Annotated in this window: 47 protein-coding genes and 1 tRNA gene; 13 read left to right on the top strand and 35 right to left on the bottom strand. The window is 63.0% G+C overall.

The genetic code is table 11. From position 1 onward, the window contains the following. Positions 1-52: 52 nt before the first annotated feature. From J4F42_01470 to J4F42_01445, 6 genes are all read right to left on the bottom strand, one after another. Positions 53-1,171 carry a restriction endonuclease subunit S gene (locus tag J4F42_01470; protein ID MCE2484153.1) on the bottom strand — a complete coding sequence of 373 codons (1,119 nt, stop codon included), beginning with the start codon at positions 1,169-1,171 and terminating at the stop codon, positions 53-55. Between the two features lie 19 nt (positions 1,172-1,190). Continuing rightward, on the bottom strand, positions 1,191-1,511 hold the full coding sequence (locus tag J4F42_01465; protein MCE2484152.1) for a putative addiction module antidote protein: 321 nt from the start codon (positions 1,509-1,511) through the stop codon (positions 1,191-1,193). A 4-nt stretch (positions 1,512-1,515) separates the two neighbouring features. Next, positions 1,516-1,848, bottom strand: coding sequence for a type II toxin-antitoxin system RelE/ParE family toxin (locus J4F42_01460; GenBank protein ID MCE2484151.1), 333 nt, complete (start codon positions 1,846-1,848; stop codon positions 1,516-1,518). An 81-nt stretch (positions 1,849-1,929) separates the two neighbouring features. Further along, on the bottom strand, positions 1,930-3,384 hold the full coding sequence (locus J4F42_01455; GenBank protein MCE2484150.1) for an SAM-dependent DNA methyltransferase: 1,455 nt from the start codon (positions 3,382-3,384) through the stop codon (positions 1,930-1,932). 3 nt (positions 3,385-3,387) lie between these two features. Next, positions 3,388-5,802, bottom strand: a complete 2,415-nt coding sequence (locus J4F42_01450; GenBank protein ID MCE2484149.1) for a DEAD/DEAH box helicase family protein — start codon at positions 5,800-5,802, stop codon at positions 3,388-3,390. 55 nt (positions 5,803-5,857) lie between these two features. After that, positions 5,858-5,929: transfer RNA gene (locus tag J4F42_01445), tRNA-Arg, on the bottom strand. A 116-nt stretch (positions 5,930-6,045) separates the two neighbouring features. On the opposite strand from J4F42_01445, the gene J4F42_01440 reads away from it, so the two are divergent. Then, the gene (locus J4F42_01440; GenBank protein MCE2484148.1) at positions 6,046-6,411 is read left to right on the top strand and encodes a DUF983 domain-containing protein; all 366 of its coding nucleotides are present in this window, start codon (positions 6,046-6,048) and stop codon (positions 6,409-6,411) included. An 87-nt stretch (positions 6,412-6,498) separates the two neighbouring features. On the opposite strand, the gene J4F42_01435 is transcribed toward J4F42_01440, so the two are convergent. The 8 genes from J4F42_01435 to coxB form a co-directional block, all read right to left on the bottom strand. Beyond that, positions 6,499-6,828 carry a cytochrome C oxidase subunit IV family protein gene (locus J4F42_01435; GenBank protein MCE2484147.1) on the bottom strand — a complete coding sequence of 110 codons (330 nt, stop codon included), beginning with the start codon at positions 6,826-6,828 and terminating at the stop codon, positions 6,499-6,501. A 12-nt stretch (positions 6,829-6,840) separates the two neighbouring features. Continuing rightward, positions 6,841-7,461, bottom strand: a complete 621-nt coding sequence (locus J4F42_01430) for a cytochrome c oxidase subunit 3 (protein ID MCE2484146.1) — start codon at positions 7,459-7,461, stop codon at positions 6,841-6,843. After that, positions 7,458-7,754, bottom strand: a complete 297-nt coding sequence (locus tag J4F42_01425; GenBank protein MCE2484145.1) for a hypothetical protein — start codon at positions 7,752-7,754, stop codon at positions 7,458-7,460. Before J4F42_01425 ends, J4F42_01430 begins: the two co-directional genes overlap by 4 nt. A gap of 19 nt (positions 7,755-7,773) precedes the next feature. Next, entirely contained in the window at positions 7,774-8,421 is a 648-nt protein-coding gene (locus tag J4F42_01420) for a heme-copper oxidase subunit III (protein MCE2484144.1), read from the bottom strand. 166 nt (positions 8,422-8,587) lie between these two features. Beyond that, positions 8,588-9,505: a heme o synthase gene (gene cyoE, locus J4F42_01415; protein ID MCE2484143.1), complete on the bottom strand. Its 918-nt coding sequence runs from the start codon at positions 9,503-9,505 to the stop codon at positions 8,588-8,590. Then, on the bottom strand, positions 9,502-10,452 hold the full coding sequence (locus tag J4F42_01410) for a COX15/CtaA family protein (GenBank protein ID MCE2484142.1): 951 nt from the start codon (positions 10,450-10,452) through the stop codon (positions 9,502-9,504). The genes cyoE and J4F42_01410 overlap by 4 nt, the downstream gene beginning before the upstream one ends. 46 nt (positions 10,453-10,498) lie before the next feature. Continuing rightward, complete coding sequence (locus J4F42_01405; protein ID MCE2484141.1) at positions 10,499-12,280, bottom strand: cbb3-type cytochrome c oxidase subunit I; 1,782 nt, start codon at positions 12,278-12,280, stop codon at positions 10,499-10,501. 54 nt (positions 12,281-12,334) lie between these two features. Further along, a complete protein-coding gene (gene coxB / locus J4F42_01400) occupies positions 12,335-13,114 on the bottom strand; it encodes a cytochrome c oxidase subunit II (protein MCE2484140.1) in 780 nt (259 codons plus the stop codon). A 163-nt stretch (positions 13,115-13,277) separates the two neighbouring features. Here coxB and J4F42_01395 point away from each other — a divergent pair, with 163 nt between their 5' ends. The 3 genes from J4F42_01395 to rpmF are packed head-to-tail and all read left to right on the top strand — an operon-like array spanning position 13,278 to position 14,167. Next, positions 13,278-13,460 (top strand): hypothetical protein, encoded by a 183-nt coding sequence (locus J4F42_01395; GenBank protein MCE2484139.1) that lies wholly within the window; start codon positions 13,278-13,280, stop codon positions 13,458-13,460. Positions 13,461-13,471: 11 nt separating this feature from the next. Continuing rightward, positions 13,472-13,942, top strand: coding sequence for a 4Fe-4S binding protein (locus J4F42_01390; protein MCE2484138.1), 471 nt, complete (start codon positions 13,472-13,474; stop codon positions 13,940-13,942). 24 nt (positions 13,943-13,966) lie between these two features. Further along, the gene (gene rpmF / locus J4F42_01385; GenBank protein ID MCE2484137.1) at positions 13,967-14,167 is read left to right on the top strand and encodes a 50S ribosomal protein L32; all 201 of its coding nucleotides are present in this window, start codon (positions 13,967-13,969) and stop codon (positions 14,165-14,167) included. A gap of 52 nt (positions 14,168-14,219) precedes the next feature. Here the strand turns inward: rpmF and J4F42_01380 are convergent, their stop codons facing one another. After that, the gene (locus tag J4F42_01380) at positions 14,220-15,092 is read right to left on the bottom strand and encodes an ATP phosphoribosyltransferase (GenBank protein MCE2484136.1); all 873 of its coding nucleotides are present in this window, start codon (positions 15,090-15,092) and stop codon (positions 14,220-14,222) included. Positions 15,093-15,240: 148 nt separating this feature from the next. Between J4F42_01380 and lpxD the strand changes: the two genes are divergently transcribed. Then, positions 15,241-16,329 carry a UDP-3-O-(3-hydroxymyristoyl)glucosamine N-acyltransferase gene (lpxD, locus tag J4F42_01375; GenBank protein ID MCE2484135.1) on the top strand — a complete coding sequence of 363 codons (1,089 nt, stop codon included), beginning with the start codon at positions 15,241-15,243 and terminating at the stop codon, positions 16,327-16,329. Here the strand turns inward: lpxD and J4F42_01370 are convergent. Together J4F42_01370 and J4F42_01365 are read right to left on the bottom strand one after the other, a co-directional pair. Next, positions 16,326-19,091 (bottom strand): AsmA family protein, encoded by a 2,766-nt coding sequence (locus J4F42_01370; GenBank protein MCE2484134.1) that lies wholly within the window; start codon positions 19,089-19,091, stop codon positions 16,326-16,328. The two genes, lpxD and J4F42_01370, sit on opposite strands and share 4 nt — an antisense overlap. A 1-nt stretch (position 19,092) precedes the next feature. Next, positions 19,093-19,827: an HAD family hydrolase gene (locus J4F42_01365; protein ID MCE2484133.1), complete on the bottom strand. Its 735-nt coding sequence runs from the start codon at positions 19,825-19,827 to the stop codon at positions 19,093-19,095. Positions 19,828-20,030: 203 nt separating this feature from the next. On the opposite strand from J4F42_01365, the gene J4F42_01360 reads away from it, so the two are divergent. Both J4F42_01360 and J4F42_01355 read left to right on the top strand, forming a co-directional pair. Continuing rightward, positions 20,031-20,432: an FxsA family protein gene (locus J4F42_01360; GenBank protein ID MCE2484132.1), complete on the top strand. Its 402-nt coding sequence runs from the start codon at positions 20,031-20,033 to the stop codon at positions 20,430-20,432. 33 nt (positions 20,433-20,465) lie between these two features. Further along, on the top strand, positions 20,466-22,490 hold the full coding sequence (locus J4F42_01355; protein ID MCE2484131.1) for an NAD(+) synthase: 2,025 nt from the start codon (positions 20,466-20,468) through the stop codon (positions 22,488-22,490). On the opposite strand, the gene pyk is transcribed toward J4F42_01355, so the two are convergent. After that, complete coding sequence (pyk, locus tag J4F42_01350; protein ID MCE2484130.1) at positions 22,485-23,894, bottom strand: pyruvate kinase; 1,410 nt, start codon at positions 23,892-23,894, stop codon at positions 22,485-22,487. The genes J4F42_01355 and pyk overlap by 6 nt on opposite strands. 137 nt (positions 23,895-24,031) lie before the next feature. On the opposite strand from pyk, the gene J4F42_01345 reads away from it, so the two are divergent. Both J4F42_01345 and J4F42_01340 read left to right on the top strand, forming a co-directional pair. Next, positions 24,032-25,273 carry a CDP-alcohol phosphatidyltransferase family protein gene (locus J4F42_01345; GenBank protein ID MCE2484129.1) on the top strand — a complete coding sequence of 414 codons (1,242 nt, stop codon included), beginning with the start codon at positions 24,032-24,034 and terminating at the stop codon, positions 25,271-25,273. A gap of 13 nt (positions 25,274-25,286) precedes the next feature. Beyond that, on the top strand, positions 25,287-25,763 hold the full coding sequence (locus J4F42_01340; GenBank protein ID MCE2484128.1) for a GIY-YIG nuclease family protein: 477 nt from the start codon (positions 25,287-25,289) through the stop codon (positions 25,761-25,763). A gap of 197 nt (positions 25,764-25,960) precedes the next feature. Here J4F42_01340 and J4F42_01335 read toward each other — a convergent pair whose 3' ends face one another. The 5 genes from J4F42_01335 to J4F42_01315 all read right to left on the bottom strand — a co-directional run bounded on the left by J4F42_01335 (position 25,961) and on the right by J4F42_01315 (position 29,622). Further along, on the bottom strand, positions 25,961-26,245 hold the full coding sequence (locus J4F42_01335; GenBank protein ID MCE2484127.1) for an RNA-binding protein: 285 nt from the start codon (positions 26,243-26,245) through the stop codon (positions 25,961-25,963). A 176-nt stretch (positions 26,246-26,421) separates the two neighbouring features. Continuing rightward, positions 26,422-27,294: an MBL fold metallo-hydrolase gene (locus J4F42_01330; protein ID MCE2484126.1), complete on the bottom strand. Its 873-nt coding sequence runs from the start codon at positions 27,292-27,294 to the stop codon at positions 26,422-26,424. Between the two features lie 51 nt (positions 27,295-27,345). Further along, complete coding sequence (locus J4F42_01325; protein MCE2484125.1) at positions 27,346-27,843, bottom strand: nuclear transport factor 2 family protein; 498 nt, start codon at positions 27,841-27,843, stop codon at positions 27,346-27,348. Beyond that, a complete protein-coding gene (locus J4F42_01320; GenBank protein MCE2484124.1) occupies positions 27,833-29,248 on the bottom strand; it encodes a Rieske 2Fe-2S domain-containing protein in 1,416 nt (471 codons plus the stop codon). The genes J4F42_01325 and J4F42_01320 overlap by 11 nt, the downstream gene beginning before the upstream one ends. A 50-nt stretch (positions 29,249-29,298) precedes the next feature. Beyond that, a complete protein-coding gene (locus tag J4F42_01315) occupies positions 29,299-29,622 on the bottom strand; it encodes a hypothetical protein (protein ID MCE2484123.1) in 324 nt (107 codons plus the stop codon). 255 nt (positions 29,623-29,877) lie between these two features. Between J4F42_01315 and J4F42_01310 the strand changes: the two genes are divergently transcribed. From J4F42_01310 to J4F42_01300, 3 genes are all read left to right on the top strand, one after another. Continuing rightward, positions 29,878-33,252 carry an immune inhibitor A gene (locus J4F42_01310; GenBank protein MCE2484122.1) on the top strand — a complete coding sequence of 1,125 codons (3,375 nt, stop codon included), beginning with the start codon at positions 29,878-29,880 and terminating at the stop codon, positions 33,250-33,252. 206 nt (positions 33,253-33,458) lie between these two features. Then, positions 33,459-35,003, top strand: a complete 1,545-nt coding sequence (locus tag J4F42_01305) for a serine hydrolase (protein ID MCE2484121.1) — start codon at positions 33,459-33,461, stop codon at positions 35,001-35,003. Positions 35,004-35,195: 192 nt separating this feature from the next. Then, positions 35,196-36,950, top strand: a complete 1,755-nt coding sequence (locus tag J4F42_01300) for a cation:proton antiporter (protein MCE2484120.1) — start codon at positions 35,196-35,198, stop codon at positions 36,948-36,950. Here the strand turns inward: J4F42_01300 and J4F42_01295 are convergent. The 12 genes from J4F42_01295 to J4F42_01240 all read right to left on the bottom strand — a co-directional run bounded on the left by J4F42_01295 (position 36,947) and on the right by J4F42_01240 (position 49,134). Further along, a complete protein-coding gene (locus tag J4F42_01295; GenBank protein MCE2484119.1) occupies positions 36,947-37,843 on the bottom strand; it encodes a hypothetical protein in 897 nt (298 codons plus the stop codon). The two genes, J4F42_01300 and J4F42_01295, sit on opposite strands and share 4 nt — an antisense overlap. After that, entirely contained in the window at positions 37,840-38,241 is a 402-nt protein-coding gene (locus J4F42_01290; protein MCE2484118.1) for a hypothetical protein, read from the bottom strand. The genes J4F42_01295 and J4F42_01290 overlap by 4 nt, the downstream gene beginning before the upstream one ends. Positions 38,242-38,288: 47 nt before the next feature. Continuing rightward, entirely contained in the window at positions 38,289-38,678 is a 390-nt protein-coding gene (locus J4F42_01285) for an ankyrin repeat domain-containing protein (GenBank protein ID MCE2484117.1), read from the bottom strand. 1 nt (position 38,679) lies between these two features. Beyond that, positions 38,680-38,955 (bottom strand): hypothetical protein, encoded by a 276-nt coding sequence (locus J4F42_01280; GenBank protein MCE2484116.1) that lies wholly within the window; start codon positions 38,953-38,955, stop codon positions 38,680-38,682. 75 nt (positions 38,956-39,030) lie between these two features. Further along, positions 39,031-40,710: an amidohydrolase family protein gene (locus tag J4F42_01275; protein MCE2484115.1), complete on the bottom strand. Its 1,680-nt coding sequence runs from the start codon at positions 40,708-40,710 to the stop codon at positions 39,031-39,033. Positions 40,711-40,799: 89 nt separating this feature from the next. After that, positions 40,800-41,492 (bottom strand): L-2-amino-thiazoline-4-carboxylic acid hydrolase, encoded by a 693-nt coding sequence (locus tag J4F42_01270; protein MCE2484114.1) that lies wholly within the window; start codon positions 41,490-41,492, stop codon positions 40,800-40,802. 143 nt (positions 41,493-41,635) lie between these two features. Beyond that, a complete protein-coding gene (locus tag J4F42_01265) occupies positions 41,636-42,010 on the bottom strand; it encodes a hypothetical protein (protein ID MCE2484113.1) in 375 nt (124 codons plus the stop codon). Between the two features lie 150 nt (positions 42,011-42,160). After that, positions 42,161-42,934, bottom strand: a complete 774-nt coding sequence (locus tag J4F42_01260; protein MCE2484112.1) for a DUF2182 domain-containing protein — start codon at positions 42,932-42,934, stop codon at positions 42,161-42,163. Between the two features lie 6 nt (positions 42,935-42,940). Continuing rightward, the gene (locus J4F42_01255; protein MCE2484111.1) at positions 42,941-43,546 is read right to left on the bottom strand and encodes a DUF1326 domain-containing protein; all 606 of its coding nucleotides are present in this window, start codon (positions 43,544-43,546) and stop codon (positions 42,941-42,943) included. Positions 43,547-43,579: 33 nt separating this feature from the next. Next, positions 43,580-45,277, bottom strand: a complete 1,698-nt coding sequence (locus J4F42_01250) for a DUF1302 family protein (GenBank protein ID MCE2484110.1) — start codon at positions 45,275-45,277, stop codon at positions 43,580-43,582. 14 nt (positions 45,278-45,291) lie between these two features. Continuing rightward, positions 45,292-46,536 (bottom strand): DUF1329 domain-containing protein, encoded by a 1,245-nt coding sequence (locus J4F42_01245; protein ID MCE2484109.1) that lies wholly within the window; start codon positions 46,534-46,536, stop codon positions 45,292-45,294. Between the two features lie 153 nt (positions 46,537-46,689). Next, positions 46,690-49,134 (bottom strand): TonB-dependent receptor, encoded by a 2,445-nt coding sequence (locus J4F42_01240; GenBank protein MCE2484108.1) that lies wholly within the window; start codon positions 49,132-49,134, stop codon positions 46,690-46,692. A 146-nt stretch (positions 49,135-49,280) separates the two neighbouring features. Here J4F42_01240 and J4F42_01235 point away from each other — a divergent pair, with 146 nt between their 5' ends. Continuing rightward, complete coding sequence (locus tag J4F42_01235; GenBank protein ID MCE2484107.1) at positions 49,281-50,831, top strand: hypothetical protein; 1,551 nt, start codon at positions 49,281-49,283, stop codon at positions 50,829-50,831. Positions 50,832-51,567: the final 736 nt, after the last annotated feature.

Genomic DNA, 51,567 nt, shown 5'->3' with positions numbered 1-51,567 from the left:
GCGCTCGGCCGCTGGATGCCGGATCACGTCCGGCATGACGAGAGTGGCACGGCTACAGCTTAACGTGAACCGCTCTAGGTCGAGAATAAGGGCTTTCTTCATTCTTTATCGGTGCCAGGGGCTTCCGTGGCGCTCGAATCTTCTTTTGTGCAATTGCACGACTCCGCCACCCCCGAATCCGCTTCAGCAGCTCCGCTGCTGGCTCATCGTTTGGGTCCTGCTCCACCAAATTCCCTCGTACCGCCAAGCTGAGGATAGTCTGACGGAGCGCCTTGATCTGGTCGGGGCGAGTGGTGAGGGGGGCGAGGTTGTTGAGGGCGGAGGCGGTGTGGCTCTGAAATACCGCCGGGTCGGGGGCGGGCGCGCTGAGACGAGCGAGGCTTGCCGCTGCCAGTCGGTTGCGCGTGGTTTCTCGCTCTTTCCGTGCTGCTTCCAGCCGGTCGCAGAGAGCCATCAGTTCATCGACTTTGGCGACGATGCGGTGTTGTTCGGCGAGGGGCGGGAGCATTATCGGAATATCAAGGGCCTTGGCTTGGTTAAGCTTTGATCGTGTCGCCCCAACCACTCTCCCCGAATAGTCAAAGACGTTTAAGTAGTGGACCAGGTATGGATGTGAAACGAGAATGGTGCGAAACACATGGGCATGGTTATTGACCCAGAATTTTCCTGCGATCAGATAAGCTTTTTTGCGTAGAGGCTCGAAGAAAGGCACTCCATCTTCACCGAGCAGAACAAGTTCCTCGTCGAATATGTAGTCGTCGATCCATCCCTGTTGCTGTGTTGCACCGAAATACGGGAACAATTCAGACTGAGACTTATTCGCGATTCGTTGTTCGCGCTCGGTCCCGTTTACCGGCTTTCGCATATAATCTAAGCATTCGGCGATGAACGCCAGCCTTGTCGCAGCCCAACAGCTCGGCGCCACGAAGGGTTGTTCTCCTTGTTCAACCGGTGCAAAGGGCTTTCGTTTCTTCATCTCCCCCGCCTTCACCAACCGCGCCTTCTCCGCCGCAATCCGCTTCAACAGTTCCGACGCCGGCTCATCATTCGGGTCCTGCTCGACCAGCTTGCCGCGTACAGCCAAGTCGAGAATGAACCGGCGCAAGCGCGGAATGGCGTCCGGCGCGTCGGCGAGGCGGTCAAAGTGGGTGAGCAGGTGTTCGGCGTTCATTGGAGAGGCGACGCGGAGGTTAGGCAGCCGTCGTTTCCGAGGGGTTCACCGTTACGCTCAGTTTCAGTCCCAGACTCTTCAGCACGGCCTCAAGCGTAGAAAAGCGCGGGTTGCCCTTGCGGGACAATGTTCGGTACAAGCTCTCCCGGCTGAGCTGCGTATCCTGAGCGAGTTGTTTCATGCCACGAGCTTTGGCGACATCACGGAGGGCCAAGAGAAAGACCTCTGCCCCCTTTGCGTATTCGTCGTCCAGGGCAGCGTTCAGATACGCTACAGCTTCTTCGGGGTCTTGGAGGTCCTGATAGAGGAGGTCTTCGTAGGGAATAGTGCGCCTTGCCATATGCTCATCTCCCAATATAGTCAGCCCAATACTCTTGGGCCTTTTTGATATCCACCGCTTGGGTCCGTTTCGTTCCCCCGCACAAAAGGAGGATAAAACGTGAGCCGTCTTGTCCGATATACACCCGATAGCCTGGGCCGCTATCTACGCGGAGTTCCAACACCCCATGACCGACGGATTTGTAATCTCCAAGGTTGCCGAGGCGGAGTCGTGCTATTCTGACACGGATGTTATTACGCGCTTTCCGATTCTTCAGTGTACGAAGCCACTCCGCGAATGGCGTGCTCCCATCGTTCGCCACATAGGCGACAGCCTGTCGATATCGACTCTCGGGCATATCTTTCAGTAGCGTATAGGCTACTTTTTAGCAATGCTTTGGGGGTGTAGTGGTCGAAGTGGGTGAGCAGGTGTTCGGCCTTCATCGCAGCAACGCTTTCGCCAAGATTGTCTTGAGCTGGTCGCGCAGATTGGCGGCTTCGGCCTCAGTCTCGGTGAGCTTGGCCAGCAGCTCTTGCGGGTCGCCCAGTTCGTCCTCCTGGGTGTGGGGGTTCTTGATGTCCAGGTTGTAGCCGCGCGCCTTGACCTCTTCGGCGGTCACCTTCCAGGCGCGTTCCGTTTCCGCGCGGCCTTTGCGCTCCGTTCCGCCCCACCAGTCCACGCAGTCTTGCAGGTGCTCCAGCCGGATCGGTCTGGTCATGGAATAGGCTTTCTGGCCCTCGGGCACGCGGTGCTCGTAGAACCAGATGTCTTGTGTCGGTGCGCCTTTCTCGAAAAACAGCAGGTTGGTGCCGATGGAGGCGTAGGGCCGGAACACCGAGTTCGGCAGACGGACGATGGTATGCAGGTTGCACTCCTCCAGCAGATGTTCCTTGAGCCGGGTCTTGACACCCTCGCCAAACAGCGAGCCGTCGGGCAGGACCACGGCGGCGCGTCCGCCCGGCTTCAGCAGCCGGACGATGAGAGCCAGGAACAGGTCGGCGGTCTCCTTGGTCCGAAAATGCTGCGGGAAGTTGCTCTCAATGCCGTCTTCCTCCTTGCCGCCAAAGGGCGGGTTGGTCAGCACGATGTCCACCCGGTCCTTTTGTCCCCAGCCGATATACGGCCGGGCCAGGGTGTTGTCGTGACGCACGAAGCTGGGGTCCTCAACGCCGTGCAGCAGCATGTTGGTCACACACAGCATATGCGGCAGGGGCTTCTTCTCCACGGCCCGCAGGGCGGCTTGCAGGGCGGCCTCGTCTTCGGGTCGCTTGATGTAGCGCTGGCGCATGTGGCGCAGCGCGCAGCTCAGAAAACCGCCGGTGCCGCAGGCCGGGTCGAACAGGCTCTCGCCGGGGTGCGGGTCAATGCGGTCCACCATGAAGGCGGTCACGGCGCGCGGCGTGTAGTACTCGCCGGCATTGCCCGCGGATTGCAGGTCGTTCAGAATCTGCTCGTAGATGTCGCCGAAATGCTGGCGCTCACTCAGATTGTTGAAGTCAATGTCGTTGATTGTGTTGACCACCTGCCGCATCAGCTGGCCGGACTTCATGTAGTTGTAGGCGTCCTCAAAGACCTCGCGCACCACACGGCCACGGGCTCCGGTCTGGGCGGTTTGCAGGTCCTTCAGAGCCGGGAATAACTCGGCGTTAATGAAGGTCAACAGTTCCTCGCCGGTCCTGCCCTCGGGGTCGGCGGCCCAGGTCCGCCACTGGAGGCGCTGCGGGACCGGGGAGGTGTAGTCGGCCTGCATCAGTTCCAACTCCTGGTCCTGATCGTCGATGATCTTGAGAAAAAACATCCAGCACAGCTGGCTGATGCGCTGGGCGTCGCCGTCCACGCCGCTGTCCTGGCGCATGATGTTCTGGATGGATTTGACCGAGGTGCGAACAGACATGGATTAGGCGGTCTCCTGATACAGGGCGGCTTGCAGGTCGTGAACGGCGGCCAGGAATCTGTCCTTGCTGCCAAAGGCTCTGATTAGCTGCACCGGCGTGCCGAGTGTGGTAAACGGCGGGATGCGCAGCACGTTGGCGTCGTCGAGGTTGAGCACGCCCTCGTCGGCATATTTGGTCAGCAGGGCGTCGAGCACGGCGCGGGCCGGGCCACCGTACTTGTGGAACACGTCGCGCTTCCTGACGTGCTGGGCGCGCTCGCGGCGGGTCAGCGGCTTGGCGTCAAAGGCGACATGGCAGATGAGGTCAAAGGGGTCGAGGTCCTTGCCGAGTTCCTTGCCGAGTTCCTGGGCAATCGTATCGAGCGCCAGCCCCTCGGCCTCCAACTCCTCAAGAATGGCTTGCTTGCGCTCGGCCGCCTTCCAGCGCTTGAGAAAATCGTCCAGGCTGGCAAAGCGTTTTTTCAGTGCCTTCTTGGTGAAGTCGCGCAAGGACTCGGTGACGAGCTTGCCGTACCCGTCGAGGTATTCCGCCCGCTCGGCGACGATTGTCACGGCGATGCCGTCCACATACACCTTGCGTCGCGTATCCGGGGGAGGCCCCGGAGGAGGATCGCCAATGATTTCTTGCTCTTCTTCGTCCGGCGGAGTGATGGGACCGTCCTCGCCGGGCTCGTATATCTGTACCGGCTCGCCGTCAAAGTCGGGGTCGGCGAAATGGCCGGTCGCGCCCCGAAAATCTATCAGGGTGAAGTAGAACTTGCGCGTGTCTTCGTGTACGCGGGTGCCGCGGCCGACAATCTGCTTGAACTCGGTCATGGAGCCCACCTCACGGTCAAGCACGATGAGTCGGCAGGTCTGGGCATCCACCCCGGTCGAGAGCAGCCGCGAGGTCGTGACCAACACGGGATATGTGGATTCTGGGTCAATGAAGTTGTCCAGTTGAGCCTGCCCCTCGGTGTCGCCGCCGGTGATACGCATGACGTAGCGGTGGTTCTCGGCCACCAGGTCGGCGTTCTCGTTACTCAGGGCTTGGCGCATCCGGGCGGCGTGCTCCCGGTCAACGCAGAAGACAATCGTCTTCTGGAAGCGGTCGCCACTTTCCTTCAGAAATTGGGTGATCTTGCGGGCCACCAGTTTGGTCCGTTCGTCCAATACCAGAGTGCGGTCAAAGTCCTTGGTGTTATAGAGGCGGTCCTCGACCTCGCGGCCGTCCCGGTCCAGCTGACCGGGTTCGGGCCGATAGCCCTCCACGTCGCGGTCGATATGCACCTTGATGACTTTGTAGGGTGCCAGAAATCCGTCGCGGATGCCCTGCTTGAGAGAATAGGTGTACACCGGCTCGCCGAAGTAGCCGATGTTGGACACGTAGGCCGTTTCCCTGGGCGTGGCCGTCAGACCGATGTGGGTGGCCAACGAGAAATAGTCCAGGATTTCCCGCCAGGCCGAATCCTCGGCCGCACTGCCGCGATGGCACTCGTCAATCACAATCAGGTCGAAGAAACCGGGCGAAAACTGGCGAAAGACTTTCTGACGGTCCTCCGGCCCGGTCAGGGCCTGATACAGGCCCAGATAGATTTCATACGAGGTGTCAATCCGCCGCTTGCGGTCAATCGCGGCACTCAGGTCCTCGGAAGAGCCGCCCGCGCGTTCGATAGTCTTTTCGATAGTTTTGGCCCTGGGCGACAACTTGGCCATGGCCGGACCGAAAGGCCGGAAGTCGTTGACCATCGTCTGGTCAACCAGCACATTGCGGTCGGCCAGAAACAGGATGCGCTTCTTGCGGCCTGCCTTCCACAGTCGCCAGATGATCTGAAAGGCCGTGTAGGTCTTGCCCGTCCCAGTGGCCATGACCAGCAGGAGGCGCTCACGGCCCTTGGCAATAGCCTCAATGGCGGCGTTGATGGCGTTGACCTGATAATAGCGCGGGGTCTTCCCGCTGCTATCGCTGAAATAATCCTGCGTGACAACATTCTCCGTCTCTGGTTTCAGGTCCTTCCAGACGCGGTAGCGCTCCCACAGGTCGGACGGCGAGGGAAAGGCGTCTAGGCTGAGGTTGGCTTCCCGCTCAGGGCTCAGGCCGGTCCGGTCGTGGAACACAAAGCCCTCACCGTTGGAGGAAAAGACAAAAGGGGTATGCAGCGTCTCGGCATAGTCGAGAGCCTGCTGCATGCCATCACCAACCGCGTGAATGTTGTCCTTGGCTTCAATCACCGCAATGGGAAGATTGGGCTTGTAGTGCAGGACGTAATCGGCCTGCTTGCCCTCACCCCGGCTGACCAGCTTGCCGCGCACGATAATGCGGCCTTTGGTGAAACTGACCTCGCGGCGAATCTGTGACTCGTCCCAGCCGGCCTGGTGCAAGGCTGGCGTGATGTACTTGGCGCGCACATCGCTCTCGCTAAGACGTGTCTTTTCCATGGCGAGTTCTTCCCTATTCATCGAACGGATGGGAATAGAGAAAACAGGAAGGATATACCCTCGCCGGGAATCGAACCCGGACCCCAGGTTCCGGAGACCTGTGTGATATCCATTTCACCACGAGGGCACGACAAGAGCTGTTGGGTGTATCACATGCGACAGCCGTGAGCAATGTTCTTGCCGCATTCCCACCTTGCCTGTAACGTGAAAAGGCAAAAGAGCGTATCCGCCAAGAGAGAAATGATGGCTCGCTACTGGCTTGGACAGGTGCTACTGAGGGGCGTGCGCCTGCGCTGTCCCCGGTGCGGAGACGGGCGGCTGTTCAGCGGCTTTTTTACCATGCATGAGCGGTGTCCGCAGTGTGGCTACGTGTTTGAACAGGAGCAGGGCTATTTTGTCGGGGCGATTTATATCAACTATGCCGCCACGGTGGCGCTGGGCCTGCCTGGCTTTTTGGCCCTCCACGCGTATACCGATATGAGCCTCACCCGGCAGCTGGTAGTGTGGCTCGGCTTTGCCGGGCTGTTTCCCCTGTGGTTCTTTCGCTATTCGCGCAGCCTGTGGCTCAGTCTGGCCTATGCGGTGACACGGGGCAAACCGGCCGAATAGCGCAGACGGCGGGCATGAAAAAGGCATCCGAAATCAGCTCCGGATGCCTTTTGTGTTCACTGCGCACTCAAAAGCCAAAGACTGGCGTCAGTGCTCGGCGGCGCTGACCGCAGGCGTGTCCGGCGGGGTGTAGGTTTTCCCCTCGTCGGTCAGATCCGGCAGCAGCATCAGGATGAGAAAGACGCAGATGATCATCGGCGTGAGGGCGATGACGCCCAGCGTAGTGCGCTCAAACTTGAGGTGCATGAAGTACAGGGCAACCAGCATGGCTTTGACCACCGCCAGCAGAACCAGGATGGTGCCGTTGACCGGGCGGCTGAATACGCCGAGAACCGGAACCAGAACCTCAATGATCGTTAAGATCGTCAAGGCCCAGAAGATGTTCATGTAGTTGGGTTCGTGGTGGGCATTCTCCATGGCGGATTCTCCCTATAGCAAATACACGAAAGTAAAGACCAGGATCCAGACCAGGTCGACAAAGTGCCAGTACAGGCCGACGATCTCGACATGATTGGCATCTTCGCCCAGGTATCTGCCCTTGCTGCCGCTGATCAGAATACATGTCAGATAGGCCACCCCGCCAAACACGTGGCAGCCGTGGAAGCCGGTCAGGATGTAGAAGGTCGTGCCAAACAGCGCCGCTCCCCAGGGATTGTCGCTCATGGTCATGCCTTCGTGGGTCAGGTGGGTCCACTCGTAGGCCTGGAGCAGGAGAAAGATGGTCCCGCCGGTAATCGTCAGCAGCATGAATTTTTTGAAACCGGCCAGATCGCTATGCCGGGCCGCCGACAAGGCCTTGACCATGGTGACACTGGTACAGATGAGAAGGAAGGTCATGCCTGCCGTCAGCTGAATGCCCAGCGCATCCAGCGGATCGGGCCAGTCCGGGCTGCGGGCCCGTAGCGCGCCGTAGCCGGCCAGCAGCCCGCCGAACGACATGGCATCACCGGCCAGGAAAACCCACATGCCAAGTTTACCCCAGCTTTCCGGGGTTAATGGCGATTCGGCTGGTTCAACAGCCCCCTGTGTCTCAATAACCGCTTCGCTCAAGGCTGATCCTCCTTCTTTTTTGTCTGGGTAGGGTCAAAAGCCAGCACTTCCGCTGGCGGATGTGGGGAACGGCTGGCGTTCCAGTAGGTGTAAAAGATCCAGCCGCCGACCGAGGCCAACAGCACAAACGGCATGGTCATCATCAGCATGACGCTCCAGAAAATGCCGACCGCCAGGGGGTCCTCAGAGCCGGACAGGGCTGTCTTGCACATGGCACAGCCCTGAGCCAGGGCTTGGGCCGGAATCAGCGCCAGGCTGATGAGACCGGGATATATCAGCATTTTCGCTAACATCGTCCGCTCCGCGTGCCGATCAGTTCAGATAGACCAAGGGAAACAACAGCGCCCACAGGCCACCAACGTAGTACCAGTACATGCCGCACACCTCAACCGCAACCGGCCGACGGGCAGAGAACGCGCCGCGTTTGGCCAGGACCAGGACGACGAGCAGCCAGACCACGGCGGCCAAAACGTGCAGGCCGTGGCAGCCGATCAGAGTGTAGAAGGTGGCGCCATAGATACCGGTTGAGATCGTCAAACCGTCCCGCACCAGCTGTGTCCATTCATAGCCTTGGACGCCTAAGAAGACGCTGCCCAACAGCGCGGTCAGGCCCAGCCAGTTGCCCGCACTGCGCAGGCGGTCGAGGCGCAGGGCGGCAATGGCCCGGTGCATGGTGTAACAGCTGACGAATAAGACCAGGGTGTTCACCCAGGTCACGCCGACCGGCAGGTACAGATGGCCGGACGGCCAGACCGAGCTGCCGGCCCGAAAGACCACGTAGGCCCCGATCAAGCCGACAAAGAACATGGTTTCGGCGCTGATGAGCATCAGCATGCCCAGTCGGGCGTTGCTGATCGGCGGACCGGCTACGCCTGGGGGGGGGCCGCCTCCAAAGCCTGGAGACGGCCGGGCCTGAGCTTGTTCAGCTGTCTGCGGCAGGGCGGCAGTGGCGCTTGGCATGGGACGCTCCTCGGGATCTTCTCCACCAGCTCAGACGAGGATAATAAAACACACCGTGGCGGCAAGATACAGGGCGATAAAAATGGCCAGACCGCGACCGATGATACGGTTGACCGTGTGTTTCTCTTCTCGGCTCGACATGGTCATCCTCAGGTTTCCAGCGCACTTACAGCGGGACTTTATCAAAGGCCATCACGGCCAGCAGCAGCGGCAGATAAATCAGCGAGGCAAACAACAGTCGCCGGGCGGACTCCGGCGAGCGGGCCAGCGCCAGACGAACGCTGTACCACAGGAACATGCTGCCCAGCCCGAACGCTACACAGAAATACAGCGGTCCGGCCAGACCGACCAGGGTCGGCAGCAGGCCGACGGCCAGCAGCGCCAGACAGTGGCTGGTCACCTGCCGGCCGGTGCTTTTCCCGTCGGGGTTGATGACCGGCAGGAGTTGGAATCCGGCTCGGGCGTAGTCGTCCCGGTACAGCCAGGCTATGGCCAGCGAGTGCGGCATCTGCCACAGAAACATGATGGCAAACAGGATCCAGGCCTCCAGATCAATCGAGCCGCGGACGGCCGCCCAGCCAATGACCGGCGGCAGAGCACCGGGCACGGCACCGATCAGGGTACACAGCGAGGTCGTTTTCTTGAGCGGGGTGTAGACTCCCAGGTAGCTGACCACAATGGCTGTGGTGACTGTGGCGCTGGCCAAGTTGACGGTCCAGGCCAGATAGACGAGTCCGGCGACGGTCACCAGCGTCCCGAACACATACGCCTCGAGAGGCTGGACGCGTCCGTCGGGCAGCGGCCGCAGCTGGGTGCGTCGCATTTTAGCATCGGCCTCGCGTTCGAGCACCTGGTTGAGGGCCAGGGTCCCAGCGGCGGCCAGGGCCGTGCCCAGCAGGGTGTGCAGCAGCAGCCGGTAGTCGGCGACGCCCAGTGAGGCCAGATAAAAACCGACACAGGTCGTAATCAGGACCAGACTCACGATCCGGGGCTTGGTCAGCTCGAGAAAGGCCAAGCTGCGCTGCCAGACCCGATCCAGACGGTCGGTGCGACCCATGGTCGGCGCATGTGTGCGGAGTATCATGCCGAAACCTGTTCCGGGGTGAATGCAGGACGAGCGGAAGGCGCCACGCCGTCACGATAGGAACGCAGGCTGAGGCGGACGCCGGTGGCCAACATGAGCGCGCCAATGACGACATGGACGGTCGCCAGCACAACAACGACGGGGCTGAGAAAAGCTCCGCTGGCGGTGTATTTGCCGAGATAGGCCAGCACGCCCAGCCCGAGCTGCACGAACAGCAGACGCCGCAGCAGCAGGGCCGAACGCAGGACAGACGGATGGTCGGCGTACGACTGGACGATCCAATCGACCAGCCAGAAGACGAGACCGGTGACAAGGACGGCGCCCAGGATATGGACTTCGGCCCCGCTGCCGGTGTGGCGTACGACCGCACCCAGGACGATCTGGGCATACACGGCCACCGTCGTGATCACGCTCAGGCGTTGGACCGAGGCAGCGTCCGCGACCGTTTTTTGCGGCTGTCGGTCCTGCCATTCGGCCGAGGCCAGCAGGGTCAGGGCGGCCAGGAAGGCAAAAAACGCCTGGGCCAAGCCGCCGTGAATCAGGGCCAGCAGGTTTTCGAGCAGGACCACCCGCAGTCCTCCGAGCACGCCTTGGACGATCACGGCCAGCAGTGCGACCACACCCAGCCAGCGCATCCACGGCCGCCGTTCCGTTGTCCACAGGGCGACCGTAAGCAGGATGGTCAAGAAGCCAACGGCCGAGCCGAGCAGGCGATGGCTGTGCTCGTAGAAGATGCCGCCAACCATCTGCGACCAGGGGTAGAGGAACATGTTGTAGCCAAATGTCGTCGGCCAGTCCGGGACGGCCAGCCCGACCCCCAGGCTGGTGACCAGGCCGCCCACAAACAGCAGGGGCAGGGTGCAGACGGTGGTCAGCAGGGCAAACCGGTAGGGCCAGGGGGAAAATGTGGACAGGGCTGAGGAAGGACTGAGGTGTGCCATGCTCATATGAACCCGGCTGTCTGCACAGCCGGGTCAGCCAGCGCGTCCCGGCTCAGTGCGAGGCTGCGGCAGCCTCAGGCCCGAGCCGTCTATCCTGGGGCAGCCAGTCCTCCTGGACCAGCGGCGAGCTGTACTCATACGGGCCGCGGTAGACGGTCGGGACGGTCTCGAAGTTGCCGTGGGGCGGCGGCGAGGGCGCGGTCCATTCCAGGGTGTTGGCCTGCCAAGGATTGTCCTCGGCCTTTTTGCCGGCGAACAGACTCCACACGAAATTGAACAGGAAAATCAGCTGGGACGCCCCGAGACAGAAGGCGCTCATGGTGATGAACACATTCCACCACTGCAGATCGACCAGAAACTCATACTGCAGCGGGTTGTAGATGCGCCGCATATGACCCGCCACCCCCAGGAAGTGCATGGGGAAGAAGGCGCAATTAAAAAAGATGTAGGTCAGGGCAAAGTGCAGCTTGCCCAGGGGTTCGTTCATCATCCGGCCGAACAGTTTGGGGAACCAGTAGTACAGGGCGGCAAACATGCCGAAGATGATGCCGGCCACCACATAGTGGAAATGGGCGACAATGAAGTAGGTGTCGTGAATGAAGATATCCACCGGCGTGACCGCCATATAGATGCCGCTCAGGCCGCCAATCACAAAATTGGACACAAAGCCGAGGGCAAACAGCATCGGGCTGGTAAACCGGATGGTCCCGCCCCACAGGGTGCCGAGCCAGTTGAAGGTCTTGATGGCGGACGGAATGGCGATGACCATCGTGGTCAACATAAACGCGGTTCCCAGCACCGGGTTCATGCCGCTCAGGAACATGTGGTGCCCCCACACGATCCACGACAAAAAGGCCAGGGCGATCATGGAGAAGGCCATGGCGTGATAGCCGAAGATGGGCTTGCGGGAAAATGCGGATAGAATATCCGAGGTGACGCCCATCGCCGGCAGGACCAGGATGTACACCTCGGGGTGGCCGAAGAACCAGAACAGGTGTTGCCACAGCAGAGGCTCTCCCCCACCCGCCGGCAGGAAGAAGCTGGTGCCCATTGTGCGGTCAAACAGCAGCATGCCCAGGGCGGCGGTCAGGACTGGCAGGGCCAGCAGCAGCAGGATGGCGGTCACGAACAACGACCAGATGACCAGCGGCATGCGAAACCAGGTCATGCCCGGCGCCCGCATATTGATGACCGTCGTAATATAGTTGATTGAGCCCATCAGAGACGAAAAACCCAGGATGAGCAGGCTGATAATCCACAGGTTGACGCCCTGAGCACCGGCACCATAGGTCGCATCGGCCGACAGGCTGGCATACATGGTCCAGCCGCCGCCGGCCGCGCCGCCTTCGACAAAAAAGCTGCACAGAATCAGCACGATAGCCGGTACGGCAGTCCAGAACGACAGCATGTTGAGGACCGGGAAGGCCATATCGCCCGCGCCAATCATCAGCGGGATCAAGAAGTTGCCGAACCCGCCGACCATGAACGGCATGACCACAAAGAAAATCATGATTGTGGCGTGCATGGTAAACAGCGAGTTGTAGAAGGCCGGGTCCATATACGCCCCGTACAGGCCGTGCTCCGGCTCGGCGTACATGAACGGCTCGGAAATCCAGCTGGTGAACGGTACCGGGGTTTCCGGCCAGGCCAGTTCCCAGCGCATCATCATGGCCAGCAGGCCGCCGATGACGAGCATCAGGACGCTTGAGAATAAGAACTGGCGTCCGATCATCTTATGATCGGTGGAAAAGATATAGGTGCGGATAAATCCCAGCTCGTGGTGGGCGTCGTGAGCATGGGCCTCCTGGGCTTCTACCGCTCCTGCGTCGCTCATGGTCTGTCTCCTATGGCTTGATCTGTCTGGCTCTTGGTCTCGCTCGGTTGCCGCTTATTCAGCGGTAGTCTGGGCTGCCTCGGGCATGTCGGGGGCGGTCTCCGCAGCCGCCGCTTCCGGCGCGTCGGGCACGTCCGTGGCTGCGGCGGTCGCTTCCGGCGCTGCTGCTGCCGGTGGCGGCGGCGGCCACTGCTCGTCTACCCAGGCCTGATACTCGTCCGGGGCCAGGGCGTACAGCCAGCCCTTCATGCCCGAGTGGCCGAAGCCGCACAGCTCGGCGCACGGGATCTCATACCGGCCCGGCTTGTTGGCCTGAAACCAGCCGATGATCTCTCGACCTGGAACGGTATCCTGCTTAAAGCGCAGGTTGGGCAGAAAGAAGCTGTGAATCACGTCTCTGGAGGCCAGGATGACCCGGATGGGCTCGCCGGCCGGAACCCGGATATCGTTGTCAACCTGCTTGTCGTCGGCGGTGTCGAACTCGCCGTCCGGACCGGGATACAGGATTTCCCAGTTGAACTGCTTGCCGGTCACCTTGACCACGGTATCGGTGTCGGGCGGCACGAGCTTGATATCCTCCCACAGCGAGGTGCTGGCCAACCCCAGACCGATGAAGACCATGGCCGGAATGATCGTCCAGATGATTTCCAGCGGGGTGTTGCCGTGGGTGTAGGCCGCCCGCCGGTCGCCCCGGTCTCGGTACACAAACAGAAAGATGAGCATCAGGGCGGTGACGACAATGAAAGCCGCAGCGGTCAGGTAATAGATGAAATAGAAGAGCGAATCGATCTCCGCTCCGTACGGCGAGACGTCTTCAGGCAGCCACTCTAACATGAATACCCTTTCCTTTTTCCCTGCGCAGAATCGCTCCCATGTATACCGAAAAACCGTTCTGCCGCAAGGGGAGGGGGCGGGCGGCCAAAACCGAACGCGGTCTGCGAGCGACGCGCCCCCTTCGTTGACAAAATGTGGGGGGCTCGCTAGTGTTGGGGCAGTTATGCAGAAAACAGGTTGGGAACAGTTCGTTGAAATCATCACCAAGCCCGACAATATCCCTATTGTCGGCTTGATGTTTCTGGTGTTGTACTTCACTTGGCTCGCCTTTCGGGAAGGCCGGAAAAACGACCAACTGATCGAAGAGGGCCGGGCCGACGAAATTCTCGACGAAATGCAGAAATAGGGAGTGGCCGTATGCCGTTCACCATCGTGGCGGAAAACTGCACCGGGTGTAGCGCCTGCGAGAAGCGCTGTCCGACCAAAGCCATCAGCGGAGAGTCCAAAAAAGCCTACTTTATCGAACCCTCGCTGTGTATCGACTGTGGGGCCTGCGGCGTGATCTGCCCCGACGCCGCCATTTTGGATACCTTCGGGACGGTGACCTCTGTCTTGAAGCGGGTTGAGCGGCCCATCGCGGTAGTCCATCTCGATAACTGCAACGGCTGCGGCGTGTGTATCGACGTGTGCCCTTTTGACTGTATCACGCCCTCGGTCCATAACGGTCCTCAGTACCTCGGCCGCGTCGATGTTGACGAAAAGACCTGCGTCGGCTGCCAGCTGTGCGAAGAGGTGTGCGGCTGGGAGGGGATTTTTATCATGACCGGAGCGGACAAGGACGCCTTCCTCAGCACCATGGAGGAACAGGGCGACGAAGCCCCGGCCTGAGCGAGGGCGCAGAAAGGAAACCCTGTGGCGGTCCCCAAACGACGAACCTCGCGCACCAAACGCAACAAGCGGCGGGCTCACCACGCCCTGTCGGCTCCGGCGCTGCGGACGGATACCCAGACCGGCGAAACCCACCTGTCGCACCGCGCCCACATCGGCACCGACGGTGCGTATTACTATCGGGGCAGGCGGCTGACCGAGCCCATCGAAGAAGAAGAGGAATAGCGATCCGAGATTCGCCTTCGGCCCGCATCTTTCGGTGCGGGCTTTTTTGCGCCTAGATGATTTTGTTCAGGGGATATTCGATAATCCCCACCGCCCCGTTCTTGATGAGCTGGGGGATCAGCTCTCTGACCCGGCTCTCGCTGATCACGCTTTCGACCGCAAACCACGGGGTCTTGTACAGCGGCGAGACGGTAGGCGCGGTCAGGCTCGGCAACATCTCGACGATGTGGTCGAGCTTTTCCTTGGGCACGTTCATCTTGATGCCGACCTTGGCCTCGGCTTCCAGGGCGCCGGTCAGCAGCAGGGCAATCTGCTGGATGTGCTCCTTTTTGGCCGGGTCCTGCCAGGCTCGACGGTTGGCAATCAGCTGCGGGTTGGAGGTGAACAGCTCGTGGATGATCCTGAGGCCGTGGGCGCGGATGGTCGAACCGGACTCGGTGACCTCAACAATCGCGTCAACCAGTTCCTCGGCCGCCTTGGCCTCGGTCGCACCCCACGAAAATTCGACCGCGACATCGATATCCCGTTCGGCAAAGTAGCGCTTGGTGTAGGCGACCAGTTCGGTGGCGATCCGTTTGCCGTGCAAATCCTGAGGAGTTGTGATCGGCGAATCGTGCGGCACCGCAATGACCCAGCGGGTCGGCTGAAAGCTGGCCTTGGAGTAGACCAGATCTTTGACCACCTCGACATCGGCGTTCTGCTCCATGATCCAGTCTTTGCCGGTCAGTCCGACATCCAGCGCGCCGGATTCCACATACTGGGCCATCTCTTGAGCCCGGACCAGCATGCAGCGCAGCGTCGGGTCATCAATGCTGGGAAAATAGCTCCGCGAACTGGTGGTGATTTTCCAGCCGGCTTTGCGAAACAGGTCGATGGTGGTGGCTTCCAGACTGCCTTTGGGAATCCCGAGTTTGAGTGTTTGCATGAATGCCTTTGCGTTTTCGTCCCGGATTTTGGCGGCGGCCAGTGGTGTTCCTAACACACAGGCCGGGGAGTGACAAGCAAAGGGTGGGCCGGTAGTGGTGGGAGAGCGATAGGGGCGACACATAGGCAAGGGTGAAAGGAGAGGCCGGATGAAACTTGGACACATCGCCGAGCGCTTAGGCGCCGAACTCCACGGCGACGGCGCGCTGGAGATTGACGGCATCAAGCCCATCGAAGAGGCCGGACCGGCAGAGCTGACCTTTCTGACCAACAAAAAATACGCGGCCAAACTCCCGCTGACCAGGGCGGCTGCGGTCCTGGTGGCTCGGGACGTGCCGCTCGGACAGCTTGCGGACAGGCTGGCCCTGGTCCGGGTGGACAACCCGGCGCTGTCCCTGTCTCAGGTGCTGGGCTGGTTTTATCCGCCCTACGTCCCGCCTGCGGGAATTCATCCCACGGCCGTGATTGCGCCCTCGGCTCGAATTGGCGAGGGCGCCTCGGTCGGACCCTACGCCGTGGTCGGCGACGAGGTGGTGATTGGCCGCGGGGCGCGCCTCGCCGCCCATGTCGTCATTTATCCCCAGGTCAGGATTGGCGACCGGTTTACCGCCCACGCCGGCGCGGTAGTGCGCGAGGGCACGCGGATCGGCCACCGGGTTGTCCTGCAGAGTGGGGCGGTCGTTGGCGGGGACGGGTTCGGCTATGTGCCGCTGCCCGACGGGACGGTTGTGCCGAATCCGCAGACCGGTCATGTCGTGCTTGAGGACGAGGTCGAAATCGGCGCCAACACCACCGTTGACCGGGCCACCCTGGGGGCGACGCGCATCGGTCGGGGGACCAAGATCGACAATCTGGTGATGATTGCCCACGGCTGCGAGCTTGGCCAGGGCGTGCTGCTGGCCGCTCAGGTCGGACTGTCGGGCAGCACCAAAGTCGGCTCAGGGGTGCAAATGGGCGGTCAGGTCGGTGTTGCCGGTCATTTGACGATCGGCGACAAGACGCGGGTGGCGGCCAAGAGCGGCATTCCCAACGATGTGCCGCCCGACTCCGTTATCGGCGGCTATCCGGCCGTCGATATCTTTTCCTGGCGCCGCTATTCGGCCCTGCTGCCCAGGCTGCCCGAAGTGGTCCGTCGGCTGCGACGGGTGGAGCGGGCGATTGGCCGGCTTGTGGGCGGCCAGGAGGGCCAGGAGGGCCAGGGCCAGAAGGGAGAAGACGCACCCAAGCGGAGCGCTTAGCGTCCGAACAGGCCCCTCAGCCCTTCCCGCAAGCCTTCTCTTAACACGTCCTCGGGCCTGACCGGATCGGCCGGGGCGTCGTCCCGGCCGTCTTGTGTCCCTCCGTCACGCGTCGCCGTCGGGGGTAGGAGTTTGTTCAAGACCTTGTCTTGCAGGGCTTCGACGCCCTGGGTGACAAGACCGCGCTGGACCCGCCGGGCTATGGCCGTGATGTCAGGCACGGGTTTTGCGCCGGGCAGGCTGCCGCGCAGGGCAAAGGGCAGCGCAATCCGTCCCTGATCGTTGCTGAGCAGACTGGCCAGCCGCACGCCGTCTTGAATATCCTGTGACAGCTCCTCGGCCAGAATGAGTTGACCCTGAAAATCAACGGTCTGGTCGTAGTCCAGCCAGCCCTGGCCCTGGGTCGTATAATCGGCCGCCGCCAGCTGCACGTCGTCAAGCAGGATTCTGCCCTGGCTGAGCCGAAGACGGCCGCCCAGCTGAAGAAACTCGGTGTCTCGGCGACTGAAAAGAGCCGGGTACTTTTGGCGCACGCGTGGCGAAACAAAATTCGTCAGACCCGGAATACCGGTGACCTGCCGCAGCACCTCGTCGGCAATGTTGATGTCGGTCAGCGCCCCGTCCTTGATCTCCAGCTCACCCCGACCGTCCAGGCTCGGTTTCAGGGCTGGCCAGTCCCGGCCGCTGCCGGTCAGCTCAAGGCTGAAATCGGCCGTGCCGTGCGCGGAGTCGGACGCCCCGGGCAGGGAGACCCTGAACAGCTCGGCCAGCTCAATGTTCGAGACCTGCGAGGCGAGTCGGAGCCGGGGCGGGCTGGCAGCCGTATCGTAACGTCCCGAGGCAACGACCGAGCCGCCCAGCGTATCGACACTGAGCCGCTCAAGCCTGGCTACCTGGTCTGACAGGGACAGCTCGGCCTGGAGGTCCGTATAGTCAACTGCGGCCAGTCGGCCCTGGGCCGAGGAGAGCGTGGCGCCGAGCGCCAGCCGTCCGCCTTCCAGCCGCAGCCGGCCTTCGCTCTTGAGACTGCTGAGGACATCCGAGGCGGCCTGCCCATCGGTCAGGACATCCGCCAGCCACAGCTCGGGCGAACTCAGGCTGTAGCGTGCGTCCACGGGCCTCAGGCGGGCAAGGTCTGCGGCAAACGCGAGGGTCGATCTGCCGATCCGAGCCGAGGCATTTTGGATGCTGGCGCCCTGGCCGGTCAAGCGAATCGAGGCGTTCAGGGCGGTCAGCGGTTGGGGGAGTTGGGCCAGGCTGGCGCTCGCCTGGTGGAGGTCAAACGTGCCGGTCACGTCGGGCCATCGCTCTTCGCTTATCTGTCCCTTGATGCGGCAGTGCAGCTCCATCTGTCCGGCGGCAGACAAAGCGTGCAGCTCAGGCACAATCCCGCTCCAGCCGGCCAGATCAACCCGATTGGAGTCCAGCCGCAGATCCAGGTTTGGGCGATTGCCGAGGCTGACCTCGCCGCTGGTGGTCAGGGCCAGGGTGTGCAGCTGGATTTTTGCCTCCTGGAGATCGACGCGCTCCGGCATCAGGCGGGCCTCGGTTGTTATCACCAGCGGCGTGGCCCGGGGTTTGCGAAACCGGTCGCCAAACGCAAGCGCACTGTCCGTGGCTTCGACTGTTGCGGTGAGGGCCAGATCGTCCAGCCCGCCCTCGGCCCGGAGCGTTACCGTAGCCGGACCCTCAGCCCTCAGTTCAGGCGGGAGATGGGCGGCCAGCGGGTCAAAGCGCAGGAGTCGGGGCAGGGCGAGCGGCCCCAGGGCAATATCGCCGCTGAGGCGCAGGGCGGCCATGTCGGCGCCCAGCGGACCCACCTCGCCCGTCACCCGCAGGTTGGCCTGATCGGACTCGAACACCGAGGCTGTCAGTCGCACATCCGATACCATCAGAGCGGCGGCCGTTCCCGACACGCGGCTGCTGAGGCGCAGCGGACCGGACAGGCCGAGGCCGGGCGGAAGTGTCTCGACAACCTGGGGTAAAGCCTGGCCTAGAGCAACGCTATCGAGCGGGTCGAGGCTGAGGCTGGCGTCAACGGCCAGCTGCTCGACCTGCACCTCCGGGCCCAGCGGGCCGAAGCTGCCCGATACGCGAAGGTTCTGTTGCTCGGCCAGAAACGCTGCGGACAGCTCCAGGCTGAGGGGTCGATCAAGGCTCAGATCCTCGACCTCCAGGTCGATCTGGCTGAGGCGCAGCTCGGTCCGGGTCTGACGGTCGGTGTAGTGGATATCGCCGTTGACGATATTGGCCAGGGCGACCAGCAGCAGAAGACCCTCCCCGCCGCTGGCCGGGGCTGCCTCCGAGGCTTGGGGCGGAACGGCCTGCGTCCCGCCGGAGTCTTGAGGTGAAGCGTCCTGCGTCTGCCCTCGGCCCAGGCTGGCAAAATTGAACACGCCCTGGGCGTTGCGAATCAGCCGAATGACCGGGTCACGCACAATGACCCGCCCGACCTCAAGCTCTTGCCTGAGGAGCGGCATGAACTTGAGCCTGATTTGCAGGTCTGTCGCACGGACAAAGGTCTCCGAGGAGAAGGCCGGGTCGTCGGCCAGAGCCACGTTTTGCAGCCGGGCGCCGATCCCGCCCCACAGGCTGAGTTCGATGTCTCCAATCTGCAGCGGACGGCCCAGGGCCTGCTCGGCCTGGGCCAACAGCCGGTCCTTATTGGCCTCGACCAGACTGTTGAGATTCGATACGGCAAATGCCAGCAGGCCGCCGATCAGGAGCAGCAGGACCAGACCACCAAGCATCAGTTTTCGCATATCAGCCGTCCTTCTGTGCCTCGGCGATAAGCGGCAGCAGGTCCGGAATATGGCGAATGACGTGTTGGGGGCGCGGCTCGCGGTCGGGCGGCGGCTGGTCATCCCGGGACCAGATCAGGACCGACCGCAGCCCCAGCCGGTTGGCGCCGGCAATGTCCTGGTCCAGCGAGTCACCGACAAAAAAGGCGTGGTGCGGCTCACAGCCAGCCTGTTCCAGGGCTCGGCGAAAGATGCCTGGATCGGGCTTGCACGACCGGGCCTGCTGGCTGGTCAGCAGCGCGTCAAAATACGGCGCCAGGCCGCTGATCTGCATCATATGGCTGAACTGGTCATCGTCCACATTACTGACGATGCCGAGGTGGAGTCCGCAGCTGCGGAGGGCGCGAAGCGTGTCTTGAACGCCGTCCCGCAGGACGAAGTCTTGTGTCCGGCGTGCGAACTGAGCCGCCCGGTAGCGGCCGAGCAACTCGGTGCTGAGGCTCACCCCGTAGGCGTTGGCCAGACCGTGCAAGACCTCGTCGAACAAGTCACGGTGCAGATAATACGGACGGTCCAGGTAGTCGTAAAAGACGTGCTTGAGCGTCGCCCGATAGGTCCGTCGGATGTCCCGCTCGTCGGCCTTAACACCTGCCCAGCGGGCGAGGTCAATCAGGGTTTCCCGCTCGCCTGCGGCCAGGGTTTCATAGTCAAAAAGCGTTCCGCCGAAGTCAAACAGCACGGCCCGAACCGCAGCCATCGCAGCCTCCTCTCCAAGCTAGGCTCTTGAATCTGACACATTCGGTTGCGTCGTGCCAGCGACCCAGTCGGATGAGAGGTCAAAAGTCAAAGGTCAAAGCTGAGAAAGAGAAGGCGCTTCTGACAGCTTTGTAGTCGTTTTAAGCTTTTGCCATTTGCGTTTTGCCTTTTGACATTTGAGCTGTCTTTTGTTTCACTGAATCCATGTTTTTCCGTCTGTTCCTCCTCTTCACCCTCGTGCCCCTGATCGAACTCTACCTGCTGATTACCATCGGGACCTACCTGGGGGCCGGGCCGACCATCCTGCTCGTCCTCGGCACGGGCATGGCCGGGGCGTATCTGGCCCGACTGGAGGGCTGGCGGACGTGGCGCAAGATCCAGACCGAGTCGCAGCGGGGGGTGACGCCGGCGAATGAGTTGATCGACGGGGTCCTGATTCTGGCCGCGGGCGTGCTGCTGATTACGCCCGGCGTGTTGACCGATGCAATCGGGCTGGGCCTCCTGTTTCCGCCCACCCGCAGCGTCCTCAAGCGGTCCATCCGCCGGGCTCTCGAAAAACGTATCCAGCCGACCCACATTGAGGTCCATTTCGACCGTTTATCCTAGCGGTTCGCGCTGAACCAGCGCCGCGGAAAGAGCATGTCCGTGCCATTCGCCGACCATGCCGGGTTTGGGTTTGTCCGGGTCGCGGCGGCTTCGCCGTCCGTCCGGGTTGCCGACTGCGGCTTTAACGCCCAGCGTATCCTGGCCATGCTGGAACGCGCCCAGGACCAGGATGTCGCCGTCCTGGTTTTTCCCGAGTTGTGTCTGACCGGCTATACCTGCGCCGACCTGTTTCACCACCAGCCCCTCCAGCGGGCCGCGCTGGCTGCCCTGGAAGACCTCACCGGACACACCCCCGGACGGTTTTCCGGGCTGGTCCTGGTCGGCCTGCCGCTGGCTGTCGAGGGCCAGCTGTTTAACTGCGCGGCGGTCATCTATCAGGGCGCCTTGCTGGGGGTCGTGCCCAAGTCTTTTCTGCCCACCTACCGGGAGTTTTACGAGCGCCGCTGGTTTGCTCCGGCTGCGGCCGCCCCGAGCCCGGACATCAGCCTGTTCGGCCGGCCGGTCCCGTTTGGCAATGACCTCGTGTTTGTGGCCGACGGCTGGCAGCACCTCGCTGTCGGGGTTGAACTCTGTGAAGACCTATGGGTGCCGCAACCGCCCAGTTCGCGTCAGGCCCTTGAGGGCGCGACCGTGCTGGTCAATCTGTCGGGCAGCAATGAGGGAACGAGCAAGGCTGCCTACCGTCGTCAGCTGGTGACCGGTCAGGCTGCCCGGTGTATTGCCGCCTATGTCTACAGCGCCTGTGGTGGCGGGGAATCCAGCACCGACCTGGCCTTTGGCGGCCACTGCCTGATTGCCGAAAACGGCACCCTGCTGGCCGAGTCCGGGCCTTTTGGCCAGGACGAGACCTTGTGTGTGGCCGATGTCGATCTCGAGCGCCTGCACGCCGACCGGCTGCGGATGGGCAGTTTTCACGACGCCCGCGACCCCCGGCTGCCGCGCCTGCGACGCCAGCCGTTCGCCTTGGCCTCGCGTCCGACCCCGGCTCGCCTGGCGCGACGGGTGGAGGCCCAGCCCTTTGTTCCGGCCGGGCAGGACGACCTGCGCGAACGCTGCGAAGAAGTCTTTCGCATCCAGGTCGCGGGCCTGGGCGGGCGTCTGCGCCACCTCAGCACCCCGCCGGTGGCGATTGGGGTGTCGGGCGGGCTGGACTCGACCCTGGCCCTGCTGGTGACGTGTCGGACTGCGGATGCGATCGGGCTGTCGCGCCAGCGCATCCAGGCCCTGACCATGCCCGGCTATGGCACGACGCAGCGCACCAGAAAGAATGCGACCGACCTCATGCACCAGCTCGGCGTGAGCAGCCGCCAGATCGATATTCGCCAGCTGTGTCTGGACGAGATGCGGGCCCTCGGTCACCGGCCGTTCGGCATCCGGCTGGACGGGCTGAGCGTCGAGGCACTGAGCCACAAGCTGAAGCAGCTGCCGCCCGAGGCGCGCCACGATCTGGTGTTTGAGAACGTGCAGGCCCGGATGCGGACCAGTCTGCTGATGAACAGTGCGTTTGTGATCGGGACCGGAGACCTGTCCGAGCTGGCCCTGGGCTGGGCCACGTATAATGCCGATCACATGAGCATGTACAACCCGAATGTGGGCATTCCCAAGACCCTGGTCCGTTTTCTGGTCGCCTGGGCGGCCGAGCACGAGTTCAGCGGGGCCGTCCAGGCCACGCTGCGGGCCGTGCTTGCAACCCCGATCTCGCCCGAGCTGCTGCCAACCAGCCCGGCCGGCGACATTGTCCAGGAGACCGAAGACATCATCGGCCCGTATGAACTGCACGACTTCTTTCTGTTCCATTTTTTGCGCTATGGCACCGCGCCGGCCAAGATTCTGTACCTGGCCGCTCAGGCGCGTTTCAGCCGGGCCTACGCGCCGCCGGAACTCCGGCGCTGGCTGCGGGTGTTTCTGCGCCGCTTCTTTGCCAATCAGTACAAGCGTTCGTGTCTGCCGGACGGCCCCAAGGTCGGTTCGGTGAGCCTGTCGCCGCGCAGCGACTGGCGCATGCCGAGCGACGCCCAGGTCGCCCACTGGTTGGCCGAGTTGGAGGACGAGCTATAAGAGTTCGGTGGTCAGAATGTAGCTCGCGTCCGAGACAAAGGAAATAAACACCACCTTGCGGCCCGCCAAGCCGGAACCGCGCAAGAGTTCCCGAGCGTCGCGCCGCAACGCCTCACGGTCCTCAGTCGCGGTCGGCAGCAGGATCGGAATGACCCCGTGGACCAGGGCCAGACGCCGGTAGGTTTCCGCCCGCGGGGTGACGGCCACAATGGGCTGCGGCGGACGGTACTTGGCAATCCGCAGGGCGGTAAAGCCGGACACGGTGACGGTCGCCAGGGCCGCGACCTCGAGCGTGGCGGCAATATCGCAGGCGGCGTGAGCCATCGCGTCGGCCTCGGCATCAGGTCTGTCGGGGGGGATGCTCCAGTCGAGCCGCCGGGTGAGGGTCTGTTCGGTCTCTTGAGCGATATCGGCCATGGTGCGCACCGCCCGGGCCGGATAGCGGCCGACGGCGGTTTCTTCGGACAGCATGACTGCATCGCTGCCGTCCAGCACGGCGTTGGCCACATCGGCGACTTCGGCGCGGGTAGGGCGGGGCGAGGTGACCATCGAGACCAGCATATGGGTGGCGGTAATGGCCGGCTTGGCCTGCTGGTTGGCCTCCCGGATCAGGCGCTTCTGGATGTGGGGGACACGGGCAAACGGGGTCTCAATGCCCAGATCCCCGCGGGCAATCATAATGCCGTCGGCTGCAGCCAGAATCTTGGAAAAATTGCCCAGCGCGGCCTGGGTTTCGATTTTGGCGATCACCGGTGTCTCGCTCCCACAGGCTGCAATGGCCCGCTTGGCGGTCACCACGTCGTCGGCCGTGCGGACAAACGACAGGCCGATATAATCGACGCCCCGCTCAATCCCAAAGCGCAGATCGACGCTGTCCTGCTCGTCGAGGATCGGCAGCCCCATCAGCCCCGAGGGGCAGTTGACTCCCTTGTTGGCGCTCAGCGTTCCTCCGACCACGACCGCGCACCGAATGTCGTGGCCGCCGACCTGTCTGACCTCCAGCTCAATCTGGCCGTCGGCCAGCAGCAGCGTATCCCCGGGCCTGACCTCCTGGGGCAGCCGGGCGTAGGAGACCGATACCGCATCCCGGTCGCCGACAACGGGCCGGGAGGTCAGCGTAAAACGCCCGCCGGCTTGCAGCTCGATGGGGCCAGCAGCAAAGTCGCCGATGCGCACCTTGGGACCGGCCAAATCCTGGAGAATGGCCAGCGGCCTACCGGCGGTTTCGGCCAGCCGGCGCAAACGCCCGATCCGTCGGCCATGTTCATCGTGGCTGCCGTGGGAGAAGTTGAGCCGGGCGACGTTCATTCCGGCCGTCAACAGGGCCTGGAGCTGGTCCGGGGAGTCGCTGGCCGGCCCGATAGTGGCCACGATCTTGGTTTTGCGGTCGTTGAGCGGGAGCATGCGGCTGATATCTCCTTTGGACCTGTGGGTAGTGCACTTCCGGGACAGGACCCGGCTGGTCCGTAGCTGACAGGTGTCAAAATAGCATATATGACAGAGGTGGGGGCGGGGAGCCGACCGTCCACCGAGAACGTCATATGATTAGTGCCGCTGTCATTCTGTTGCCCACCCGCTATCATCCGCTGACTGTGGTCGGCGGGCTGTCCCTGCTCAAGCGGGCGATTTTCACCGCCCAACGCGCCGGCGCAAAAACCTGCTATCTGGTCTCCGCCCACACGGCCGAACAGACGAGCGCGCTGCGCCGCTCGCTGGCCGGCGACCTGCGGCTGAGCAGCCGGCTGGTGTGGCTCGGTCCGCAGGAGACGCCTCCCGACCCGCAGCCGGGCGGGCCGGACGCTGAGCAGTGTCTCGCCTTTGAGGTCCAGACCGTGTTTGCGGCCGATCTGGCCCGCGACCTGGCCGAGGCGGCGGCGCCCCAGGCTGTCTGGGCGGTGGGCCAAGCGCCACAGGACTGCGCGCTGGTCGTCTTCCCGCTGCCCGCCCTGCCCACGGCCCTGGCGCGCCTGCAAACCGCAGGCGCCGAGCTGGCTGGGGGAGACTGGGGCGCAGCGGTGCAGCGCTTTGCGGCCGAGGGCTATTTTCTGGCCCAGGTGTCTCGCCCCAGTCTGGCTGCCGGCGTTGAGAAAGCCCTGCTGCTGTCTCTGCCCAACCCCCGGGACGGTCTGGTTGATGCCTACCTCAACCGTAAGCTGTCGCGTCCCTTGACCCGTCTGCTGCTCCGTACCCCGCTGACGCCCAACCACATCACCCTGCTGTCGTGCGGGGTCGGTCTGCTGGGGGCGGCCTGCTTTTGGGGCGGGGGCTATGCCTGGCCGATTCTGGGCGGCCTGCTGTTGCAGTTGTCCGCAGTCGTAGACTGTGTTGACGGCGAGGTCGCCCGGGTGAAGTTTCTGGAGTCCCCCCTGGGAGCCTGGCTCGACATCACCCTCGATACCCTGGTCCATATCGCCATCTTTGTGGGGGTTGGCATCGCGGTCTGGAAACAGGGCGGGGCCACCTACGCGCCCCTGCTGGGCGGCGCCCTGGCTGTTGGGGCGGCGATCTGTTTTCCCTTTGTGACCATGGCCGAGAAGACCGAGGAACAGGGCAAACAGCAGGGCGGCTGGGAGAACGCGATCATCCAGAATATGATCGAGGGGCTGACCAGCCGTGACTACTCGATCATCGTCCTGCTGTGCGCCCTGGTCCAGAAACTCTCGTGGTTCCTGTGGAGCGCGGCGATTGGCGTTCAGGTGTTCTGGTGCATTCTGGCCGTCCTGCTGCACAAAGCCGGACGGCTGAACTGGGCGGTCTTCTCGTCGCGCTCGCTCGACGCCTGAGGCGGGCCTCGGTATGGACGCCCGGCCCGGCACTTATGCGCTGCTGCTGCGCGCCCGATCCGGCGGGCGTATCCAAATCGGTCGGTGTGGCAGTCTGGCGGTCCGGCCCGGCTGGTATGTCTATATCGGCAGCGCCTTTGGTCCGGGCGGTCTGCGCGTCCGGCTCCGCCACCACTGCCGGGTCTCGGAACGCCCCCACTGGCACATTGACTATCTGCGCCGGGCTACCGCGCCCGAGCTGGTCTGGTACAGCCACGACCCGCAGCACCGCGAGCATAGCTGGGCGGAGAGCGTGGGACGCCTGGGCTCGGCGCAGGTCCCGCTGCCCGGTTTTGGGGCGTCTGACTGTAACTGTCGCAGCCACCTGTTCTTTTTCCCGCACCCGCCCCGCCTGGCCGTCTTTCGACGCCGGGTTCGGGCGGCCGTACCGGACCACGCCCGGATCGCCTCGGCGACCCTAGCCGACGCCGGCACACTGGAGTCCGGGTAAAAACAGGATGCGTACAGCCCAAAACCCAAGCCGGGAAGAATACCCTATGCGCAGCGCTTCGTATGACACCCCGTAGGTCTGCCCAGAGCATCGGAACCCGGACGTTTGTCTTTTTCGGGCCTGCGGCCGCGCGCCAGGCGGGAGAAGGCCGGGTGTCCTGATTGGACAAGACACCCGATGTGGAGTCGAGAGCCTGTCTACCAGCGCCGGTCGCGGTCGCGGCCGCCACGCGGCTGCTGCGGCTTGGCTTCGTTGACGGTCAAAGGACGGCCCTGCAGCTCCTGCCCGTGCAGGTTTTCAATCGCAGCCTGGGCTTCTTCCCCGCTGCCCATTTCAACAAAGCCAAAGCCCCGCGAGCGACCGGTAGACTTATCGGTGATGATATTCACCGAGGTCACACTTCCGGACTGACTGAAGGCGGCTTCCAGTTCCTCCGGGGTGGTGTTAAAGGACAGATTCCCAACAAAGAGTTTCGTCGCCATACAATATTTCTCCGACAAGAAAAAGGCCCCGAGAACCATGAGTGCAGTTCCAGGGGCCTGATCTCTCTCGAACTAAACTCACTGAATCGGACCGACCCAGCGCCGGGAACTCTAACAGAAGCCCGATGCCAGAACAAGCCGCAGGTGAGGGCTCACACCGCCCGGGAGACGAGGCTCTAACACCGAATCCGCTTGTCCTGGCCCGTGCTGACGATGTGGACCCCGGTCGGCGTATTAAAATGGGTGCCCAGAATGAGCGTCTCCGTGTCGCAGTAGGTGTCGATGAAGCGCGTCCGGGTGGCGATCGCCAGCGCCTTGTCGGTATCGGCCTGCTGACTCCAGCCGGGTTCGGCGATCTGGACCGGGTTGACCATCATATCGCCGGTGATGATCGCCTGGTAGCCGTTTGAGCGCAGCCGCACACTACAGTGGCCGGGCGTGTGGCCAGGGGTCGGCAGCAGGCTGACCTCGTCATCCAGACTCCAGGCCTCGTCCACCCACGCGACCTGGCCGGCCTCAAGAATGGGTAGAATGTTCTGCTCGACCACAGCCTGATCTTCGGGGGCGGGCGCGTCCTTCCAGTGCTCCCACTCGTCCGTGCTGAACAGATAGGTCGCGTTGGGAAAGGTCGGCACCCAGCGACCGTCCTCCAGCCGGGTATTCCAGCCGGTGTGATCGAGGTGCATGTGGGTGCAGAACACGTAGTCGATGGCCTCCGGGCCACAGCTGGCTGCGGCGCAGTCTTGCAGAAACGCGGCCCGGCGACCGTTCCACTGCTCAAAGGCCAGACCCCGCTTGTCGTTGCCGATGCACGTGTCAATCATGATCGTGTGGTGACGGGTCTTGAGGATAAAGGCATGAATGCTGAGCAGCATCAGCTTCCTGTCGTTCACAAAGTGGGGCTGGAGCCAGTCGAGGTAGGGGTCAAAGTCGTCTTTGCGTTTATCGACGTACATAAAGCGGGGGCTGGTCGGCTCCAGGCTGTCCAGGACTTTTGCGATCTGGATGGCGCCGACGCTGAAGCCTTGGATATGGTGTGGCGTGGACATGATGCCTCCTGTGGTCATGCGGACTGGCGGTTACACCTCCGCTGCCCCGGCTCAGACATGATACACGTCCAGCACCGTCTCAATCTCGTCGTTCAGGACAATGATCTTTTTCTTGGCGATTTTGAGCCGGTCCGCCTCGGGATGCAGGACGTATTCGTAAAAGCCGAAATAGCTGGCCGCCTGCCGCAGCTCGGTCCGGTACAGGTTGACCTGCCAGTGAGCCGAGACGCGGGGCTGGCGGTCGACGACATCCGTCACCCGGATATTGGTGACCAGGTGACAGGTCCGGGGCATGGGCACCGAAGCGATGGTCGTGCCCGACTCGATCCGCCACACCCGGTCTTCCAGACCCGAGCGGTCCCGATAGTAGATCAGCGACAGCTGCGAGCGCGGATCGTCGGTCGGCTGGTTGGTGTCGTCCCAGGCCGGAATCCAGAACTCGGCGTCCTCGGTATACAGCGCCAGCCACTCGGCCCAGCGCCGCTGGTCGAGACACGCGGCCTCTTCGTACAACAGGTCCGTACACCGGGGTAGCAGCTCAGACACCATGGCCGTCTCCGGCGCCGTTGGTCTGGGCCGCGCCCTGGCGCATGAGTTTGAGCCACTGGCGGTAGTGGCCGTGGTAGATCGTCTCGTCCCGGAAGTCGGGGGCGCTGGAGTCGGGCTGAAGCCCCAAGGCTTGAGCCTCGGCGTCCGGGCCGCGGACCAGGCGTCGGGCGCCCCGCACATAGCCCTGCTGCCAGCGGACCTGGCGGCCCTCATAGCCCCGCTGGCAGGCCTCAAAGGCGGCCAGATCGTCCGGCGTGCCCACCCCGCTGGCGTTGAAGAAGTCCTCGTACTGACGTAGCCGGTGCTCGCGCATCTCGGGCGCTTCCCCGACCGGCGCGATACAGTAGGTTGACACCCGGGTTTTATCCGGCGCCAGGGGGTGAATGACCCGCAGCTGGGTTGAGATCTGGTCCATGAAGAAGACGTTGGGGTACAGCAACAGGTTGCGCAGCCGGTCCATCATCCAGCGCGCGTGCGGCTCGCCGTGGCGGCTCGCCATCTCGTCCCGGCGCCCGTAGGACGGCCGGACCTGGGGGTTGGGATAGTCGGTCCATAACAGAGTGTGACCATTGCCCAGGTCGTAGCTGCCGTTGGCCACGGTCGCGGCTTCGAGCCGCTGGACATCCAGGGCTTTGACCGCATCGTTCCGGGCGGCCGCCCGGCGCTGAATGACGCCCATGAAGCTGCGGTGGACCACGTCAAAGTGGTAGCCGTCCACCCCGTTTTCGGCCTGGAGCTTCCAGTTGCCGGCAAAGGTGTAGTCGGCGCTGCCCCTCAGCACCTCCAGGCCCTCAGGAGCCTGGTCGGCCAGCATGTCGATGCAGGTCCGGGCCGCGCCCAGATGCTCGTCAAGCTCGGGCACGTCGGGGTTCAGGCTGGCAAAGAGAAACCCGCGATAATTGGTCAGCCGCGGGATACGCGACAGGCCGTGGTCCTGACGCTCGAACACGGGTGGGTAGGCGCCGCTGTCGCGGTCCTTGACGCTGACCAGGCCGCCGTTGGTGTTGAACGACCAGCCGTGGTAGGGGCAGGTCAGCACCTTCTGATTGCCCCGCTTGGCCAGACACACGGTCGCCCCCCGGTGCGGGCAGGTATTGATGAAACCGCCGATCTCGCCGGCCTGGTTGCGCATCAGGAGGACCGGCTGACGGCCCATGGTGGTGGTGAAGAAATCGTTGGGCCGGGGCAGCTGGCTCTCGTGGGCGACGTAGATCCAGCTGCCCTCAAAGATATACGCCATCTCCAGCTCAAAGATGTCGGGGTCGGTGAACAGCGCGCGGTCGATGGTGAAAAAGCCCTGCTCGGGCTGATCGACGATATAGGTCTGGAAGTCTCGCAGCGGGCGCTGTTGGGGTGTCAATGCCCGCCCGTTGGGGGATTCGTGTGGGGCAACCGATGTAGCCATGCGCCTCCCTCCTTACTTATTGTGAACAGAATAGCGCTGATTCTGCCGCCTTACGGGGCAAGGTAGCGTACCAGAGCTATAGCCGTCCCTATGATGGTCCCTGCAATGGTGAGAGTGGAAACGAGCATGAACTTGTAGACATTTTGAAAGCCTTTCGCCACGTCTTGAAAGCCTTTCGCCACGTCTTCCCGCAGGGTCACGATGTCAGTCTTCAACTCTGTCTTCACCTGGTCCAGGTCAGCCCTGGTTGCAACAGTAGCGCTCAGGGCTTCCTGTAGCGAGTTGGTCAGGGTGTTTGCCTGCTGCTGTGTGAATCCTCCCTCACGGAGTTGTATGGAAAACTTCAGGGTATCAAACGGGCTGGTGGTCGCCATAGCGTGTCGGCACTCCTCCTACAGCCTTATTCGATTTCTCTTGCTCTATCTACCCCTCTGGGGAGGAGAAGAGGGAGGGCAGAAACGGGGCGTCTCACTATGCACCTGCCTTCGCATACGCCGTGCGCTGTGCTGCACGCAGACTCTTCCATCGGGACCGATTTGCACGATAAGGTCAAGCAAGCTTGTAGCTGAGACGCGGCTGAGAGCGTGGTCGGAGAATTGAAGAGTCGTGCCCCTGGGAGAGAAGAAACGATGAGAGGTTTACTTTTGGGGAGCGCAAAGAGCTGGGCAGTTCTGTTCCTACTCGGAGCGTGGGCGCTCTCCGCGCAGCCGGCCGCAGCCCAGCCGCAGCCCCTCACTGGCTGGTTCACCTTTATCGTCGCCGATTCCCCGTCCGATGCCGGCTTTGCCGCTGAAATCACCTATGTGTTGACCGAGGACTCGGGCGAGCGGCACGAACTGCTGATTGCTATAGACCTCATGCAGCCGCTGGGTGGCCCGGTCGCTTTGAACCGCCAGCGGGTGACGGTGGCGGGAGAGTGGGAGCCGGACGGGACTGACGCCTCGGCCCGATTCCGGGTCAGCTCCATCGAGCTGGCCGTGTCTCTGGATGAAACCTCCCTCTTCTCACACCAGCGGCTGACGGCCGTTTTGTCCAACACCGATGCCGTGGAGTTGGAGCCGCTCGCGTGCAGTGTGGAGGATACTCTTGTCTCCGAAGAAGGAGGGGGGCAGCACACCACCATCGTCTTTGACAATCAGACGAGTGAGCCTCGCTATGTCTACTGGTCGGACTTCGCTGGCCAGCGCGTCTTGCACGCGACGCTCCGACCAGGTGAAAGTTATACACAAGAAACGTATGCCGGGCATGTGTGGGTAGTAACGGATGAGGAGAGCCGCTGTCTTTCCGCGTATGAGGCTGTAGCAGCACCGGGCAAAGTCACGCTGTGCTGTAGAGAGCCGCTCTCAGGTTCCCAGGCGTGGGTAACTATTCTGTGCCGTTTTGCCGATGCCAGACATGTCACCCCGCAGCCGGTCAGCTTTTATGAGAAGCTGATGGGGTCATCCTATCCTAGCCTGGGCCATTATTGGAACGAGGTTTCAGACGGGAACATTCCCGATTTGGCCGGGAGTGTGGTGGTGGGCTGGTACAACCTGCCCCACCCAAGATCGTACTACGCTACTTCTCGACCTGCTCCCATAGTGAGAGACGGCGGCTTGTATGATTATGATCTTGAAAAAACAGCAGCCGATTGCACGGCTGCCGCAGACACAGATGTATTCTTCCCTGATTTCGATGGTTTTACGATAGTTTTTAACCAGGATTTCGCTCCCCCCATTGGGAATCTAGCCAGGGGCGGTAGTCACTTCCTGACACTGGATGGACAACGGAGATTTTGGGGTGTGACATGGATGCCTCCAGAATATCAGCCTCAGCAACACGTCTGGGCCCACGAGATGGGTCACGCCCTGGGCTTGCAGCATTCCTCGGGTCCGTATGATGAGACATACGACTCTTATTGGGACGTTATGGGTGGATGGTCGCCGGCCTTATTCTCTGATCCCGAGTATGGCAACGTAGCAGTCCATACCATCGCCTACCACAAGGACTTTCTGGGCTGGATTCCAGCCGACCGGAAGTATGTCGCCCCGCCCGACACGACCCGCACGATTACCCTCGAACGGTTAGCCCAGCCCGGTACTGAGGGCTACCTGATGGCCGAGATTCCCATCGGGGACTCGGCCACCGACTTCTACACCGTCGAGGCGCGGCTGTTTGCCGGCTACGATGAGGAAATCCCGGATGAAGCGGTGGTTATCCATAAAGTCGATACGACGTTGGCAGACCGACTGGCCCAGGTGGTGGACGTGGACAACAACGGCGACCCGAACGACGAAGGGGCGATGTGGACGGTGGGCGAGATCTTTACGGACTGGAAGAATAGCCTCCAGGTCTCCGTTGACGCAGCGTGGTCCACGAGCTACCGCGTGACCATCAACACCGACCCGGCCACATTCAGCACCTGCATCGATTTTTTGCCTGTTTCCTCACATATCTTCGGACCCGGTGAGGACAGCGCCAGCGTCCAGGTCGAGGCGACGAGTGAGTGTGACTGGTCAGCGAGGAGCAGTACCAACTGGATTCGTGTGACCTCCGGAGCGAGCAGCAGGGGGCAGGGGCGCGTCAGCTATACGGTGACGAGGAATCCTCGTTCCACTGCCCGGACCGGTACGCTGACTATCGGGGGCTGGACGTTTAGGGTGACGCAGGCCGGAGCGAATGAGGTGCTGTTTGAAGACGATATGGAGAGCGGAGTTAATGGTTGGTTGAGGAGTTCTCCATGGGCGCAGACTATGGTGTCCGCCCGAAGTGGAATCCGGGCCTGGACGGATAGTCCGGGCGGCCATTATCAGAATGATCAGATCACTGGTCTTTGGTCTCCAGTCATCGACCTGACTGAGGTCGAGTCAGCAGCCCTGACCTTTCGGCATCGGTACGACTTTGCCAGTGGCGATCAGGGCAGCGTGTGGGTCCTCGCACTACCACAGCAGGAGGATGGCTCGTGGCGGACGGAGGAACAGTTACGAACGTTCACTGGTACGAATCCGACGTGGCAGCAGACATCAATTGATTTGACTCCTTTCGTTGGAGAGTCGGTCCGCCTTGCCTTTTACCTCTGGTCCGATGCGGCTCAGACGGCCGACGGCTGGTACATCGACGACGTGGCCGTGTTCTCGTCCGATTTCGATACCCTTCCCCCACCTCCACCACCACAAGCGCGTCTGGAAAACCCGTCCCCGGGCTCGTCCCAGAGCGGCATCGGCATCATTTCGGGCTGGGCGTGTGAGGCGGGGGAGGTCATCATTGAGTTGGCTGGCACTCCAGTCCCGGCGGCCTACGGGACACCCCGGGGCGATACCCAGGGGGTGTGCGGAGACAGCAACAACGGCTTCAGCCTGCTGGTCAACTGGAATAATCTGGGACCGGGAGCGCATCCGGTGCGGGCGCTGGTCGATGGGCTGGAGGTTGCCCGCACGACGGTGCGGGTGACAACGCTCGGGGTGGAATTCTTACGGGACGTGAGCGGCACGTTTCCCCTTGCGGACTTCCCTCATCCGGGTGAGACCACTGTTGTGCGGTGGAACGAAGCCCAGCAGAACTTTGTCATCACCGATGGGCAGCCCGACAAGGGTGGGGGCCATAACCGGGTGGCCGGGCTTCAGGCCGTGTTGGAGAACCCGTCCCTGGGTTCGTCCCAGAGCGGGATTGGGATCATCTCGGGCTGGGCCTGCGAAGCGCAAGAGATTGTCATTGAGCTGGCCGGCACCCCAGTCCCGGCGGCCTACGGGACCCCCCGGGGCGATACCCGGGGGGTCTGCGGGGATAGCAACAACGGCTTTGTCCTGTTGGTGAACTGGAACAATCTGGGGCCGGGGGAGCACGCGATTCGGGCGCTGGCCGATGGGCTGGAGTTTGCCCGTACCACGGTGCGGGTGACGACGCTGGGGGTGGAATTCTTGGAGAGGGTAAGCGGCACGTTTCCCCTCGTGGACTTCCCTCACCCGGGTGAGACCACGACGCTGCGGTGGGAAGAGGCGCTCCAGAACTTCGTGATTATTCCCTGAGCATGACCCCTCCTTATGATAGGAACGCGTGGGCGCAGGCTCTCCAGATAACCTCAGACCTTTCCAGCCTGCTGGAGATGACCTCTTGGGGCTCTCCGTACCCCGTCCGAGCAACCGAGCGGTTTGTCGTATTTCATTGTCCTTGAGACACGAAGCCCTGCTGTATAGAAGGGGGCTGCCCGCAGCGCTCTTTCAGGAGGTGTGCGATGTACGCCTTGCCTGCCCTTTGCCTTGGGCTCGTTCTGCTATCCCCCGCGCTGACACACGCCCAATCGGCCCTCGATATTCCTGGTAACGGGGACACGCTGTCGGGCATCGGGGTCATCTCCGGCTGGAAATGTGAGGCTCAAGGGGACATCACGATCAGCCTCGACGCGGGCGTCCCGATCCCTGCGACATATGGGTTTCCGCGAGGCGATACGGCCTCGGTGTGTGGCGATGATGGCCATAACGGCTTTTTCAGTTTCTTCAACTGGGCCATCCTGGGCGATGGCGCGCACACGGCCGTCGCTTACGACAACGGTGTAGAGTTTGCCCGGAGTACGTTTACGGTCGTCACCACCGGCGAGGAGTTTGTGGTGGGGGCGCGCGCCCGGGTCCGGGTCCCGGATTTCCCGAGTCCCGGAGAGATTACGTGGTTTGCCTGGAACCAGAGTACCCAACATCTGGAGATGGCGGCCGTGCAGACCCGCTCCGTGGACCAGTCTATCGTCAAGTACCTGACCGGTCCGGTGGCGGAGGGCAAGTCGCCGGGACTGATTGCGGCGATTATCGACGAAGCGGGGATCAAGGCCATCGCGGCGGCCGGAGTACGCCGGCAGGGATCATCCGAGGAGTTGACGATCAATGATCTGGTGAAAATGGGCTCCCTCACCAAGGCCATGACATCGACTATGCTGGCGACCGTGGTGGCGGATGGGACGTTCGTCAACGGCTGGCAGACCACGATTGCCCAGGTCTTTCCCGAATTGCGCGATGAGATACATCCCGAGTACCGCGCCGTCACCCTGTGGCAGCTGGTTCGTCATGAAGGCGGCGTTCCAGACGACGTGCCGGCCTGGTGGACGTCTCATCCGACGCTTCCCATAATTGAACGGCGCTACCGAATCCTTCGAGAAAATCTGGCCGACCCTCCAGGGAGCTCCATCGGCGAGTATAGCTATTCCAACGCCGGCTATATGGTTGCGGCGGCTATGGCAGAGAAGCTGACGGGCCAGAGCTGGGAGACCTTGATGGAGGAGCGCCTGTTCGCGCCGTTGGGGATGTTCAGCGCGGGATTCGGAGCGCCGAACACCCCCCATGAGGTCGATCAGCCCTGGAGTCACCGACGCGATAGTGCTGGCGTGTGGATACCTGCTCAATTGGGTTATGGTGGTCCCTTGGCTCCAGCTGGAGACGTGTATTGTTCACTCGAAGACTTCGCCAAGTTCGTCGCGTTGCAATTTCCCCACACGAGTCCCGCAATTCTCAATCGAGCGCAGTTGGACGAATTGCTCATCCCTATACCAGGAAACTATGGAGGAGCGGCTGGGTGGGTTGTCTACCAAGGCCACGGGAGCTTGCTGTGGCTCTTTGCGCAAGGTGGCGGTGGTCGGTATTGTGGGTTCTTTGCGGTGATCCGGGCAGTCCCAAGCCGAGGGCGCGCATATATAGCGGCTGCCAATTCCCACGACGACGGCGATCTTTACAGCAGCGAGACTGTCAGCATGCTCTACTCCATCATTGATAGCCTGATAGATCATAGTCCGTGACGGTACAGGAGCCCGCCCGGGGCTCCACCACGAGCCGTCGAGCCCACGTGGAACTCTGGTGAAGCCGGCCTGAAGGCAATGGACCAGGAGCGGATTCTGCCGAGTTTGGACGGGCGACCCAGGCGAAGAAAATCGGGCTGAGGAGCAGACGAACGCCCCCAGATCGGCTATGAGAGTCGCCTAGGGGGAGCCATGACCGGCCAAGAGCCCATCCTCAGCGAACACCATCTGCTCATCTTTCTGCTCCAGGTCCTGCTGCTGCTGGCTCTGGCGCGGGGCTGTGGAGAACTCCTGCGTCGCTTCGGCCACCCTCCGCTGGTCGGCGAAATCCTGGTCGGCGTCTTCTTGGGGCCGACCCTGCTGGGCCGGTTGGTGCCTGGCGTCCACCTCACCCTGTTTCCGGCCGATCCCATCCAGCAGGCCATGCTGGAAACGGTGTCGTGGTTCGGCGTCCTGTTCCTGCTGCTGGAAACCGGCCTGGAGGTCGATGTGTCGGCCGCCTGGCGCCAGCGCGCCTCTGCGCTGCGGATCGGCATCATCGGGGTCATCGTGCCGCTCCTGGTCGGCTTCGGGCTGTCGCTGTTGCTGCCCGATTCCTATCTGCCAACGCCCGAACGCCGCATTGCCTTTTCCCTGTTTCTGGGGACAACCATGGCCATCAGCGCCATGGTCATCATTGCCCGGGTGCTGCACGATCTGGATCTCATCAAAAGCGACCTGGGCCTGCTGACCCTGTGCGGCTATGCGGTCAACGATATCCTGGCCTGGGTCATCTTCAGCCTGGTCCTGGCTGCGTCAACCCAGGCCGTTCTGGACCTCGGCTCGGTCGTCATGCTGTTGCTGGTCACGGTCGCCTTCACCGGCCTGTGCCTGACCGTTGGCCTGCGAGCGGTGGATCAAGCGGTGGCGTTCATTGGCCGCCAGCTCCCCCAACAGCCCGGCGCGGTGCTGTCGTTCGTGTGCTGTCTGGGGCTGCTGTGCGGCGCGGTCACGGCCTGGATCGGCCTGACCGCCCTGCTCGGCTTCTTTCTGGCCGGCATCATGGCCGGCCAGGCCGACACCCTGTCCGAACGCATCCGCCAGATTCTGACCCAGATGGTCCACGCGATTTTCGTCCCGCTGTATTTTGCCGGCATTGCCCTGCGGGTGGACTTCTTCGAGAATTTTGATGCCTTTCTGATTGCCTTCGTGACCCTGGTGTCCATCGGTGGGAAATACCTCGGCGCCTGGCTGGGTGCCTTTGGCACGGGCTTGTCGCGGGTGGACCGGGTGTCGATCGGTATTGCCTTTACGCCCAGCGGGGTGACCGGCATCGTGGTCGCGGCGGTGGCGCTTGAATACGAGATCCTGACCGTGCCGGTGTTTGTGGCGATTATTTTCTCGGCCATTATCTCCTCGCTGCTGGTCGCCCCGTGGCTGGTCTGGTCGGTACGCCGCCGCCAGGAAATTCATATCCTCGAATTCTTCCTGCGCCGGGCGCTCGTCGCCGGGCTGCGCGGCACCAGCCGCGGGGCGGTCATCCACGAGCTATGTCAGGCCGCGGCCGAGTATGCCCCGCCCGCCCAGGGTCTGGATGCCGAGCGCGTCTTTGCTGCGGTCAGCGAGCGCGAAGAACTGATGGGCACCGGGCTGGGCAGCGGGCTGGCCATTCCCCACGCCCGGCTGGAGGGGCTGAGCAAGCCGCTGCTGGTGTTCGGTCGCTCCGAGTACGGGATCGAGTGGGACGCGCCCGACGGCCTGCCGGTCCATTTTGTGTTCCTGCTCCTCACGCCGGTGGCCGACGACGGTCTGCAACTCCAAATCCTGGCCGCCCTGGCCCGCGAGATAGGCCAGGAGCAGGTGCGCGACCAGCTGCAACACGCCCCGGACGCGCAAAGTCTGTGGCCGGTCTTGCAGGACGCCCTACGCGAGCACCAGTTGGTCCCGGTCAAAAAAGAGCCGGCTTAGTCAAGGGGCAGGAACACGGCTGCCACGCAGGCGGTCAGCCACGAGGCCAGCGCGCCGCCAATCATGGCCCGTAGGGCCAGGCGGGTGATGTCGCGGCGGCGGTCCGGCGCCAGGACCCGCAGCGCGCCGATCTGGACTCCGATCGCGGCAAAGTTGGCAAAGCCGCACAGGGCGTAGCTGGCAATATGCGCGGTGCGCCGACTGATGGCCGCGCTGTCCGGGTCCAGGAGTGAGGCCAGGGATTGGTAGGCGACCAGTTCGGTCGCCAGCAGCTTTTCGCCCAATAAGCCGCCAAAGACCCGACACTCCTCCCAGGGAATGCTCATGGCGGCGGCCAGCGGGGTCAGCGCAACGCCGAACAGCATCTGCAAGCTCAGCGGCGGCAGACCCAGGCGGGCGCGCCAGGCGGCGACCGGAGTCCAGGTGCTCAGCGCCTCCAAGGGCCAGTTCAGCAGGGCCAGAAAGGCGACGAAGGCGACCAGCATGGTGGCGATATTCAGGGCCAGCCACAGGCCGTCGGTCGCGCCCGAGGCCAGGGCGTCGAGCACATTGTGAGTGTCGCCCGCAGCCAGCTGCGCCGGCCCGCTTTCCTCGGGCGCCGACTCGGTTTCCGGCACCAGGGTTTTGGCCATCAAAAATGCGGCCGGAGCCGACAGGACGCTGGCCGTCAGCAGATGGTGGGTGAATATCACGGCCAGGTCCGGATCGCCACGGCTTAACAGCCCGACATACGCCGCCAGTACGCCGCCCGACACGGTGGCGAAGCCGCCGGTCATCAGCGTCATCAGCTGCGAGCGCGTCATCCCGGCAATATACGGCTTGACGCACAGCGGGGCTTCGGTCTGACCGACAAAGATATTCGCCGCCACGACCAGGGCCTCACTGCCCGTCACCCCAGGCTGCGCCTGAACAGCCCGGCCAGGAGACCGACCAGACGGGGCATGACGCCCAGGTGGTACAGCACCGACATCAGGGCCGCAATGAACACAATGGCCGGCAACACCTGGGCGGCAAAGATAAAGCCCCACGGCCCGCCGGCGTCAAGCAGCTGGGAGCCGAACACAAACTGGCCGCCGCGCTGGGCAAACGACAACAGCCGGACCACGCCCCGGGCGAGCAGGTCAACCAGGCTGACGACGGGTGGAAAGGCGAGGAAGAGGCCGGCAATCACCCCCTGCAGCAGGAGGCTGGCCCCGATGAGGCGGCCCGAGATGCGGCGTCGGTTGTCGGACAGCAGGACGGCGATGGCGATGAGCAGGACGATGCCGCTAAGGCTGATGAACCGAGACATTGGAACGGTCCCGCTGAGCTGAAGCTGCCCCGCAAGTGGTGGACCTCTTATTCGGTCGATTGTTCAAGCAGACTGACGATCTCGGCGTGACCGTGCTGTCTGGCCAGCGAGACGGCAGTCTGACCGGTAAAGGCATCCTTCAGGTGCGGGGCGGCCCCGGCCGCCAGCAGGGTCTGGACCGTCTCAAGATGGCCGTTGACGGCCGCTTTCATCAGGGCTGTGCGACCCATCGGATCGGTCACATCCGGGTCCATACCACCCCGCAGAAACAGCTCGACGATCCGGGTGCCACCCAGTTCGGCGTAGGTCAGAAAGTGCACCTGATCCCACTTCAGCCCGTACAGGGCCAACTCGCGGCGGGCATCGTCGGGGCTTGGGCCGCAGCCGAGCAGCAACAGCGCGCCGAACAGAAGCCAGACACAGCGTAGCGGGGACATGCTAGGACTGTTCCTGGCAGCCGGCCCGGCAGCCGGCCAGCTCCTGGTCGGCGGTGACGTTGCAGTCCATCAGCCGATCCAGGGCGCCCTGCTCCAGCAGCTCGTCCCGACACGCGGCCCGGCTGGCGTCAACCGTTCTGGTGCAGGCCTCATAGCACGCCTGGCGCGGGCTCAGCTGTGGCTCGGGCGCGGCTTCTTCCGGCGGCGGCTGACAGGCGGCCAGCCCGATCAGGATTGCCACGATGAGTCCCCCGATCCCTGTCTTCCCTCTCGGCATGCGGTCCTCCTGCAAAAAGAAAAGGCAGGGAGCCGTTCAGCCCCTGCCTTTTGTGAGGGTGGTGCGGACAGCCGCCTAGGCGTGTGAGCGCAACACCTGACCCGGCATCGCCCCAGTATGCTGGGCGTCCTGGTACAAGACCTGGCCGTTCACGATGGTATGCAGCACGCCGTGGGCCGGCATGACCAGGCGCCGGCCGCCGCCCGGCAGGTCGTGGCGCATCTCGGGCCGCTTGGGTGAGCCGATGGTCTCGGGGTCAAAGATGGCGATGTCCGCGGCCTTGCCCTGTTCCAGGCTGCCACGGTCGTGCACGCCGAAGAAGCCGGCCGGCTCCGAGGTGAGCCGCCGGACCGCGTGCTCCAGCGTGATGGCCTGTTTTTCGCGGACCCAGTGGCCGAGCAGGTAGGTGCAGTAGCCGGCGTCGCACAGCATGTCAACGTGAGCACCGCCGTCGGACAGCCCGATCAGGGTGTTCGGATGGTTGATCAGCTCGGCCACCCGCTCTTCGCTGGCGTTGAACAGGTACATGACGTACTGCATGGCCAGCCCGTCCTCGATGGCCAGATCCAGGAAGGTGTCGAGCCCGTCGGCGTCGCGTTCCCGGGCCACGTCGGCGACCGTCTTGCCCTCGTGCTGTTTGAGCTCCGGCGTGCTGGCCTCGTGGACAATCACCCGGTCCCACTGCCCGGCAAAAACCCGGGGCTCGTCCATGGTCTTGCGAAAGGCCTGCCGGAAGGCTGGCTCGCGGTACAGCGCGATCTGCTCCTCGGCCGTGCGGTTGAAGGCCGGGTTCCACGACGGCAGGTTGGCGAAGATGAACGGGTTGCGCAGGTTGATCTGCACGCTCAGGGGTCGGGGCGAGACCTGGGGCACGACGCCGCGCTTGATCAGCGGCAGGGTCCGCTCCAGGGTATCCATGCACACATCCGGCTTGTCGTCCCGCGACAGCAGGGCCAGCCACGTCACCGGTCGCTGACTGGAGGTGGCCAGATGATCCAACAGCGCATAGTCGCTCTCGGACACCACACCCGGGTTGTCGTTGAGCGCCAGCTCAATCGTGCCCCGGCCGAGGCCTCTCAGCACCCCGCCGTAGGCTGCCAGCTCTTCGCGGCTGGCCAGCCGACAGGCCAGCGGTCGGCCCTGATAGCCGATGTGCTGGGGACCGTTGGTGGTTGAAAAACCGAACGCCCCGGCCTCCATCGCCCCCCGCAGCAGGGCCGCGATCTGGGTCGTCTCTTCCGACGTGGCCGCCCGGTCCATGGACTCTTCGCCCATGACATAGTGGCGGAAGGGGGTCAGCGGCGCCATGAAGCCGAGGTTGATGCCCGAGCCGCGCTTGGCGGCGGCGTCCATATATTCGGGAAAGGTCTCCCAGTCCCAGGTCATGCCTTTGGCCAGGACCTCAAAGGGAATCGCCTCGACGTTGACCAGATCCCAGGCCGCGATGTCCCGCACGTCCGGCTTGCACGGCGCCAGGCCCACGCCACAGTTGCCCATGATGACGCTGGTGACCCCATGCCAGGACGAACAGGTGATGACCGGGTCCCAGCAGATCTGGGCGTCGTAATGGGTGTGGGGATCGAAAAAGCCGGGCGTCACCACCAGATCCGAGGCGTCAATGACTTTTTTCGCGCCGTCGGTGATCTTGCCGATGGCGGCAATTTTGCCGTTGGCCACCGCCACATCCGCGCGGTAGCGCGGGGCTCCCGTCCCGTCCACAATCGTCCCGTTTTTAATCAACACATCGTAGGCCATGCAAAACTCCTTCCATATTCCCGTTTTCCGTTCCCTATCGTGCCGAGGGGGGCGCCGTCAAGCTTGCGAAACGCTTTGCTGCGCCCCCCTCATTCCACGGGCGTCTCAATAACGTCGTGGGTCCTTGTGTCGCGCTTGTCCGGGTCTCGAACAAAACGAAAGTGGCAGGTCTCCGCCCCGGTTGAAATCGTGTGCGGGCGTTCGACACGGACCGGCCGCTTCGAGGCGCTGAGGACGTCCATCCAGTTTCTGTCCCAGGCACAGATCAGGCGGGTCAGAGACGGCTCACCGTGATCAACAAAAAACTGGTGGAAGGCGCAGCGGCTGACGACCATGGTCGTGCTGTCGGCGTCCGTGTGTTGGCCAAAGCCCATGCCTGCTCCCATCATTCTGTGTCCGTTTTTCGCCAGATCCATGGCCGACAGGCGCCGGACCGGATCGCGAAAGACGAGCAGTGCGCGGTACATGAGCTTGAAGAGCGTTTGATACGACTTGCAAAAAGCCGCTTCGACCAGGCTGTAGGCGCGTTGCGCATCGCCGGTGAGCGTGCTGAGTTCCCGGTAGGCGGCCAAGACGACTACGCACATGGCGAGAATCATGCGGCCTTGTTTATCCGGCAGCGACGATCTTTCGGCGTCAAAGAGCTGCTGAGCCGCACCCCGCACCCGCTCCAACACCGGACCGGGTGCGCCGGGCAGGCTTGCCCCGATTTCCCTGCCCAGGTGACGCAGAAACGTTTTGCCCCAACCGTTTGCCTGGAGACTGCCAAAGGCGACTTTCATAGCGCTGCTCTCCGTGTTGCGTGTCGATACCTCATTCTACCAGGAAGAAAGGCTGTGTCTTGCTCCCTCTCCCCTTGAGGGAGAGGGCTGGGGCGAGGAGGATTCACCCTCCGTGTTTGCATCCCCGATCAGGAGAGGTGGCGCTAGGCGGCTCCCCGCTGGATGGCAATCGCCTCGCGCAGCCCGTCGAGCAAGCCTTCCAGGTGGGCCATGCGCTCGCGCAGTTCGGCGATCTGCTGCTCCAAGGCGGCAAACCGCTCGCTGAACTCTTTGCGCTGGGCGGCGAGTTCGGTACTGATGTCTCGTCTCAGGGCGGCGAGTTCGGTGCCGAACTCTTTGCGCTGGGCGGCGAGTTCGGTACTGATGTCTCGTCTCAGGGCGGCGAGTTCGGTGCTGAACTCCTTGCGCTGGGCGGCGAGTTCGGTGCGAATGGCCCGCTGCCCGCTCAGCATCAAGCCGGCCAGGGTCGCCCCGACCGCGACGACGGCTATCAGCATGCTGATCAATTCCACACTCATGGGGATGGCTCTGGGAGTACGCCGGGTCACTGAGACCTCGGCACCGTGCCTCACCATACCCACCCCTACGCAGGAGGGCAAGCTGCGGGTTCGTTGCCGACTGGTCTTGCTGGAGAGGTGACCTCGTAAGGGCGGGTTTGAAACCCGCCCTTACTGGCCCGAGACCGGTCCAGCGCCGGTGGATATCGCCAGCAGCAGCCCTAGCCCCATCAGTACGAGGCCGACTCCTTTGCCCAGGGTCACGCCGTGCGGCACGACTTTTTCCGCAAAGATCACCAGCGCCAGAATACCCATCCAGACCAGGTTCATGGTGCCCATCACAAACATCACCGCCATCAGGCTCCAGCAGCAGCCCAGACAGAACAGGCCGTGCTGTACGCCCATCCGAAACGCGCCCCCCGGGCCCTCCCGCCAGTGCTGGAGCAAAAAGCCGAGCGGTGAGCGACACTGGCTCAGACACAGGTATTTGAGCGGCGTCAACTGGTAGAGGCCGGCCAGGATGAGCAGGCCACCGCCGATTACCGGGCCGTAGGTCCGCAGGTCGGGAAACGCCTGTGGGACAGCCTGAATCGCCACGTCTCCGGCATACGCCAGGCCACCGGTCAGGGTCCACACTGCGGTATAGCCGGCAACGAAGATCCAGGCCGGGACAAACGGGTCGGCCCGCTCCCGCTTGCGGCGGGCGATAGTCGAGAACAGCACGGCCATGGGCGCTACGGACGGAAACATCATGGCCACCATCATGACGCCCCACAGGAGCACGTACAGCCCGGCGTTGGCGACCGACACGGGCCGGCCCATGGTCATGCTGGGAGCCATCAGGCCCAGGCCCATGCCGCCCATCTGGCGGACCGTGATCACCCAGGCCACGAGCGACACCGCGACCAGGGCGCCAATGATGATCAGGCTGTCGCGGCCGCGCATGCGCGCCTAGCTCTGCCAGCTGAACGGTGCAAAATGGCCGTTCGTTTCGCTCACATCCCAGGCCAGGTTGTGATCGGCGTAGCGGTAGGCCGTGGACTGGGCCAGGGCGAGTTTGGGCGACACCGGATGGGCGGCGTTGGTCGCCCACAGCGGTTCGCTGCCGTCCCGACCGGTGACCGCCTCGATATCAATATCCAGGATATCGGGGATGCTCAGCCGGCGGGCGTTGCCGTCGATTTCGTAGCGGATGGGCGCGGTTTTGACGCCCAGGAAATTGCTGACGAGCAGAAAAACCATCTGCATCGGTCCGCCGGCCTGACCCGAATAAATGGCGCCCAGGGCCTGCTGCTGGGCTTCGGACGCGGCCGCGTCCACATACACCGCAGCCGTCCAGTTGCCGTCCCGCATCCTGCCCGGACCGGGAAACGACGCCACCAGCACGGCGTTCAGGCCGTCGAGGCTGGTCTGGCCGTAGCTGCCCTGGTCAACATGAAAGGCCAGGGCCGCGTCGCAGCGTCCCCGTGGCGGGGCGGCCTGGATCAGGCAGGCGCACACCAGGTCGCAGTTGCACGATTCAAAATAATCACCGCTCAGCGTCCATTGTTCTGCCATAGCTCCTCCTGTGGTGTGTCGTCTCGGGCGCGCTCAGAACTGATAGGTCAGCCGTAGCACGGTCTCGTCCCAGCGTCGATACAGCCCGCCCAGGCCCCAGCTCTCGTCAACCTGGCCGCCATAGCCGGGCACAAAGAAATAACTCTGGGCGAGGCGGACGATCAGCCGCGGGGTGATGTAATAATCGACCACCCAGCCGAACTGCGAGCTATAGTGGTTCATCGGGTCCAGCACATAAAACGCGACCGGCAGCAGCCGGCCCCGCATATACAGGGTGCTGGCCGCAATTGTGCCGACCGCCTCCCAGTTGCGGACCTTGTCGGTTGCCGACAGCTGGCCCTGGAAGCGAGACGTGCTGGTCGGAATATACTGCCAGAACAGCTGGCTGGTCAGAAAAAAGGTCGAACGCCGGTTCAGACTCCTGATCCAGGTTGGCCGGTCAAAGCCGACAAAGGCCTGCCACACGTCGCTCTTTTTGACGCCCAGCAGGCCGCTCGGCACCGGATTGGCGGCCGCGTCCAGAACCAGAATCGGTTTACGCTTGTCGGCAAACGGCTTGCCGAACTCGTAAATCGTCTCCATCCGAAACACACCCTCGGTATACGTGTCGTCGGCATAGCTGGCCGAGATGCCGACCGTGTGGGTGTACGGATAATAGGCCTCGGCGGGCAGGATACCGCGCGCCAGCAGGGCCGTGTTGCTGGCCGCGACCGCAGCGACCGACGGGCAGCTGGCCGAGCCCAGCCGGCACTGGTTGCGGCCGCGCAGGCTGGCCGTATTGACCCCGTCTTCATGGGCGGTGCGCTGGTACAGATAGTTGAGGGTCAGCGTCAGGCCCGACGGTGTGGTTCCGCCCAGCCGCACGCCGACCTGACTGTTCTCGCTGACATTCTTGTGGTAGTCGCCCTGCCGGCCCAGCACAGTGCCCTTGAGCAGCTTGAAGTCTCCCAGCGTGTTGGCAAACGGGAAGCTCCACGGCCGGCCCGGCGTGTAACCGAACTTGAGCGGCGTCCACAGGCCCGGTACCCAGTAGGTTTCGAGAAACACGTCGCTCAGGCTGCCGACCTGCCCAAAATTATAGGTGGCGCGGATCATCCAGTACGGAATCCGCAGGTCGTCCCAGGTTTCCTGGCCCACCCCGCCGCCGTGCCAGGTGGCGTCCAGGGAGTTGGTGCGGTCAAGCATGCGCAGGTTGTCCGACTCGCCCCACACGATCATCTGGCGTCCCAGCCGCAGGCTGAGGGGCAGGTCGGCCAGCTCGATATCGGTATACACCTCGCGGAAGACGCTCTCAAAGCGCAGCGCCTGGGCGGCCTTGGTGTCGAGTTCGGCCAGGCTCTGACCCCGGCCGGCCCGACCCTTGTAGGGAAAGATCTCCTGGCGGGGGCCGGGTCGGAAGTCGTACACGCTGTCATACGAGCCGCGGTACAGGCCGACGAAATGGGCCGACTTGATCCACGGCAGGTCGAACCGGTCGATGAGCTGGCCGCTCCGAACCCAGTCGTACTCCAGCCGCAGGCGGACGGTGTTGCGCTGCTGGACGATCGACCACTTGTCGACCTCGGGATGGCGGAAGATCTGCTGGGTCTGGATGTTGCCGGAAAAGGACAGCGGGTCGGCGGTGAACTGAGCCTGGGCCTGGGAGAGAGAAACGAGGAGGGCCAGCCCGGCCAGTAGGAGGTGGACCGGCCGGACGGGGCTACGGTGTCCGAGGGGGGTGTTGTGCCGCATCCGCTCACCTTGCCTTAGCGGCCGCGGGCCACAATCTGGTTCAGCTGAAAAAAGTCGTCGGGCAGAGGCTGGTCGTAGACGACCTTGTCGACCATGGTCATTGAGGCGAAATTGTCCTCGTAGTCGATCATCGACTCGCCGACCCACATCGGGGCGCGGACGTGTTCGTTGCCGGGGTTGAACTGCGGGTTGCCGTACAGCTCGAACAGGGTCTTGTGGTGGGCTCCGCTGCGGTCATAGGCCAGCATGTAGACCGGCACGAACATCTGCTGGTCGATATACAGCAGGCGTTTGCTGTACGGGTGGTCGGACGCTTTGGGGATGTTTTCGAGCACCCACATCTGGCGCAGCTCCCAGGGATCGACCGGATACCAGGTGCCGCGGCCGCCAAAGGTGGTCGCGGCGGCTTTGGCGCCCACCGGGGCGAGCAGCAGGCGCGAGCCCAGCAGCTTCCAGGTGCTGGCGCTGATGTAGCCCGAGTAGCCAAAGAAGTCCTCGTTCAGAAAGCCCGAGTCAAACGAGGCGTCCTCATGCTTGACGATCAGCTTGCGAATCTTGCGGCTGGCCGGGGTGTACATCCAATCCGCATCCTTGGCGCTGTCCTTGGCGAAGCGGTGCTTGAGGCTCATGGTGTTCTTGAGGTCAAACGGGGTCAGCATGTGGAAGAACTCTTTCTGCAACACGCCGTCCTCTTCCCAACGGTTGGCCTCGGCCCGCGGCCGGTGCATGCCCTGGGCCACGACATAGTAGTTCTCGAACTCCCGGTCGGCCTCGCCCGAGGCGTCGAGCAGCCGAAAGGTATTCCACACCTGGATGGTATCGCCAAGGTCGCGGTGGCGTACGTTCCAGGCCGCCTTCTCCCCGGCCTGGGGGTCAGCCGGGTCAAGCACGGGGAAGGGCAGGCCGGCCACATAGCCGCTCAGCTCGCCGTCGTCCCCGATCCGGACCTGGCCGGCGTGCTGGCGGGTGGCTTCAATATACGCCTCGCTGACCGGCAAATCGGTCGTCTCCTGGATGCTGAAGGTGAACTCTCCGGCTTTGATCTTGTCCAGGATCTCGACCGGCAGATAGCTCTCGGCAGCCTGCCACGAGTCTGCCGAGATGCTTGTCCCCGGCTCCAGTCCGGCCAGGGCCGGCTTCTCTACGGCATACGGATAAAAGGCCTGTTGGATGAGGGCGTCGTCAAGCTGGGCCAGGGCTGGCTGCCAGCCACCACCGAGCAGCAGGCCGACGAGGAGTCCGTACCACGCGTGTTTCATGTTTGCCTCCCGTTTTTTTTGTCAGAACCGCCCCTATGTATCAGACTCGGCAAAGTGAAGCAGCCCCTGCCGGGCGGCGGGAGAGGGGCTGCTGCGCGGCAGGGCCGGGCGTTTGCGGATGAGCCTGAGCGGGAGACACCCGCCCCTGCTTCATCAGGCGCCGATAAAATGGTAGGTCAGCTCCAGGCCGAAGGTGCGGCCTCTGGCCAGCGGCGAGAAGGTGCCACCGCCGAGTCCCGATGGCAGCTGCGTATTCCCGCCAAACCTGGCCTGGTTCAGCAGGTTCTTGCCGTACAGACCGATCACCCACTGACCGTCGTTGATGTGCAGGTCGAGGCCGGCTTGGAGCATTTTCTGCTGCCGGTTGAAGCCGAGGTTGTCGTCGGTGTCATACCATTTGTCCCGGTAGGCGTAATTGACCCGCGAGGCGAGCCGCAAACGGCTGCCCAGGCGCAGCGTGTGCAGCAGGCCCATGCTGTAGGTCCAGCGCGGGGCGCGGGGCGGTTCGAGGTCCTCATCTCTGCCGTCCACCCGGCCGTCGCGGTTGAGGTCGAACTTGACCGTGGCGTAATCCGTCTCGACAAAGCCCGCCGAACCGAGCAGGACGAGGCTGGGGGTGAGGGCAAACATCCCCTCCAGCTCGAAGCCCCACATTTCGGCGTCGGCCGTGTTCCGAATCACCTGCACGACGTTCGCCTGGGTTTGCAGCGTTGGCCGCCCGTCCACAAACGTGAGGCTGGGCAGACCCGTGTCGGGATCGAGGACGGGCAGGTCCTCGGTCAGCGCCAGTTCGCGCTGCATGTCGTCGACGAAGTTGTAGAAAAACGCTGCGTTGAGGCGGGCGCGGGCGCCGAAGGTTTTCTTGAAGCCAATCTCGAAATTATCAATCCGCTCTTCGTCGAAGGCCTCGGCGCCAAGGTCGCGGGTCACCTGCAGGCCGAGCCGTTCGAGCAGAGCGACCTGCGCGCTCGGCAGGTCGCTGCTGAGATCGTAAAAGGTGTCGCGCAGGTTATAGCCGCCGGACCGGAAGCCGCGCGTCCAGTGGGCGTAGACCAGGCTCTCGTCGTCAAACCGATAGGTCAGGCCGATCTTGGGCGACAGGTTGTTCCAGCTTTCCTCATCCGTGAAGTGGCTCGGGCAGTCGGGGCCGTTCACGATGTGACACGGCGTCGCGCCGTTGCGGGTCAGGTTCGTGATATCGGCTTCTTTCGTCTCATGGGTATAGCGCAGCCCGGCGGTCAGCGTCAGCCGGTCGGTCAGGTCGTAGTCGGCGTTCGTGAACAGCCCAAAGGTTTCAACCTCATAGTCGCCACCGCCGTTTTGGAGGATGGTCCCGAAGGCGAGGTTGCGGTGTTCGTGATAGCCGATATCGTTCTGAAAGTAGTAAAACCCGGTCGTCAGGAACAGCTTGTCCAAAAACAGGCCGCTGTAGCGCAGCTCGTTGCTGAACTGTTCCGCGACTTGGACGGCGCCGCCGTGAAACAGGGGCAGCGGTGTGGCGTCAATATCGCTCAGGGCATCTCCCCAGCCGTCACGCCAGCCGAAGATGTTGGTGACCGTGCCGTGGCCCAGAGGCACGTCCCAATCCAGACGGGTGTTGAAGGAGTGGACCTCGGACTTGATATGGCCCTCTTCGTCGACAGCGAAGTTGAAGCTGTCGCGGTCGAAGTTGGCAAAAGGGTTGGACAGGCCGGAGCCGTTGGTATGGTTCTGAGACGCCGGGCCGTCACCGTCGATATCCTGATACTCGTAGCGCAGGGTCAGGTCCAGGGACTCGGTCGGCTGCCAGGTGACGACCGGCCGCAGCATCAGCGTATCCTGGGCGCCGAAGGCCCGGCCGTCGTGCTCGTTCTCGAACCAGCCCTGGTCCTGGTTGGAGTAGACCGTGAAGCGCGCGCGCAGGGTGTCGGTCAGCGGGGCGTTGAGCGTGCTCGACACGTGTATGTTGGGCGCCTTGCCGCCGCCCTCAACCGCACTGCGGACCGTGGCTTCATAGCGGTCCGTCGGGGTTTTCGTGTTGACCAGCACGGCCCCGCCCACCACGTTGCGGCCGAACAGAACGCCTTGCGGGCCGCGCAAGACCTCGATGCTCTCCAGGTCGAAGGCGTCGTACAGGACCGTCGCGTTCGTACCGATGTAGATCCCATCGACGAAGACGCCGACCGTCGGATCGATGGACGGAATAGAACTGTTGATGCCCAGGCCCCGAATCGAAAAGTTGGCGATACCGCGTGCCGTGCCAACATCGTCCAGGGTCACATTCGGCATGTTGATCGACAGGCTGCCCAGGTCGCGGACCTTGAGGGCGTCAATCTGCTCGGCGTCAAAGGCGGTGATCGATAGCGGCACGTCCTGACTCGGCTGAGATCGTTTCTGGGCGGTCACGATCACATCTTCCAGCGCGAAGGTGTCGTCAGAGGCTGCTGCCTGTTCTTCCGGGGTGGCCTGCGGGGTGGCGTCCGGTGTGGAATCCTGGGCCTGGGCCGGTGAGCCAGCTCCCAGGACCAGGCCCAGCCCGATCAGGCCCAGGACGACCGGCGTCGATAGTGCGCGCCGGCCCGTTTGCTGGTTTTCAACCGTCTTGTCGAGAAGGTCCATAGCTGTCACTTTCGTCCTTGTGAGTGTCCGAGGAAGGGTCGAAGCAATCTGCCGTGTCCGTAGACGGCTATAGCGTGCGACTCGCAGCCGGACAAGGGGGGATTGCCCGGGGACGCGCCTGCCCGGAAGCGAGAGGAGGAGTCTGGATGAGAACACCGCGCTACACAGCCTTGCTGTTCGCCAGCCTCATGAGCGGCATCATCGGATTCAGCCGCCCGTCCTTGCTTCCGGCCCAGCCGCCCGCGTTTCTGGAGAACCCTCGTCCCGATTCGTTCCAGAGCGGGATCGGGGTAATCTCGGGTTGGGTGTGCGAGGCCGAGCAAATTGAGGTGATCTTTGACGACGATGAGACGAAACCCTGGCAAGCCGCCTATGGTACCAGCCGTAACGACACCCGAGGGGCGTGTGGCGATGACGGCACGAACGGTTTTGGGCTGCTGTTCAACTGGAGCCTGCTCGAGCCCGGCCGCCATACGCTCAGCGTCAGGGCCGACGGCCAGGAGTTCGCCCAGGCGACGGTGACCGTCACCGAGTTCGGAGCCGAATTTCTGGAAGGCGTGGGCAGACATGCGCGGCTCGAAGACTTTCCGCGCGAGGGCACCGACAGCATTGTCGCCTGGCAGGAGAGTCTGCAAAACTTCCTGATCGCCCGCACAGACCCCTTTGCGGCCAGCATCCAGTCGATGGATGCCGTCGGCGACAGTATCACCAAGGCGTTCAACGCCGATATCAATGCATGTCCCAACGAGGACCAGGAGGAGTTGAACTGGGCTACCAGCCTGACCCCCGACGATGGGGTCGTGAGTCAGGCCGAGAGGCTGGAGTCTCGTCAAGACGCTGCGATCAAGGTCGTCAGCCCCAACAGCGCCGAGTCGGGCGCCACGATGCTGGACGACTTTGTCGAGCAGACGCAGCAGATCAAGGCGAATCTTGAGCCTCTAGCCGCCCCCCGCTATACGACCGTGGTGCTCGGCCACAACGATATCTGTGGCGGGATGATCGACAAGCTCAACGCCAGCTGTCCGCAGGGCGGCGACCAGGACCCCAACCGGCACTGTCGGACCACGCCCGAAGCCTTTGAGCGCGAATTTCGCAAGGGCCTGGATATTCTGATTGAAGTGCCGGATTTGAAAATCGGCGTAGCCTCGCTGGTGCGGGTCTCGCAGCTGTGCAACCACACCCAGAAAGCCTCGTGTGTGAACGATGAAAGGGTACAAGCAGGGGTGCCGTGTGGCGAGATCTGGCAATTTGCTCCCTTGGTCCGCGAGAACGGTATCTGCGGCTCGCTCACCTCGGACTGCTCGGATGAACGGATCGCGGACGCGTATACCATGGCCCGGCAGTACCGCGATATTCTTGAGCGGGTGACCTATGAGTACGCCGCTATTCCGGCCGGACACGCCTCGCCGACGCTCGTGATCGGCGGAGAACAGGTGGGCGGAGCGTCCAAGGCGGACGGGACCCAGCTGAGCTTCAGCAACGCGTCGTGGGAGTACAAGTTTACCGAACAGGACGTGTCGTGCTGTGACTGTTTCCACCCTTCGAGCCGGGGACAAACGCTGGCCTCGCGGCTGCTGTTTGACGGCTTTACGTGCAGCGAGGGCGATGTGTGCTGTGGGGAGAGCGGCAGCGCGGTGGACAATGGTCGGTGCACCACCGAGGACACGGGCGGGCGGTTTGTGCCGGGCCTGTTTTAATGAGGCGTGAGCCCTGCCGGGTCATGACCGGAAATCATTCGGCCACGCCGCCCTTTTCCCTAAGATCGTTCAGCCACACCTGGCCCGCTCAGGGTCGGAAGTCCCTGGTTTTCCTAACATGCCCCACGTCTGCGCAGGCGGCCGTGTCCGATAACGCCCGCTATTGCGCCGCACCGCCTAATCCCCCACTTTCCCCCTGTCAACCTGTATATCCCCGAGGAAGACCAAGCCAGGGCGGCCCGGGCCGGCATCTGGGCGGAGGAATTCGTGCCGCCCTGGGCCTGGCGTCGGGGTCAGCGGTTGGACTGAACCTGGACATAAATAGAAATTATCAGTCGTAAGACCGCCCCATAAGCGTCCCATTTTACGGCCGAGTCATCGAGTATCTCTGACACAGATTGCTGAGACGGGTAAATCGCACCCATTTGCCCCGCTCAGCCGTCCTGCCCGGCCCTCGTGGCGCTGTCTCGCAAAACGCTCGTTTGTTGGGACAGCGTCTCGGCCTGTCTCACTGTGGCGTGTCGGCGGCCGACTGTTTCTCTCACGGCGGCCGCGCGATCGAGCTTGACACCACGCGGAATTCTCAGTCACACTCCGCACGGCGGACTTCACAGCCGCGCTGGACGAACAGAAATCGAGAGGAATTCTCTACATTCCTATGCTGCGCTGGACGAAACGCGTACTCGGCGGCCTGCTCGGCGGGCTGCTCAGCTTGAGCCTGGGCGGGCTGCTCTAC

The sequence above is a fragment of the Desulfurellaceae bacterium genome, from assembly GCA_021296095.1.
Lineage (GTDB): Bacteria > Desulfobacterota > Binatia > Bin18 > Bin18 > JAAXHF01.
The sequence above is the reverse complement of the archived record's forward strand: the minus strand, read 5'-3'. Positions and strand labels throughout refer to the sequence as shown.

Coding starts and splice junctions, on each gene's coding strand:
- J4F42_01280 (MCE2484116.1), bottom strand. CDS start 38,955: ATGCCGAGAGGGAAGACAGGGATCGGGGGACTCATCGTGGCAATCCTG.
- J4F42_01425 (MCE2484145.1), bottom strand. CDS start 7,754: ATGTTAGCGAAAATGCTGATATATCCCGGTCTCATCAGCCTGGCGCTG.
- J4F42_01260 (MCE2484112.1), bottom strand. CDS start 42,934: ATGCGCGGCCGCGACAGCCTGATCATCATTGGCGCCCTGGTCGCGGTG.
- J4F42_01450 (MCE2484149.1), bottom strand. CDS start 5,802: ATGGAAAAGACACGTCTTAGCGAGAGCGATGTGCGCGCCAAGTACATC.
- J4F42_01240 (MCE2484108.1), bottom strand. CDS start 49,134: ATGGACCTTCTCGACAAGACGGTTGAAAACCAGCAAACGGGCCGGCGC.
- J4F42_01420 (MCE2484144.1), bottom strand. CDS start 8,421: ATGCCAAGCGCCACTGCCGCCCTGCCGCAGACAGCTGAACAAGCTCAG.
- J4F42_01380 (MCE2484136.1), bottom strand. CDS start 15,092: ATGCAAACACTCAAACTCGGGATTCCCAAAGGCAGTCTGGAAGCCACC.
- J4F42_01390 (MCE2484138.1), top strand. CDS start 13,472: ATGCCGTTCACCATCGTGGCGGAAAACTGCACCGGGTGTAGCGCCTGC.
- J4F42_01365 (MCE2484133.1), bottom strand. CDS start 19,827: ATGGCTGCGGTTCGGGCCGTGCTGTTTGACTTCGGCGGAACGCTTTTT.
- J4F42_01265 (MCE2484113.1), bottom strand. CDS start 42,010: ATGAGTGTGGAATTGATCAGCATGCTGATAGCCGTCGTCGCGGTCGGG.
- J4F42_01465 (MCE2484152.1), bottom strand. CDS start 1,511: ATGGCAAGGCGCACTATTCCCTACGAAGACCTCCTCTATCAGGACCTC.
- J4F42_01255 (MCE2484111.1), bottom strand. CDS start 43,546: ATGGCAGAACAATGGACGCTGAGCGGTGATTATTTTGAATCGTGCAAC.
- J4F42_01320 (MCE2484124.1), bottom strand. CDS start 29,248: ATGGCTACATCGGTTGCCCCACACGAATCCCCCAACGGGCGGGCATTG.
- J4F42_01330 (MCE2484126.1), bottom strand. CDS start 27,294: ATGTCCACGCCACACCATATCCAAGGCTTCAGCGTCGGCGCCATCCAG.
- J4F42_01435 (MCE2484147.1), bottom strand. CDS start 6,828: ATGGAGAATGCCCACCACGAACCCAACTACATGAACATCTTCTGGGCC.
- coxB (MCE2484140.1), bottom strand. CDS start 13,114: ATGTTAGAGTGGCTGCCTGAAGACGTCTCGCCGTACGGAGCGGAGATC.
- J4F42_01370 (MCE2484134.1), bottom strand. CDS start 19,091: ATGCGAAAACTGATGCTTGGTGGTCTGGTCCTGCTGCTCCTGATCGGC.
- J4F42_01270 (MCE2484114.1), bottom strand. CDS start 41,492: ATGAAAGTCGCCTTTGGCAGTCTCCAGGCAAACGGTTGGGGCAAAACG.
- J4F42_01405 (MCE2484141.1), bottom strand. CDS start 12,280: ATGAGCGACGCAGGAGCGGTAGAAGCCCAGGAGGCCCATGCTCACGAC.
- J4F42_01315 (MCE2484123.1), bottom strand. CDS start 29,622: ATGGCGACCACCAGCCCGTTTGATACCCTGAAGTTTTCCATACAACTC.
- lpxD (MCE2484135.1), top strand. CDS start 15,241: ATGAAACTTGGACACATCGCCGAGCGCTTAGGCGCCGAACTCCACGGC.
- J4F42_01310 (MCE2484122.1), top strand. CDS start 29,878: ATGAGAGGTTTACTTTTGGGGAGCGCAAAGAGCTGGGCAGTTCTGTTC.
- J4F42_01325 (MCE2484125.1), bottom strand. CDS start 27,843: ATGGTGTCTGAGCTGCTACCCCGGTGTACGGACCTGTTGTACGAAGAG.
- J4F42_01460 (MCE2484151.1), bottom strand. CDS start 1,848: ATGCCCGAGAGTCGATATCGACAGGCTGTCGCCTATGTGGCGAACGAT.
- J4F42_01285 (MCE2484117.1), bottom strand. CDS start 38,678: ATGTCCCCGCTACGCTGTGTCTGGCTTCTGTTCGGCGCGCTGTTGCTG.
- J4F42_01470 (MCE2484153.1), bottom strand. CDS start 1,171: ATGAACGCCGAACACCTGCTCACCCACTTTGACCGCCTCGCCGACGCG.
- J4F42_01355 (MCE2484131.1), top strand. CDS start 20,466: ATGTCCGTGCCATTCGCCGACCATGCCGGGTTTGGGTTTGTCCGGGTC.
- J4F42_01335 (MCE2484127.1), bottom strand. CDS start 26,245: ATGGCGACGAAACTCTTTGTTGGGAATCTGTCCTTTAACACCACCCCG.
- J4F42_01410 (MCE2484142.1), bottom strand. CDS start 10,452: ATGAGCATGGCACACCTCAGTCCTTCCTCAGCCCTGTCCACATTTTCC.
- J4F42_01300 (MCE2484120.1), top strand. CDS start 35,196: ATGACCGGCCAAGAGCCCATCCTCAGCGAACACCATCTGCTCATCTTT.
- J4F42_01290 (MCE2484118.1), bottom strand. CDS start 38,241: ATGTCTCGGTTCATCAGCCTTAGCGGCATCGTCCTGCTCATCGCCATC.
- J4F42_01345 (MCE2484129.1), top strand. CDS start 24,032: ATGATTAGTGCCGCTGTCATTCTGTTGCCCACCCGCTATCATCCGCTG.
- J4F42_01455 (MCE2484150.1), bottom strand. CDS start 3,384: ATGTCTGTTCGCACCTCGGTCAAATCCATCCAGAACATCATGCGCCAG.
- J4F42_01235 (MCE2484107.1), top strand. CDS start 49,281: ATGAGAACACCGCGCTACACAGCCTTGCTGTTCGCCAGCCTCATGAGC.
- pyk (MCE2484130.1), bottom strand. CDS start 23,894: ATGCTCCCGCTCAACGACCGCAAAACCAAGATCGTGGCCACTATCGGG.
- J4F42_01440 (MCE2484148.1), top strand. CDS start 6,046: ATGGCTCGCTACTGGCTTGGACAGGTGCTACTGAGGGGCGTGCGCCTG.
- J4F42_01340 (MCE2484128.1), top strand. CDS start 25,287: ATGGACGCCCGGCCCGGCACTTATGCGCTGCTGCTGCGCGCCCGATCC.
- J4F42_01275 (MCE2484115.1), bottom strand. CDS start 40,710: ATGGCCTACGATGTGTTGATTAAAAACGGGACGATTGTGGACGGGACG.
- cyoE (MCE2484143.1), bottom strand. CDS start 9,505: ATGATACTCCGCACACATGCGCCGACCATGGGTCGCACCGACCGTCTG.
- J4F42_01360 (MCE2484132.1), top strand. CDS start 20,031: ATGTTTTTCCGTCTGTTCCTCCTCTTCACCCTCGTGCCCCTGATCGAA.
- J4F42_01395 (MCE2484139.1), top strand. CDS start 13,278: ATGCAGAAAACAGGTTGGGAACAGTTCGTTGAAATCATCACCAAGCCC.
- J4F42_01245 (MCE2484109.1), bottom strand. CDS start 46,536: ATGAAACACGCGTGGTACGGACTCCTCGTCGGCCTGCTGCTCGGTGGT.
- J4F42_01250 (MCE2484110.1), bottom strand. CDS start 45,277: ATGCGGCACAACACCCCCCTCGGACACCGTAGCCCCGTCCGGCCGGTC.
- J4F42_01305 (MCE2484121.1), top strand. CDS start 33,459: ATGTACGCCTTGCCTGCCCTTTGCCTTGGGCTCGTTCTGCTATCCCCC.